At 37.4% G+C, this 57671-nt stretch carries 50 protein-coding genes, 1 pseudogene and 2 riboswitches (2 of these 53 cut by a window edge); of the genes and pseudogenes, 17 read left to right on the top strand and 34 right to left on the bottom strand.

Annotated elements, in window-relative coordinates; all coding sequences use genetic code 11:
* Together flxY and AC59HC_RS09460 are read right to left on the bottom strand one after the other, a co-directional pair.
* On the bottom strand, window positions 1–445 hold the 5' portion of the coding sequence (flxY, locus tag AC59HC_RS09455) for a flexirubin biosynthesis putative acyl-CoA ligase FlxY (RefSeq protein WP_202839909.1). Its footprint begins 848 nt before the window's first position; 445 of the gene's 1293 nt are visible here — the first part of the coding sequence; it begins with the start codon at window positions 443–445; the stop codon falls past the left edge of the window.
* 76 nt (window positions 446–521) lie between these two features.
* Window positions 522–2210, bottom strand: coding sequence for a M23 family metallopeptidase (locus AC59HC_RS09460; RefSeq protein ID WP_202839910.1), 1689 nt, complete (start codon window positions 2208–2210; stop codon window positions 522–524).
* 395 nt (window positions 2211–2605) lie between these two features.
* Here AC59HC_RS09460 and ileS point away from each other — a divergent pair, with 395 nt between their 5' ends.
* The 7 genes from ileS to trpS all read left to right on the top strand — a co-directional run bounded on the left by ileS (window position 2606) and on the right by trpS (window position 9516).
* The gene (ileS, locus tag AC59HC_RS09465; RefSeq protein WP_202839911.1) at window positions 2606–6001 is read left to right on the top strand and encodes an isoleucine--tRNA ligase; all 3396 of its coding nucleotides are present in this window, start codon (window positions 2606–2608) and stop codon (window positions 5999–6001) included.
* Window positions 6002–6059: 58 nt separating this feature from the next.
* Window positions 6060–6440: a TraR/DksA family transcriptional regulator gene (locus AC59HC_RS09470; protein ID WP_002983772.1), complete on the top strand. Its 381-nt coding sequence runs from the start codon at window positions 6060–6062 to the stop codon at window positions 6438–6440.
* A 78-nt stretch (window positions 6441–6518) separates the two neighbouring features.
* Entirely contained in the window at window positions 6519–6764 is a 246-nt protein-coding gene (locus AC59HC_RS09475) for a DUF6576 domain-containing protein (protein WP_395971889.1), read from the top strand.
* A gap of 17 nt (window positions 6765–6781) precedes the next feature.
* The gene (locus AC59HC_RS09480; protein ID WP_110009866.1) at window positions 6782–6976 is read left to right on the top strand and encodes a DUF2683 family protein; all 195 of its coding nucleotides are present in this window, start codon (window positions 6782–6784) and stop codon (window positions 6974–6976) included.
* Window positions 6976–7617: a lipoprotein signal peptidase gene (locus tag AC59HC_RS09485; RefSeq protein WP_110009867.1), complete on the top strand. Its 642-nt coding sequence runs from the start codon at window positions 6976–6978 to the stop codon at window positions 7615–7617. The genes AC59HC_RS09480 and AC59HC_RS09485 overlap by 1 nt, the downstream gene beginning before the upstream one ends.
* A 15-nt stretch (window positions 7618–7632) precedes the next feature.
* Window positions 7633–8277, top strand: a complete 645-nt coding sequence (locus tag AC59HC_RS09490; protein ID WP_496558491.1) for a SanA/YdcF family protein — start codon at window positions 7633–7635, stop codon at window positions 8275–8277.
* Window positions 8278–8547: 270 nt separating this feature from the next.
* Window positions 8548–9516, top strand: a complete 969-nt coding sequence (gene trpS / locus AC59HC_RS09495; RefSeq protein ID WP_343639444.1) for a tryptophan--tRNA ligase — start codon at window positions 8548–8550, stop codon at window positions 9514–9516.
* Window positions 9517–9580: 64 nt separating this feature from the next.
* Here the strand turns inward: trpS and AC59HC_RS09500 are convergent, their stop codons facing one another.
* The 8 genes from AC59HC_RS09500 to AC59HC_RS09535 all read right to left on the bottom strand — a co-directional run bounded on the left by AC59HC_RS09500 (window position 9581) and on the right by AC59HC_RS09535 (window position 17384).
* The gene (locus tag AC59HC_RS09500; RefSeq protein ID WP_343639442.1) at window positions 9581–10867 is read right to left on the bottom strand and encodes a sensor histidine kinase; all 1287 of its coding nucleotides are present in this window, start codon (window positions 10865–10867) and stop codon (window positions 9581–9583) included.
* Entirely contained in the window at window positions 10867–11538 is a 672-nt protein-coding gene (locus tag AC59HC_RS09505; protein WP_202839917.1) for a response regulator transcription factor, read from the bottom strand. Before AC59HC_RS09505 ends, AC59HC_RS09500 begins: the two co-directional genes overlap by 1 nt.
* Window positions 11539–11985: 447 nt before the next feature.
* Window positions 11986–12435, bottom strand: a complete 450-nt coding sequence (locus AC59HC_RS09510; RefSeq protein WP_496558492.1) for a PepSY-like domain-containing protein — start codon at window positions 12433–12435, stop codon at window positions 11986–11988.
* Between the two features lie 223 nt (window positions 12436–12658).
* Complete coding sequence (locus tag AC59HC_RS09515) at window positions 12659–13354, bottom strand: YjjG family noncanonical pyrimidine nucleotidase (RefSeq protein WP_496558493.1); 696 nt, start codon at window positions 13352–13354, stop codon at window positions 12659–12661.
* Window positions 13355–13556: 202 nt separating this feature from the next.
* A complete protein-coding gene (locus AC59HC_RS09520; RefSeq protein WP_110009874.1) occupies window positions 13557–14147 on the bottom strand; it encodes an RNA polymerase sigma factor in 591 nt (196 codons plus the stop codon).
* A gap of 193 nt (window positions 14148–14340) precedes the next feature.
* A complete protein-coding gene (locus AC59HC_RS09525) occupies window positions 14341–14832 on the bottom strand; it encodes a hypothetical protein (RefSeq protein WP_411414503.1) in 492 nt (163 codons plus the stop codon).
* Between the two features lie 85 nt (window positions 14833–14917).
* Window positions 14918–16198, bottom strand: coding sequence for a methionine adenosyltransferase (gene metK / locus AC59HC_RS09530; protein WP_202839927.1), 1281 nt, complete (start codon window positions 16196–16198; stop codon window positions 14918–14920).
* Window positions 16199–16433: 235 nt separating this feature from the next.
* Window positions 16434–17384, bottom strand: coding sequence for a LysR substrate-binding domain-containing protein (locus AC59HC_RS09535; RefSeq protein ID WP_047428937.1), 951 nt, complete (start codon window positions 17382–17384; stop codon window positions 16434–16436).
* Window positions 17385–17515: 131 nt separating this feature from the next.
* On the opposite strand from AC59HC_RS09535, the gene AC59HC_RS09540 reads away from it, so the two are divergent.
* The 5 genes from AC59HC_RS09540 (at window position 17516) to AC59HC_RS09560 (ending at window position 21784) form a co-directional block, all read left to right on the top strand.
* Entirely contained in the window at window positions 17516–19003 is a 1488-nt protein-coding gene (locus AC59HC_RS09540; protein ID WP_343639431.1) for a catalase, read from the top strand.
* A 105-nt stretch (window positions 19004–19108) separates the two neighbouring features.
* On the top strand, window positions 19109–19876 hold the full coding sequence (locus tag AC59HC_RS09545) for an enoyl-CoA hydratase/isomerase family protein (RefSeq protein ID WP_496558494.1): 768 nt from the start codon (window positions 19109–19111) through the stop codon (window positions 19874–19876).
* Window positions 19877–19931: 55 nt separating this feature from the next.
* Window positions 19932–20354, top strand: coding sequence for a deoxycytidylate deaminase (locus tag AC59HC_RS09550; RefSeq protein WP_007844123.1), 423 nt, complete (start codon window positions 19932–19934; stop codon window positions 20352–20354).
* Window positions 20355–20360: 6 nt separating this feature from the next.
* Complete coding sequence (gene xerD / locus AC59HC_RS09555; protein WP_110009878.1) at window positions 20361–21275, top strand: site-specific tyrosine recombinase XerD; 915 nt, start codon at window positions 20361–20363, stop codon at window positions 21273–21275.
* Window positions 21272–21784 (top strand): NUDIX hydrolase, encoded by a 513-nt coding sequence (locus AC59HC_RS09560; RefSeq protein WP_202839932.1) that lies wholly within the window; start codon window positions 21272–21274, stop codon window positions 21782–21784. Before xerD ends, AC59HC_RS09560 begins: the two co-directional genes overlap by 4 nt.
* Before the next feature lie 102 nt (window positions 21785–21886).
* On the opposite strand, the gene AC59HC_RS09565 is transcribed toward AC59HC_RS09560, so the two are convergent.
* The 9 genes and pseudogenes from AC59HC_RS09565 to AC59HC_RS09605 form a co-directional block, all read right to left on the bottom strand.
* Window positions 21887–22345 carry a heme-binding domain-containing protein gene (locus tag AC59HC_RS09565; protein WP_202839934.1) on the bottom strand — a complete coding sequence of 153 codons (459 nt, stop codon included), beginning with the start codon at window positions 22343–22345 and terminating at the stop codon, window positions 21887–21889.
* A gap of 4 nt (window positions 22346–22349) precedes the next feature.
* Window positions 22350–24149 carry an Ig-like domain-containing domain gene (locus AC59HC_RS09570; RefSeq protein ID WP_411414501.1) on the bottom strand — a complete coding sequence of 600 codons (1800 nt, stop codon included), beginning with the start codon at window positions 24147–24149 and terminating at the stop codon, window positions 22350–22352.
* A 25-nt stretch (window positions 24150–24174) separates the two neighbouring features.
* Window positions 24175–25437 carry a serine hydrolase domain-containing protein gene (locus tag AC59HC_RS09575; protein WP_429812229.1) on the bottom strand — a complete coding sequence of 421 codons (1263 nt, stop codon included), beginning with the start codon at window positions 25435–25437 and terminating at the stop codon, window positions 24175–24177.
* 178 nt (window positions 25438–25615) lie between these two features.
* Window positions 25616–26545 carry a 2-hydroxyacid dehydrogenase gene (locus AC59HC_RS09580; RefSeq protein ID WP_496558495.1) on the bottom strand — a complete coding sequence of 310 codons (930 nt, stop codon included), beginning with the start codon at window positions 26543–26545 and terminating at the stop codon, window positions 25616–25618.
* A gap of 45 nt (window positions 26546–26590) precedes the next feature.
* Window positions 26591–26797 (bottom strand): annotated as a pseudogene (locus tag AC59HC_RS09585) (GxxExxY protein); the annotation flags it as partial.
* Between the two features lie 138 nt (window positions 26798–26935).
* A complete protein-coding gene (locus AC59HC_RS09590; protein WP_089695037.1) occupies window positions 26936–27478 on the bottom strand; it encodes an acyl-CoA thioesterase in 543 nt (180 codons plus the stop codon).
* Complete coding sequence (locus tag AC59HC_RS09595; protein WP_137904773.1) at window positions 27466–28218, bottom strand: hypothetical protein; 753 nt, start codon at window positions 28216–28218, stop codon at window positions 27466–27468. The genes AC59HC_RS09590 and AC59HC_RS09595 overlap by 13 nt, the downstream gene beginning before the upstream one ends.
* A gap of 176 nt (window positions 28219–28394) precedes the next feature.
* Window positions 28395–30512 (bottom strand): TonB-dependent receptor, encoded by a 2118-nt coding sequence (locus AC59HC_RS09600; protein WP_496558496.1) that lies wholly within the window; start codon window positions 30510–30512, stop codon window positions 28395–28397.
* 355 nt (window positions 30513–30867) lie between these two features.
* Window positions 30868–31638, bottom strand: coding sequence for a WG repeat-containing protein (locus AC59HC_RS09605; protein ID WP_496558497.1), 771 nt, complete (start codon window positions 31636–31638; stop codon window positions 30868–30870).
* A gap of 287 nt (window positions 31639–31925) precedes the next feature.
* Between AC59HC_RS09605 and AC59HC_RS09610 the strand changes: the two genes are divergently transcribed.
* Both AC59HC_RS09610 and AC59HC_RS09615 read left to right on the top strand, forming a co-directional pair.
* The gene (locus tag AC59HC_RS09610) at window positions 31926–34709 is read left to right on the top strand and encodes a bifunctional aconitate hydratase 2/2-methylisocitrate dehydratase (RefSeq protein WP_202839946.1); all 2784 of its coding nucleotides are present in this window, start codon (window positions 31926–31928) and stop codon (window positions 34707–34709) included.
* Window positions 34710–35024: 315 nt separating this feature from the next.
* The gene (locus AC59HC_RS09615; protein ID WP_110009967.1) at window positions 35025–37292 is read left to right on the top strand and encodes an aconitate hydratase; all 2268 of its coding nucleotides are present in this window, start codon (window positions 35025–35027) and stop codon (window positions 37290–37292) included.
* 148 nt (window positions 37293–37440) lie between these two features.
* On the opposite strand, the gene AC59HC_RS09620 is transcribed toward AC59HC_RS09615, so the two are convergent.
* The gene (locus AC59HC_RS09620) at window positions 37441–38115 is read right to left on the bottom strand and encodes a LytR/AlgR family response regulator transcription factor (RefSeq protein ID WP_496558498.1); all 675 of its coding nucleotides are present in this window, start codon (window positions 38113–38115) and stop codon (window positions 37441–37443) included.
* Window positions 38108–39127: a sensor histidine kinase gene (locus AC59HC_RS09625; protein WP_330744256.1), complete on the bottom strand. Its 1020-nt coding sequence runs from the start codon at window positions 39125–39127 to the stop codon at window positions 38108–38110. The genes AC59HC_RS09620 and AC59HC_RS09625 overlap by 8 nt, the downstream gene beginning before the upstream one ends.
* A 189-nt stretch (window positions 39128–39316) precedes the next feature.
* Here AC59HC_RS09625 and AC59HC_RS09630 point away from each other — a divergent pair, with 189 nt between their 5' ends.
* The gene (locus tag AC59HC_RS09630) at window positions 39317–41440 is read left to right on the top strand and encodes a TonB-dependent receptor domain-containing protein (protein ID WP_496558499.1); all 2124 of its coding nucleotides are present in this window, start codon (window positions 39317–39319) and stop codon (window positions 41438–41440) included.
* A 31-nt stretch (window positions 41441–41471) separates the two neighbouring features.
* Window positions 41472–42311 (top strand): DUF5694 domain-containing protein, encoded by an 840-nt coding sequence (locus AC59HC_RS09635; RefSeq protein WP_496558500.1) that lies wholly within the window; start codon window positions 41472–41474, stop codon window positions 42309–42311.
* Between the two features lie 58 nt (window positions 42312–42369).
* Here AC59HC_RS09635 and AC59HC_RS09640 read toward each other — a convergent pair whose 3' ends face one another.
* Window positions 42370–45111, bottom strand: a complete 2742-nt coding sequence (locus tag AC59HC_RS09640; RefSeq protein ID WP_496558501.1) for a TonB-dependent receptor plug domain-containing protein — start codon at window positions 45109–45111, stop codon at window positions 42370–42372.
* Window positions 45112–45407: 296 nt separating this feature from the next.
* A riboswitch (SAM-I-IV-variant riboswitch) is annotated at window positions 45408–45505 on the bottom strand.
* Window positions 45506–45622: 117 nt separating this feature from the next.
* Here AC59HC_RS09640 and AC59HC_RS09645 point away from each other — a divergent pair.
* Entirely contained in the window at window positions 45623–47848 is a 2226-nt protein-coding gene (locus tag AC59HC_RS09645; protein WP_202839955.1) for an outer membrane beta-barrel protein, read from the top strand.
* Between the two features lie 198 nt (window positions 47849–48046).
* Here AC59HC_RS09645 and AC59HC_RS09650 read toward each other — a convergent pair whose 3' ends face one another.
* From AC59HC_RS09650 to panB, 12 genes are all read right to left on the bottom strand, one after another.
* The gene (locus AC59HC_RS09650) at window positions 48047–48757 is read right to left on the bottom strand and encodes a HesA/MoeB/ThiF family protein (protein ID WP_202839957.1); all 711 of its coding nucleotides are present in this window, start codon (window positions 48755–48757) and stop codon (window positions 48047–48049) included.
* Window positions 48758–48898: 141 nt separating this feature from the next.
* Complete coding sequence (thiH, locus tag AC59HC_RS09655; RefSeq protein ID WP_395971916.1) at window positions 48899–50017, bottom strand: 2-iminoacetate synthase ThiH; 1119 nt, start codon at window positions 50015–50017, stop codon at window positions 48899–48901.
* A gap of 8 nt (window positions 50018–50025) precedes the next feature.
* Window positions 50026–50802: a thiazole synthase gene (locus AC59HC_RS09660; RefSeq protein WP_202839961.1), complete on the bottom strand. Its 777-nt coding sequence runs from the start codon at window positions 50800–50802 to the stop codon at window positions 50026–50028.
* Window positions 50799–51413, bottom strand: coding sequence for a thiamine phosphate synthase (locus tag AC59HC_RS09665; RefSeq protein ID WP_202839963.1), 615 nt, complete (start codon window positions 51411–51413; stop codon window positions 50799–50801). The genes AC59HC_RS09660 and AC59HC_RS09665 overlap by 4 nt, the downstream gene beginning before the upstream one ends.
* Window positions 51414–51417: 4 nt before the next feature.
* Window positions 51418–52155: a hydroxymethylpyrimidine/phosphomethylpyrimidine kinase gene (locus AC59HC_RS09670; protein WP_202839964.1), complete on the bottom strand. Its 738-nt coding sequence runs from the start codon at window positions 52153–52155 to the stop codon at window positions 51418–51420.
* Window positions 52131–52718, bottom strand: a complete 588-nt coding sequence (locus tag AC59HC_RS09675; RefSeq protein WP_202839966.1) for a thiamine phosphate synthase — start codon at window positions 52716–52718, stop codon at window positions 52131–52133. The genes AC59HC_RS09670 and AC59HC_RS09675 overlap by 25 nt, the downstream gene beginning before the upstream one ends.
* Window positions 52715–54526 (bottom strand): phosphomethylpyrimidine synthase ThiC, encoded by a 1812-nt coding sequence (gene thiC, locus AC59HC_RS09680; RefSeq protein WP_202839968.1) that lies wholly within the window; start codon window positions 54524–54526, stop codon window positions 52715–52717. The genes AC59HC_RS09675 and thiC overlap by 4 nt, the downstream gene beginning before the upstream one ends.
* A gap of 24 nt (window positions 54527–54550) precedes the next feature.
* A complete protein-coding gene (thiS, locus tag AC59HC_RS09685) occupies window positions 54551–54757 on the bottom strand; it encodes a sulfur carrier protein ThiS (protein WP_047377339.1) in 207 nt (68 codons plus the stop codon).
* A gap of 57 nt (window positions 54758–54814) precedes the next feature.
* Window positions 54815–54911, bottom strand: a riboswitch (TPP riboswitch).
* 105 nt (window positions 54912–55016) lie between these two features.
* Entirely contained in the window at window positions 55017–55859 is an 843-nt protein-coding gene (locus AC59HC_RS09690) for a hypothetical protein (protein WP_202839970.1), read from the bottom strand.
* An 18-nt stretch (window positions 55860–55877) separates the two neighbouring features.
* A complete protein-coding gene (locus AC59HC_RS09695; RefSeq protein ID WP_202839972.1) occupies window positions 55878–56555 on the bottom strand; it encodes an RluA family pseudouridine synthase in 678 nt (225 codons plus the stop codon).
* A gap of 11 nt (window positions 56556–56566) precedes the next feature.
* Window positions 56567–56881 (bottom strand): hypothetical protein, encoded by a 315-nt coding sequence (locus tag AC59HC_RS09700; RefSeq protein ID WP_047377337.1) that lies wholly within the window; start codon window positions 56879–56881, stop codon window positions 56567–56569.
* A 3-nt stretch (window positions 56882–56884) separates the two neighbouring features.
* Window positions 56885–57671: the 3' portion of a 3-methyl-2-oxobutanoate hydroxymethyltransferase gene (panB, locus tag AC59HC_RS09705; RefSeq protein WP_110009902.1), read on the bottom strand. It continues 29 nt past the right edge of the window; only the last 787 of its 816 coding nucleotides appear in the window; the start codon falls outside the window, past its right edge — the gene reads right to left on this strand; its stop codon occupies window positions 56885–56887.

The raw sequence follows: 57671 nt of genomic DNA on the forward strand, positions 1-57671 counted from the left end.
GTAAGCCCAAAAAGTAGGCAAGTCCAGCCATAAATCTTTTATCTATGGTGGTGATCATCTGCACAACATCTCCTTTCTGAATTCCTGCACATGCGAAAGATATCGCTTCATTGTATGCAAGCCTTTCCAGATCACTGTCGGACAATCCGAAAGTCACCGGATCTCCCAATGTTCCGGAAGTGGTGCTGTAATCCACAATTTTATCCGGTGTTATGCAGAAAAAATCATGATTATACTGCTGGAGATCATTCTTTGTGGTGGTAGGAATCTTCTGAAGATCTTCCAAAGTACGAATATCCTCTATAGTAATATTATTTTCTTTGAACAGTTTCTGATAAAACGGCGAATGAGCTTCAAGATAAGCCAAAAGCTCATGAAGTTTTTCTTCCTGAAATATTTTGATTTCCTGAATCCCTGCTTTCTCGATTGACGGATGAAATTCCAATGATTTTAATTTTTTAAAAGGCAAATTTATCTAATTAAAATTAAAAGATTTAAAGATTCAAGTATTAAAAGATGAATTATCTCCTAAACGTAAAAGTTTGTGTATTGGTATTCCCGGCAGTATTGATAGTTGTTACTTTTAAACTATGAGAACCACTTCCTTTCGGGCATTTTTCATCAAAAATGTAGACAAAATTATCTTTTACTCTTGCAAACCTCAGCCATTTACCATCCAGTTCGGCACGAAATGATACAATATCACCCACTTTCGTTGTTCCCTTTAAAAGTAATGAACTGCTATTAACCAACGCTCCTTCTGCCCAGCCTGATGAAACGGATGGAAGATTATTGTCAATCACTAATTTCGCCGTACCCAATCTGTTGAATTTCCCTTCTGCCCAGTCACCATTCCATTTTACCTTGACAACGGTTTTATCACTGCCATAATCAAGGAGGATAACAGCTTTGTCTTTTTCTGTATTGGTTAATTTTCTTTTCGGTTTTATCTTTAAAGTATATTCATCCTGAACGGGAATGTATGGACTATGCAAAACAATGGTATTTGAAACAGCATCCGGATCTGTATCCGGTTTTTCATAGGCATTGAAATTTATGGCATCATACATGGCATTTTTACTGAAAGCAATCTCTGTATTTTCTGTGGTAATGGTTTTCGCTTCATTAGCCATTATTGTTTTTCCCGTAGAAGATATTTTATCTGAAGTTTTACTTAACTGAACTTTTGTTGTTAAGCGGCTTGTATTTCCTTTGACGTCTTTCAGAACAATCTCAATGGTATGAACATTTTCATCCTGAAGTTTGATAATCCCACTTAAGTTTGGAAGACTATAATTCTGAAGATGCATTCCTGGTAAATCGGACAGGTGCTGAATTCCCATTTTATCCCTGATGAATTTGGTATAGTCTATACAGCCGTTGATATACCGGGTATCATCATAATGAATTTTATCAATTTTAAAACTATAAATCAGCTTACCGTCCATCAAGAATTCTGTCTGATAAATACCAAGATTAAATCCTTTATTGGCTTTATCTACAGCTTTAATGGCAAAACTTATCTCCGGAGAACTCACCTGAACAAGATTAGCCGTATAAGCATTTCCAGCTTTTTTTACGGCAATACTATTTGCACCGGGTTCATAAGTACTGAAACGTCTGTCATACCAATACAATCCGCTAATAATCGGGGCAATATTGTCAGGAATGGCAAACCCAAAAAGTAACGGATTTAAGCATTCCTCTGTTTTGGTATCTCTTATTTCAAAGTGCAGATGCGGACCCGCCGAACCTCCGGTATTTCCACTCAAAGCAATCTGTTGTCCTTTCTCCACAGGAAACTGTCCGGGCTGAAAAGTAATATCCTGTTCCCACTTTTCGTCTTTATATTGTTTTTCCTTTACGTATTCATCCAGTTTACTGAAGTATTTATTCAGGTGGGCATATACCGTGGTATAGCCGTTGGGATGAGTGATGTACACTGCATTTCCAAATCCGTACCGTTCTACTTTTATTCTGCTCACATAACCTTCTGCGGCTGCAAGAACCGGAAGATTTTCCTGGCTGTTGGTTCTCAGATCCAGTCCCATGTGAAAGTGGTTGGTCCGCACAGCACCAAAATTGGCAGCGAGCTGCATGGGAATGTTTAATGGATTTCTGAAATAATTTTGAGGATAATTATTTTGAGCTTGTACAATGCCTGTGTTGATAAAACAAACAAAAAGTATCAGGTAATAAAAGATTTTCATACAGCATTTGGGTTTATACGTCTAATTAAATATACGAATTTTTAAGTTATGCTTATTTTTTTGACCGCAGATTTCACAGATTTTCACAGATGATTATGTTGTAGGTGTTGGCTAGAGCCGGTGGATTTGTTTTTATTATTTAAGGGGGTTTCCTTCGACTATGCTCAGGATAATTGTCCGCTCCTATTGAATAAATTGCATTAAATTTCACATCAAATACAACCCGAAAAATTCACTTATTGACCATTCACCATTCACTTTTTCTCACTTTCTCCATTTATATTTCTGAAATTGAACTTTTTAATAGAAATTACCTAAATAAAACATATATTATAAACCGACAAATTTTAGTAAATTTGCAGACTTAATTAATCAACGATATTGAGATATTTACAATGAGCCAATTTAAAGAATACAAAAACCTCAACCTTATTGACGTAGCAGAGAATGTAGCGGAATTTTGGAAACAAAATAAAACCTTCAATAAGAGTGTTGAGATTCGTCAGGGAAATCCTGAGTTTGTTTTTTACGAAGGTCCGCCTTCAGCAAACGGTATGCCTGGAATTCACCACGTAATGGCAAGAGCATTGAAAGATATTTTCTGCCGTTACCAGACTCAGAACGGAAAGCAGGTTTTCCGTAAAGCAGGCTGGGATACGCATGGTCTTCCTGTGGAACTGGGTGTAGAAAAAGAGTTAGGAATCACGAAAGAAGATATTGGCAAAAAAATCTCTATTGAAGACTATAACAAAGCATGTCGTGAAGCAGTAATGCGTTATACCGATGTATGGAATAACCTTACGGAGAAAATCGGATATTGGGTAGACCTTGATGATCCGTACATCACGTACAAGTCAAAATATATGGAAACCGTTTGGTGGTTGTTGAAGCAGTTGTATAGCAAAGATTTGTTGTACAAAGGCTACACCATCCAGCCTTACTCTCCAAAAGCAGGAACAGGACTTTCTTCTCACGAGCTGAATCAGCCCGGAACCTATCGTGATGTTTCGGACACAACGGTTGTGGCTCAGTTTAAAGTGAAAAAAGACTCTTCAGCATTATTCAATGATGTTGACGGAGATGTTCATATCCTTGCATGGACGACCACGCCATGGACACTTCCATCCAATACAGCTCTTACCGTAGGGAGAGATATTGAATATGTTTTAGTTAAAACTTTCAATCAATATACATTTGAACCTGTAACAGTAGTTTTATCCAGCGTTCTTTTACCTAAAGTTTTCGGTAAAAAATACGCAGAAGGTACAGATGAAGATTTTGCCAACTATACTCCGGAAACGAAAGTAATCCCTTTTAGAATACTAAAAGAATTTACAGGAGAAAAGCTTGTTGATACAAGATATGAGCAATTAGTCCCTTGGTTTACACCTAATGACAACCCTGAGAATGCATTCAGAGTAATCCTGGGAGATTTCGTAACAACTGAGGATGGTACAGGTATCGTTCACACAGCACCTACTTTTGGTGCCGATGATGCGAGAGTTGCTAAAATGGCTCAGCCTGAGGTTCCACCGATGTTGGTAAAAGATGAAAATGATAATCTTGTACCATTGGTAGATTTACAAGGGAAATTCATCAAAGGAGAAAATGTTCCTGAGGTATTCTCCGGAACTTATATCAAAAACGAATATTACGACGAAGGAACTGCTCCTGAGAAATCATGGGATGTAGAACTTGCCATCTTATTGAAAACGGAGAACAAGGCTTTCAAAGTAGAGAAATATGTTCACTCCTATCCACACTGCTGGAGAACAGATAAACCGGTATTGTATTACCCGTTGGATTCATGGTTTGTGAAAATGACTGCTGTAAAAGACAGACTGGTTAATTTAAACAAAGACATCAACTGGAAGCCAAAAGCTACGGGTGAAGGACGTTTTGCCAACTGGCTGGAAAATGTAAACGACTGGAACTTATCCCGTTCAAGATATTGGGGTATTCCATTGCCGATCTGGAGAACAGATGATCTGAAAGAAGAAAAAATCATAGGTTCTGTAGAAGAACTTTATAACGAAATCGAGAAATCAATTGCAGCAGGGCTGATGACTGAAAACCCGTTCAAAGGTTTCATCATCGGAAATATGTCAGAGTCTAACTATGAACTTGTGGATCTTCACAAAAACGTGGTTGACAAAGTGGTATTGGTTTCTGATTCAGGAAAAGCAATGAAGCGTGAAAGCGACCTGATCGACGTTTGGTTCGATTCAGGCTCTATGCCTTATGCCCAGTTGCATTATCCTTTTGAGAATAAAGAATTAATCGACAATAATAAAGCATTCCCGGCTGATTTTATCGCAGAAGGTGTTGACCAGACGCGTGGATGGTTCTATACGCTTCACGCAATCGGAACGGCTGTATTTGATTCAGTTGCTTATAAAAATGTAATGAGTAACGGTCTTGTTCTGGACAAGAACGGACAGAAGATGTCAAAACGTTTAGGAAATGCAGTAGATCCGTTTGAAACACTTGCTGTATACGGACCGGATGCTACGCGTTGGTATATGATCTCCAATGCCAACCCATGGGAAAACCTGAAGTTTGACATTGAAGGAATCGACGAAGTAAGAAGAAAGTTCTTCGGAACCCTTTACAATACCTATTCATTCTTCGCTTTGTATGCGAATGTGGATGGCTTCAACTATTCAGAAAAAGAAGTGGAAAACCGTCCGGAAATCGACAGATGGATCCTTTCTGAGCTTAATCTTCTGATCAAGGAGGTGAAAGCATTCTACGAAGATTATGAGCCGACAAGAGTAGCAAGAGCGATCAGTACTTTTGTGAACGATAACCTGAGTAACTGGTATGTAAGATTATGCAGAAGACGTTTCTGGAAAGGAGACTATTCTGATGACAAAATCTCCGCTTACCAGACTCTATACACCTGTCTTGAAGTAGTAGCAAAATTATCCGCTCCTATTGCTCCGTTCTTTATGGATCAGTTGTATCAGGATTTAAATAAAGTAACAGGTAAGGAAAACTGTGAATCTGTACACCTTACAGACTTCCCGGTGGTTGATGAAAGTTTAATCGATCAGGATCTGGTTGAAAAGACTCATTTGGCACAGAACATTACAAGTATGGTTTTCTCATTGAGAAAGAAAGAAAATGTAAAAGTTCGTCAGCCTTTACAAAAAGTATTGGTTCCTGTACTGGATGCTAAAACAGAAGAGCAGATTCTTGCGGTTGCAGATCTGATCAAGCAGGAGGTGAACGTGAAAGAATTACAGTTAATTAATGCTGAAGAAGCATCCCATTTAATTGTAAAACAGATAAAACCGAACTTCAAAGCACTTGGTCCTAAATTAGGAAAAGATATGAAGATGGTAGGTGCAGAGATTGCTAATCTTAGTGCAGAACAGATTGCCGGTCTTGAAAAAGAAGGAAGAATAGACGTTCAGGGATATGAGATCACTCTTGATGATGTGGAAATCTCTACAAAAGATATCCCGGGATGGACAGTTACTTCTGATGGAAAAACAACTGTGGCATTAGATTTGACGTTAACCGATGAGTTAAAATCTGAAGGGATCGCAAGAGAGTTCATCAACAGAATTCAGAACCTGCGAAAAGATAAAGACTTTGAACTGACAGACAGAATTTCAATCACATTGGAAGAAAGTTCTCCTTTCCTGAATGAGATTAAGAAAAATGAAGAATATATTTCTTCCGAAGTCTTGTCAAATAAAATAGAAATTGTATCTTCACTTTTAAATTTTAACGAAATCGAAATAGATGAGGTTAATTTTAAGATAAATGTTGAAAAAAATTAACATGTAGTTATTATATTTCAAATTCCATTTCATAATTTTATTAAAAAAGAGAAAGAATATGTCAGACGAAAGAGTTAGATACAGCGATGCTGATTTACAGGAATTTAAAGCGATCATTAAAGAAAAAATAGAAAAAGCAGAAAAGGATCTTCAGCTTATCAGAGAAAGTTTTATCAATGACCAGAATAATGGTACTGATGATACGTCTCCTACTTTCAAAGCTTTTGAGGAAGGAGCAGAAACGTTGAGCAAAGAACAGAATTCTATTTTGGCAGGAAGACAGGAAAAATTCGTGCGTGATCTTAAAAATGCTTTGATCAGAATCGAAAATAAAACGTATGGTGTTTGCAGAGTAACAGGAAAGCTGATTCCTAAGGAAAGACTTTTAGCCGTTCCTCACGCTACGCTGAGCATCGAAGCGAAAAACATGCAAAAATAACCGTAAGGTTTGTAAAATAACATTGGGTTTATAACGTATTTACGGATACTTTATAAACCTAATTTTTAATGTATACCCATGAACGAATTATTAATTTTGGGAGTGATCATCGCCGTAGTTGTCATATTTTTCAACAGAGAATGGATTAAAAACAGATTCTTCCCTGATCAGCAGAAGAATTACACTATTGATGACCGGTTCAATTCTGATAAACGCGAACGGGAGAAAGAAATCGACAGACTTTTGAGTAAGATGGGCAAAAACGGAGTGAATGATTTGTCTGAGAAAGACAGAAAAAGGCTGGATGAATTGTCCAAAATGTAAAAAAATAAATATAAGAAATGGAATCTATCATAGTACATCCTAAAAATTCTATGGAGCTGAGTGCACTGAAAAGTGTTCTGAAGGAGATGGGGATTAAATTTGAAAAAGCTCATGTTAAGAGCTCATTCAATGGACAGAAAGTAGTCAGGAAAGCAAGCGATAATAAAAATGTAAAGCCGGCATCAAAGCCCTCAAAACCTAAAGGACAGTAATGAAAAAGATCTTAGCAATAACATTTTTAGTGTTGTTCATTGACCAGGCTTCAAAAATTTATATCAAAACTCATTTTGAACTGAATGAGAGTATTCCTGTCATCAATGGTTTCTTTAACAAAACTTTTGTTGAAAATCCTGGAATGGCGTACGGATTTCATTTCGGAGGAATTATCGGAAAATATTTTCTGGTTATCTTAAGAGTATTCCTGATCGGAGGGATGATCTATATGTTCAGAAAATGGCTGAAAGAAGGAGCATCCAATTATCTTTTAGTTCCAATGGCGATTATTTTTGCAGGAGCTATCGGAAATCTTATTGATGGAATGTTCTACGGAATGATCTTCGACAGCGGAACTGTTTATGATGCCAGCACTGACCGATGGATTGGCTATGGCGGCATTTCTAAAATCGTTCCTTTCGGGCACGGATATTCCACCTTTATGAAAGGATGTGTGGTAGATATGCTTCATTTTCCTGTAGTAGACTGGTACGTTCCTGACAGCTGGCCTTTGATCGGAGGAAAACATATTGAGTTCTTCAAATATATTTTCAATGTTGCCGATTCTGCTATTACGGTAGGGGCTGCGTTCTTATTAATATTCAGAAAAAAAGCTTTTCCAAACGGTTTGGAATTTTAAAAGATCTATTTTCAGATGAATAAAATAATCAAAAATATTATTAAATTTTTCCTGCTTCTTATGGTTGCAGGAATTATTTTTGTTGCCTGGGCAAATTACAGTATCAAAAAAGACAGTACACCATTTGTTTCCAACAATATTGCTGATGTACCGGAATCAAAAACCGGCTTATTACTGGGAACCGGAAAACTTCTGAACAACGGAACCCCAAATGCTTATTTCTACAACAGAATTAAGGCTGCTGCCGATTTATACAAAAGCGGAAAAATACAATACATCATCGTTAGTGGTGACAATAGCACCAAAGATTATAATGAGCCCGAAGATATGCAGCTGGCATTGATGCAGCAAGGAGTTCATCATGATAAAATTATTTTAGACCATGCCAGATTCAGAACACTGGATTCTGTAATAAGAGCAAAAGACATTTTCGGTCAGACGAAACTGGTCATTATCTCCCAGAAATTCCATAATGAAAGAGCTGTTTTTCTGGCCAGAAAAAATGGAATGGATGCCTTTGGATATAACGCAGAGGATGTGAATAAGTATGCGGGCTTAAAAACCAATTTGAGAGAGTATCTGGCAAAAGCTAAAGCCTATTGGGATCTTCTTTTTGGAGTAGAACCGAAATTTGGAGGGGAAAAAATTGTTATTCCTTAATATTTTTCCACGGATTGCGAAGAGCTTTCAGATGATTGGGGAAAGATAGATAGATTATCCGGATTGGTAGATCTTGGCAAAGCCAATGGATATTGTATTTTAAGATGGCTGGGCTTTCTTCGGCTCCGCTCAGAGTTATCCCCCCTATTGAATTTTAAATGACAAGATCTTTTATCTTTTATCTTTTATCTTTTATCTTTTATCTTTCATTATTCCCGGCAAACCTCGTAAATTTGCTGTTCATTAATTTTTAATATAAATTGTAAACAAATGTCAAGAATTCTTACCGGCATTCAAGCCACCGGAACACCCCATCTTGGAAATTTATTAGGGGCCATTATTCCTGCTATCGAACTATCCAAGCAGGAAGGAAATGAATCATTTTTATTTATTGCGAATCTTCACACACTTACCCAGATAAAAGATGCGCAGACTTTAAGACAAAATACCTACGAGATTGCTGCGGCTTGGCTTGCTTGTGGATTAGATACTGAAAAAACATATTTCTACAGACAAAGTGATATCGCTGAAACCTGTGAACTTTCTTGGCATTTATCATGTTTTTTTCCTTATCAAAGATTAACATTAGCTCATTCATTTAAGGATAAAGCAGACAGGCTTCAGGATGTAAATGCAGGTTTGTTTACTTACCCTATTCTGATGGCTGCAGATATTTTATTGTATGATGCTGAAATTGTACCTGTAGGAAAAGATCAGCTTCAGCACCTGGAATTTGCAAGAGATGTAGCTTCAAGATTCAACAACCAGATGGGTGAAATTCTTGTTCTTCCACAATCTGAACTTCAGGAGGACACTAAATATGTTCCCGGGACAGACGGACAGAAAATGTCAAAATCAAGAGGAAATATCATCAACATTTTCTTACCTGAAAAGGAGCTGAAAAAACAGGTGATGAGCATTGAATCAGATTCTAAGTCTTTAGAAGAACCTAAGGATCCTGATACGGACAAAACATTCCAGATTTATCAGCTGATTGCTACGCCTGAACAGACTGAAGAATTAAGAGCAAAATATCTTGCCGGAAACTTCGGATACGGACATGCTAAGAAAGAACTTCTGGATCTTATTCTGGTACGTTTTGAGAAGGAAAGAGAAACGTTCACTTATTATATGAACAATCTCGATGAGCTCGAAGCAAAACTTCAACAGGGAGCAGAGAAAACCAGACCTATAGCGCTGGAAACGCTGAAAAGAGTAAGAACAAGCTTAGGATTTTAATCTGAGTTTTAAACATAAGAAAGCCTTTCGTTTGAAAGGCTTTTTCTATTGATATAAAGTATTATTAATGGACATTATTCTTTGTCAGAATAAAGTAATGCATCTGATCTCCATATTCATAATTAATATCCCAGCCTGGATATTGTTTAATAATGGTTTTGATGATAGACAGCCCTAATCCTGTAGAAGTATGATCTGAACCCTGTTTATAGAAACGGTTAAAGATTCTGGATTTATCTAAAGGTTCAGCACTTCCGCTGTTTTGAAATGTTATCCGGTTATTTTCTACGATAATGTTTAAAATTCCTTCCTGATGGTTATATTTAACTGCATTTTTAAGAAGGTTGGATAAAAGAATATCTGCCAGATCCTGATTAAAATCAGCAACAAATTTTCCTTTCTCAATAATGCTGACCTCTACTTTTTTGAAGGCAATAAAGTCTTCATAATTCTGAACAAGCTGGGTGATCCTTCTGTTAAAATCAACGTCTGAAGTTTTATTAAACTGGCTGTTTTCAATCCTGGAAAGCATGAGTAAGGATTTATTAAGTCCAACCATTCTTCTCAGGTCGTTTTTCACTTCAGTAAGAAAATTGAGATTCTTTTTATCTAAATCATCATTCTGAATCATAAGATCAATTTTATTGATCACGATAGCCAAAGGGGTCTGAAGTTCATGGGAAGCGTTTTCAATAAACTGTTTCTGCTGATAGAAAACCAGTTCATTACGTTCAATCATTTCATTGATTTCTACATTTAATTCTTCAAACTCGGTGATCTTATAGCTCTGTTTTTCCTGGGAAAAAGGAATTCCAAACTGATATTTTTTAAGTTTATCCAATATCTGATAGAACGGTCTCATCGCCTTATTAAGAAGATATCCGTTTACAGCAACAATACTAATTACCAAAAGGATATAAAGTACGATTAAGGCTGTTGTGAGATCGTATATCAATTCGTCCTCTTCTACCGTTGAAGTCCTGATAACAAGCCGCTGATGCCCTTTGAACTGATCAATAAAGTCGGCTTCCAAAACCCTGTAAGGCTGGTCTTTATCATCATACTCCATATAGTACATCTTATTGTACAGCCTGCTTTTATTCTGATAATCTCCGGCTTTGATGGGATTGATTTTAAATTCATTGAATCCAAATTCATTATTCTTCAACAACTGAGGATTAAGATAAACAGCTTTAATAATCTGTATTTTCCTATCTCTTAAACCATCATCTACATTATCGTGTACTTCATCCAGAATGTAGGCATAAAAAAGACCCGCCCATACTGCTATAATCAGCAGCAGGATCATGATCAGGTATTTTATCGTGTAATATTTTAATGAAATTTTCATCACATCAATTTGTATCCTATTCCGTACACCGCCTGGAAATCGGCCTCTGCATGGAGAATTTTCAGTTTTTTACGAAGATTTTTAATCTGGGAATAAATAAAATCCAGACTATCTGCCTGATCGATATAATCTCCCCAGATGGCTTCTGCAAGCGTTGTTTTTTGTAAGGTTTTTTCAGGATGTATCACAAAATAATACAAAAGGTCATATTCTTTGCGGTTAAGAACAAGCTCTTCATTGCCTACTTTCACCGTTCTGTTCTCCGGATCAATGCTGATATTTTTGTAGCGGATGATATTTTCACCATCCTGATTTTTCCTTCTGATCACAGACCTGATTCTGGCCATGAGCTCCGCAAGGTGGAAAGGTTTTGCAAGATAGTCATCCGCTCCTATTTCCAGCCCGGCCACCTTATCATCTACTGAGTCTTTGGCAGAAAGGATGATCACAGGATCTTTCTTGTGCATTTTTTTGATCTCTTTCAGCAGATCGATTCCGTTTCCATCAGGCAGCATGATATCCAGTAAAATACAGTCGTATTCGTAAGAAATAATTTTCTCCAGTCCGCCACTGTAATTTTCTGCATACTCTACAATGAAGTGTTCTGCCTCCAGAAATTTCTGTACGGTATCTTTCAGTTCGGGTTCATCTTCTACTATTAAAATCTTCATATTCCGGATCTATATGCTCTGCTGCATGGTTTACTTATATCAAATATAGGAAATTATAAGGAGGAAGCCTTAGATAGAGATACACATCTGAAAGTCTACGATAATATCATCAGTATAAGGGTGATATGGTAAATTACCGATAAGAAATCTATAAAATGGAAATGCTCTCTGCCTCCTTCCTTCAGGTTCTTTTTCATGAATCATCTAATTTGATTTCACATGCCGGCCGTCTGCATCAAAAACAAGACACAGACCATTCATTAAATGAATTTTATAGGCACTGTATTTTTTTTCAATAGATTCAATGATGCTGCAAGGATGATTCCTTGTCATAAATGAAACCATATTCTTTCTAATCTGAGCAGAAGAAATCTTTCTTCCATTGCTGTTTATTACATTCCAGTTGACCATAGTAACTAATAGTGAGTGTTGGTATTCGGTTAAATGTTAATCATCGATTTTTTTAAAATTTCCGTTTCGGTCAAATTCAAGCTCCAGTCCATTGGAAAGTTCTGCCTTATAAGACCATCTTTTCTTTTCGATCTTGATGATGTAAGTATTGGGAAAATTTTTTGTGCTGTAATTTTTGATCGACGCAGGGATGAAACCATATGGAATTTTCTGGTGTTTACCATCCACTTCTTTCCAGTCTCCGCTGCTGTCGAACTCCATTTTCATTCCATTAGTCAGATATACTTTGTATTCATCTACTCCGTAAATTTCTCTGTCTTCTATTGCAGAGTTTACAGGGATGCCTTTAAAATGTACTGCAAGAAAGGTTTTGGCTGTCTTTGGTAACTGATTTGCTGTGATTGCTCTGTCTTGTGCGGAAACTAAGCCTCCGATTAATAAAAAAATAATCATTAATACTCCGGTGATTTTCTTTACATTTTTCATACGATTTAATTCTTTCTGTTAGTATTATATAGCAAAGTTGCCAATCAATTTGGGAAAGAATTGGGAAAAATGATTTCGGTAAAAAATAAATGCGGTAAAGTTTGGATTTAACCACAGATGATCACAGATGTCTGCGTTGATTTTTTAGAAAATATTAAAAAACGAAAAAGCCATTAAGATGATCTCAATGGCTTTTATAGTATAGACTTTATTATCTTTTATTTTATAAGTATTCCTTAATCTGCTGAAGATGAGTAATGGCTTTTAAACCTTCCTTCTGTTTATCTTCCTTATAGACATCAAAGAAAATAGCATCCATTCCGAAGTCTGTTGCTCCCATGGCATCTGCAATCCAGTCGTCACCAATCAGGATACTTTCTTCTTTTCTGGCTTCAGAAAGTCCCAGCGAGTATTCAAAAATCCTTGGATTAGGCTTTCTCACTCCCACGGCATCTGCACTGGTAATTGTTGTAAAATAAGGAGCGATTCCGGAAAGCGTACATTTTCTTTCCGTCACTTCCTGAAACCCATTGGAAATAATGTGTAATGTATAGTTTTTAGCTTTCAGATATTCCAGAACATCCTCTGCTCCTTCTACCAGTTCGTTATGGCTCACAATATTATCCAGGAAATGTTCTTCAAAATAAAGGGCAAGCTCTTTATTATCTATTCCGAAATGTTTGAATGAATCATAAAAACGGTGTTCTCTCAGATACTCTTTGCCAATAATCCCGTCCCTGATCTTTTCCCACAACTCTTCGTTGATGTCGTGATACACAGAATGAAACTCTTCAAAGTTAATATGATGCTTTAAAGTAATTTCCTGTTTTTCAAAAAGATCTTTGATGGTGAGATAGGCATTTCTGCGATGATCCCAGAGTGTATTATCCAGGTCAAAAAAAACGTGCTGCATTTTCATACAGCACAAAGTTAATAATTTTAATTTTTTGTAATAGGATAATTTTTGCTCTTGCTTTTCACAATCTCAAGGCTTTTAGAAAAATTCAGCAAAAAATCAATTGTTTGTTTCTTAGGTTTCAAAGTTTTCACTTTTAAAGAATCATTTTTTTTCATAGGCGAAGTATGTTTTCTTTAAAACGTGAAATTTTCTGAAATATTATTTATCTCGTTAATATTATATTATTTTCGTCCATGATTTTTCTCAGGTTGATCAGTGCATATCGTACTCTTCCTAAAGTTGTATTAATACTCATCTCTGTATGATCTGCAATTTCTTTGAAGCTTAAACCATCGAAAAACCTCAGTTTGATTACTTCCTGTTGATTTTGCGGCAAAAACTGCAGCATCCTCAGAAGATCCTCCTGAATCTGATTGGTTACCAGCTGATCTTCAATATTTTCTGACGGTTCTCTGATTAAATCAAAAATAGAATATTCATCAGTTTCAAAAGTAGTTTCCGAAACTTTGATATTCTTTGCTTTTGATCTGAAATGATCGATGATTAAATTGTGAGAAATTCTTTTCGCCCAAAGAATAAATTTACCTTCTTCATTATAGCGTCCTTCTTTTAGCATCACAATGATTTTCATGAATGTATCCTGAAAGATATCATTGGCCAAATCTTCATCATTAATTTTGTAAAAAATGAATGTAAAAAGCTCTCTCTGATGTCGGTGTATGAGGGTTGACAAGGCCGCCTCATCACCTTTCTGGTAAAGGGAAATTAGTAAACTATCCGATTTTGATTTCATAACTCTTCTCAATATAAATATTTGCAGACAGGTATTCCTCCAGATATTTCTTCTGGCCTTTGCTGTGTAAACAAAACAGTTCTAGAGTAGAGTCTCTTCTATAGGCGGTACAAATTATTATGATGTAAATATAATAATTTTTTAATAACTGTTAACCTATTATTAAATTTTATAGAGAAAAATCTAAAAAAAATCATTTAAACATATCATGAATGAATACGGTAGGAATATTTAATGTAAAATTAATATTAAGCCCTTTCATCTCTTTTCCGTTCAGACGGGTATCTCCAACAGGAAAAGCATATCCTCCGGTGAGATCCAGCATCCCGAATAAGGTAACTCCTATTTTAGGAGCAATGTATTTATTGGTCCCTTCAACGCCTGCTAAAAAATAATAAGAGTGATAGAAGTCTACATTCTTTTCAAAATTAAGAAGTACATCTGCCTGCAGTTTCGGCATAATAGCAAATTTGGAATCCACAGATCCCATCATGGCAGAACCTCCCAATCTGTAAATTACATCATCATTTTTAAGAAAAAGTAATTTCCCTCCTACTTCACCAAAACTTTGATTCTGGTAAGTATACCCGACACTGATCATTTTATGCATGGTATATTGAGCTTTTACTAATGTACTTAGCAAAAACAGAGACAGGGCGGCAACTACAGTTCTAAAATTCATCATCTTTCTATATTATTAAGGTGTAAAATTAAAAAAAACTGCCTTATCCAAAGATAAAGCAGTTCATTTATTATTCTTTAAAGAGAAATTAAATTCCAAAAGCGGCTTTAATTTCCTCTACTTTGTCAAGTTTCTCCCAGGTAAAGAACTCAAGATCTTTTAACGTAATCTCATTCTTATGACCTTTATTAAAAGTTTTATCAGCTACATAATGCTCTTTACCCATGTGCCCGTAAGAAGCTGTTTCCTGATAAATAGGGTTCCTTAATTTTAAGTTCTGCTCAATAGCATAAGGTCTTAAATCGAAAATAGCAGAAACTTTTTTCGCGATTTCCCCATCATGAAGGTCCACTTTTGCAGTTCCGTAAGTATTGATATATAAACCACAAGGCTCAGCTACTCCAATGGCATAAGAAACCTGTACCAGAACTTCATCCGCTACTCCTGCCGCCACCAGGTTTTTAGCAATATGCCTTGTTGCATACGCAGCACTTCTGTCTACTTTAGAAGGATCTTTTCCAGAGAAAGCACCACCACCGTGAGCTCCTTTACCACCGTAAGTATCTACGATGATTTTTCTACCTGTAAGGCCGGTATCTCCGTGAGGTCCTCCGATTACAAATTTCCCTGTAGGATTGATGTGATATTTGATCTGATCGTTGAATAAAGCTTTGATTTCTTCAGTTTGCTGTGCAACAACTCTTGGAACCAGAATATTTTTAATATCCTCACGAATCTTGTTCAACATTTCTTCTTCCGTACCAAAATCATCGTGCTGAGTAGAAACTACAATAGAATCAATTCTGATAGGCTTATGATCATCAGAATACTCAATCGTTACCTGGCTTTTTGCATCCGGACGAAGATAAGTGATCTCCTTATTTTCTCTTCTGATAGCAGAAAGTTCTTTAAGGATCGTGTGGGCAAGATCCAGTGCAAGCGGCATATAATTAGCCGTTTCATTAGTGGCATACCCGAACATCATTCCCTGGTCTCCGGCGCCCTGTGCATTTGCTTTAGCTTCAAAAGACTCATCATTTACTGCTCTGTCAACACCCTGGTTGATATCTGGCGACTGTTCATGGATTGCAGAAATAACTCCACACGAGTCTCCATTGAACATATATTCTCCTTTTGTATATCCGATACCGTTGATTACTTCTCTGGCAATTGTCTGTACATCAAGGTAAGCATCTGATTTTACTTCTCCTGCCAATACCACCTGTCCGGTAGTTACAAGAGTTTCACATGCTACTTTTGAATCTTTATCATATGCTAAGAAATGGTCGATTAATGCATCGGAAATTTGGTCGGCAATTTTATCCGGATGTCCTTCTGAAACTGATTCAGATGTAAATAAATAAGACATATAATTCTTTTGTTTTTAAAGATTTAAAATAGTGTTTGCGAAAAATATGAATGAAATTGCCCAGAAAAAAGAATACTGTTTTAGCATTTTTTTATAGAGGTTGCAATCAGGTCAAATTTTTCCTCGTAATAAACGTCAGCAAATTTAAGTACTATTTTCCTAATACTCAAAAATTTTGTTTACTAATTACAATTTTATTTAAATTGATGATTTCTATCACTTTAAAGCATTTCGATTACTGAGGCTTAATGCTTACAAATTCTTTCGGACTTTCGTGGTAATTCAGCTTAAGCTCTAAAGAAGTTTTGATAGAATGTGACAATTCATCAATAATCTTTTGCTTAAATGTAGGCTTATAATAAATAATACTGATTTCTCTGTAAGGGAAAGGCTTTTTGAATCTGAAGACATTTTTCTTCTGCTCTTCTGAAAGCTGGCTCAATGCCAGTTCCGGAAGAATACTTATTCCTCCTACTTTATCAACCATGTGTACCAGAGTCTGGATATTGGAAGCCAGGAAATCCAAATTTTTAGGCTTCAGGGTATTTTCTTTCAGGTGGCAGATATTTTCAAACTGATTTCTCAGGCAGTTTCCTTCTTCAAGCAGCCATACTTTCTCCACATTCAGATCTTCCGGAATGATGTAAGAATTCTTTTTATTAGCCTCTGTATTGGAGCTGTAAATCATGAGCTCCTCGTTGAACAGGAAATCCTGATAAAACTCATCAGCCGTATCGTAAGGAGTAGAGATAATTCCCGCATCCAGTTCTCCTGCTTTCAGAGCTTTAATAATATTATCAGTTGTCATTTCTTTTACATTCATCTGAATTTTCGGATTATCTTCAAGGAATTTGAAAATTTCCGTTGGCAGGATGAAAGAAGAAACGGTAGGAATGATTCCCAGATTGATGGTACCTCCTAAAATATTGTTCAAAAGGTTGGCTTTGTTTTTCAGCTCATTGACAGACTCGATAATTACCTTTGCCTGATCAATAATCTGAAGACCTACATCCGTGGTACGGATCGGGTGGGTAGTTCTGTCGAAAACCTTTACATCCAGTTCATCCTCAAATTTCTGTATCATGGCACTTAACGTAGGTTGGGTAATAAAACACGCCTGAGCGGCCTTACCAAAATGTTTATACTTATCTACAGCGATAAGATACTCCAGTTGCTGAATGTTCATTTGATTAATATTATCTATTACAAAGATATAACGTTTTTGCTATTAGCAATTAAAAATTCAAGTAAATTTGATATTCATTACCTTTACACTGGATTTAGGAAAAAGAAACAATTATTCAAATCATCAATTATATGGATTCTAAAAAATTAACCTTAAGTAACGGCGCACCTTATTTTGAACATCAGGATTCACAGACGGTAGGACCAAGAGGCCCGGTATTGCTGCAGGACTTTATTCTTCAGGAGAATCTTGCGCATTTCGTTAGGGAAAGAATTCCTGAAAGGATTGTGCATGCCAAAGGAAGCGGAGCGTACGGAACTTTCACCGTAACGCATGATATCAGCCAGTACACGAAAGCAAAACTGTTTTCAAAAGTAGGAAACTCGTGCAGAATGTTCGCAAGATTTTCCACGGTGGGAGGTGAAAAAGGAAGTGCAGACACCGCAAGGGATCCAAGAGGTTTCGCCTTAAAATTTTATACTGAAGACGGGAACTGGGATCTTGTAGGAAACAATACACCGGTATTCTTTATTAAGGATGCAAAAAAATTCCCGGATTTTATTCATACTCAGAAAAGAGTTCCGAAAACCAATTTAAAAAGCGCCACAATGATGTGGGATTTCTGGAGCTTAAATCCGGAATCGCTTCATCAGGTTCTGATCTTAATGTCAGACAGAGGAACTCCATATGGTTACAGACATATGCATGGTTTCGGATCTCATACGTTTTCCATGATCAATGATAAAAATGAAAGGGTGTGGGTGAAATTTCATTTTAAAACAAAACAGGGTGTCAAAAATTTCACAGATGAAGAAGCTGTAAAAATGGCCGGAGAAAACCCTGATTTTGCTCAGGAAGATCTTTGCAATGCTATTGAAAACGGGGATTTCCCTAAATGGACGATGTACATTCAGGTAATGACAGAAGAACAGGCAAAAGATTTCAGATGGAATCCGTTTGATGTAACCAAAGTATGGTTCCACGATGATTTCCCTCTGATTGAAGTAGGCGAAATGGAGCTTAACGAAATACCTGTTAATTATTTCGCCCATGTGGAACAGTCTACTTTTTCACCTAGCAGCTTAATTAACGGAATTAGCTTCTCACCAGACAAAATGCTGCAGGGAAGATTATTCTCCTATCCTGATGCTCACCGTTACAGAGTGGGAGTTAACGCTCATCAGCTGGAAGTGAACAGATGTCCTTTTGCTGTCAACAATTACCAAAGAGACGGTTTTATGGCAGATTCAAGCCACTATCAGGATAAACCGAATTATCACCCGAACAGTTTTGATGACATCAAGCCGGATTCATCATATAAAAACTACGAATACGAGCTGGACAGTGCCCATGTTGCCAGCTACAACAGAAATGACAATGACAGTGATCACTATACCCAACCGGGGCTTTTGTATTCAAAAGCAATGAATGCTGAGGACAGAGATCATTTGATCAAAAATATTGTAGGCAGCATGAGTGGTATCACAGGGCCGAAAAGAGATGAGATTATCAACCGGCAGTTATGTCACTTTTTCCGCGCCAACATTGAGCTTGGCATGAAAGTGGCTTCTCAACTAAATGTCAATATTGATGCAAATATGATGAATCATTCCAAATAATCATATTGAATGATAAATTAAAAAAAAGGAAAAAAAAATAATATTTTTTCCTTTTTTTTGTAAAAAATTCATAATTTGCAAAGGATGATATTTTAAAGTGGAAAAATGAGTTACGAGAACATATTATTAAAAAAAGAAGATAAATTATCTATCATTACCATAAACAGACCTGAGAGTTTAAATGCTTTAAATGCAAAAACAATTCAGGAAATCAGCACCGCACTGGATGAGCTTAACACTGACACTTCATGCAGAGTCATTATCCTTACCGGAAGTGGAGAAAAATCTTTTGTAGCAGGCGCTGATATCAAGGAATTCAGTGAATTCGGACAGGAAAAAGCTGAAAAACTTGCAAGAAACGGACAAAATACATTGTTCAACAAAATTGAAAACATGTCTAAACCTGTCATTGCAGCCGTAAACGGTTTTGCATTAGGAGGAGGTTTGGAGCTTGCTATGGCATGCCACATCAGATATGCATCGGAAAACGCCAGATTAGGACTTCCTGAAGTAACACTTGGATTGATTCCGGGATATGGAGGAACTCAGAGGCTTCCCAAGCTTGTAGGAAAAGGTATTGCCAACGAAATGATCTTCTCTGCCAAAATGATCCCTGCTCAAAAAGCAAAAGAGATCGGACTGGTGAACGAAGTTTACCCTATTGAAGAATTATTAACCAAAACGAGAGAATTAGCAAACACGATTGCCTACAATTCACCAATGGCAATATCGAAGGCTATAAACGCCGTGAATTTATCTGATACGGAGAAAGGTTTTGAAACTGAAATTAAATATTTCGGAGAACTTTTTGAAATGGAAGATAAGAAAGAAGGAGTTACTGCGTTTCTAGAGAAGAGAAAACCTAACTTCTAAATCTTTCTAAAAGATTTTAATCCAAATTATTTCGAAAAAAAAACAATGCTGCGGTATGAATAAGTTTGATAAAGCTTATCTAAAAATGGCTCAGGAATGGGCAAAACTCTCCTACTGTAAGAGAAAACAGGTGGGAGCTCTTATCGTAAAAGATAGGATGATTATTTCAGATGGTTACAACGGGACTCCTTCGGGATTCGAAAACTGCTGTGAAGATGAAGACGGGAAAACACACTGGTACGTATTGCATGCGGAAGCCAACGCTATATTAAAGCTGGCGGCCTCTACCCAATCTGCAAAAGGAGCAACGTTATATTTAACGCTGTCTCCCTGCAAAGAATGCAGCAAGCTGATTCTGCAGGCGGGGATTACGAGACTGGTGTATATTAATGAGTATTCGGATGACGATGGAATATCGTTCCTGAGAAACCATAACATTGAAATAGAACAAATATCGGACTGTGAACTAAAAAAATAAGCACAAATGACTTGGGATGAAAAGATCAAAGATTTTGAAATATTTCTTCGTTTCGAAAGAAATTTTTCAGAAAACACGCTCGACGCCTATGTTCGGGACATTAAAAAATTAAAAGATTACGCAGAAGAGGATCTGGAAAACGTCGGTCCAGACTCCATCGGTTACGAAAACCTGCAGGAATACATTTTCAATCTTTCCAAACAGAAATTCAGTGAGAGATCACAGGCAAGATGGATATCTTCCATCAAAGCTTTCTTCAAATTTCTGCTGGAGGATGAATATCGTGAAGACAATCCTGCGGCGTTACTTGAAGGCCCTAAACTGGGATTATATCTACCTGATACTTTAAGCCTGCCTGATATCAACAAAATTATTGCTGCTATTGAGGTCAATACAGATCTTGGAAAAAGAAACCAATGCATCATAGAGGTACTATATGGATGCGGACTTCGTGTTTCCGAACTGATCGATCTGAAGATATCCAATATCAACTTCAAAGAGCAATATATCAAGGTACACGGAAAAGGAAACAAAACCCGTTTTGTTCCTTTAGCTGATTATACGGCTGATCTGCTTGAAAGTTATATCAAAGAGGTTCGTTCTAAAGGTAAAATCAATAAGAAATATGAAGATACTCTGTTTTTAAACAGCCGCGGGACTTCCATGTCCAGGGTAATTGTATTTCTTATTATTAAAGAACTTACAGATAAAGCAGGGGTTAACAAAAAAATATCTCCACACACATTCAGACACTCATTTGCAACCCATTTATTACAGAATGGAGCAGATTTACGTTATATTCAGGAAATGCTGGGACATTCCAGTATTACAACAACGGAGATCTACACGCACCTGAAAACAGAAGAATTAAGGGATGTTATTTTGAGTTATCACCCGAGAAATATTAATATTGCTCAATGAAACTATTGAAATATTGCCCAAGCTGCGGCAAAGAATCCTTACACTGGGATGGTGAAAAGAAATGGAGCTGCCCGGAATGTGGTTTTACTTTGTATAATAATGTGGCAGGTGCTGTAGCAGTTGTCATCAGATGTGGAGACCAAATTTATCTTACCAGAAGAAACAGAGATCCTAAAAAAGGAAAACTTGACCTGGCCGGAGGATTTGTTGATCCAAAAGAAAGTGCAGAGGAAACCTGTAAAAGAGAACTTTTTGAAGAACTTCAGCTTGATATCAATATTTCTAACCTGAAATACATTACCAGCCTTCCCAACATTTATCAATATAAGGAAATTGACTATAATACAATCGATCTCTTTTATGAATACAATGTTCCGGAAAAATTTGAGGTAAGTCTTGAACTCTCTGAAATCTCAGAAGCAGTCTGGATTCCTTTACAGGATCTGGATCTTGAAGATATCGCTTTCGATTCTCAGAAGAGATTTTTCGAGAGCTATATAAAGAAATAATTTTTGTAAAATATTCTCCCGTAGATTTTACAGATCAGGCAGATTATTGTTTAAACAATATGCTTGTTTGTAAAATCTGCGGGAGTTTTTTCATGGTGGAAACTAATAGGTTTTAGTCTTCAGCATTTCTTCAAAATACTGAATCAGCAATGCTCTTTCAGCTTCTGAAAGATTGGCTTCTTTATGATAAACAATATAACCGGGCATCGGCATTGTTTTATTCTGAATGGTCTGAATAGACTTAGTCAGCATATTCTCCTTCAAATCCTTATTATAAGTTCCCCAGGTAGAAAAATTAAGGTGTTCCCTGCCTTCATTCACATGGCTTTTTACAGACCATGAAATGGGTGCGATAAAAGCATATTTCGGATAAACCGTTTCATTGGAATGGCAGTCATAACAGGCGTTTTTAAGCAACGCTCTTACTTTTTCCGGTGATTTCCTTGAATCAACAAAGTTAACCGCAGAATCAACGGGTTTATTCACCCTGTCAACAGGGAAAAACTGAATCAGGGCAAACGCCACCAATGTCCAGAATACTATTTTCTTAGCCGTCTTCATCTGCTTACTTAGCTGGAGTTAAAACAGCATTGCCGGATTTAAATTCTTTTTTCTGCACTTGCTTCGTTGCTGCAGGTTCTGCAGACACCGGAGTTTCTGACGGAGATGGAGTGGCAGGTGCCGGAGCTGGCGTTGTTACACTTGGTGATTTCGGACTATCAAGTGTTCTGGTATCTTTCAGATCCCAATCCTCTCTTGTTTCCCATAAGGCTCTGACAATAACTTTTTTATAGAAAATATAAGCATCTTCAGCAAAAATATCATTCGCGAAATCTGCTTCGTCCCAATATTTGTTTCCGTTATTATCCACCAGAATCCTTACAATATATTCTCCAGGTCTGAGTATATCAAACTTTACCTTATCTCCTTTAGTATATTTCTGATAAGCTACCTTGTCAGAATCCATTAACTGAATCCAATAATTTGCTTCCGGCGCATTGGAAACAGAGAACTCAACACTTCCAAACTGATCTACTTTGGCGACATCAAAGTCAAAACGCTTTGATTGGGTGTTTTTGGCATAAAATGAAGATACGGTTTCCTTAGGAACTGTAAGTTCATAGCTTTTGCCCATCACAAAGTCGGATTGAACATGAATCTGGTAAGGATTTGTTTCGGAGATTTTAGCAGTGAATGGTAAAGTTGTTAAACTGTCTCCTTTGGCTCTTAAAGTCCATTTTGAAGGATCAATTTTATCAACAATATAGTTTGATGCAATTTTTAAATCTGCCTTTGGAGCGATAGAGGTTCCGTCGTTATCACTAAAGACATCCATAGCATTCTTCTTATTATATCTGTAAAATAAAGAAACACTGTAGGCACTGTCTTTTTTCGGACCTTTATTATGGGTGAAGATCAGCTTTTCATTTGCTTCCTGCCCCACATTATCCTTTACAGCATCAAACCAGATTCTCACCGAGTCTGATTTCGGATTGTGTGTTATCTTGACATCCTTTAATTTCTCGTTCAGCGACTGTACTTTTACTTCATCAGGATTTCCTTCAAAGGTCATCAGAACTCCTCCGGCTATCTCTTTCATTTCTACATACTTCACCGGTTTTTTGGAAGGGTATACCTTTAAGTTTAATCCTGAAATGGATTTCTCAACATTCACCGGATCTTTCTGGAATCCAACTTTTTCTTTTCCAGGATCATACATTGAATTTCCGTTCTCATCTTCAAAAGCAATAATTTTGTATTTTCCGGGAGTCAGATAATTTAATTCGTAATATCCATCTTCATCTACCTTAGTGATATAGTAAGGCTTTTTCTTGTAATCCATGGTATCTTTTACCTGATACAATCCTACCACTAGCTTATTTTCTGTTGTAGTTCCGGTTTTCTTTTTAGTATCGAGGGCATCCTTTACTTCACCACTGATATACAAATCATCCAATTTGTCTCCTGTGGAAAAAGCAAAATTGAAATACCTTAGTATATTAGATTCGTTATTATCAACAATTGAATTTCCAAAATTGAAATTATAGGTGGTATTGGCCTGAAGGGTATCTGTCCACTGAATCAGAACAAATTTGTTGGCAATATTCGATGGAAGTATTCTCGTTATTCCTTTAATAGGAGGTGAAATAATCAGGTTTTTATTGATATCCTTCAATGTCACATATTCATCAAAATCCAGACGGAGTTCACGAATATCTCTTTTGACATTGATTCTTGTTGTATCAATGTTTGAGCTTAAAAACTTGGGTGCCAGGGTATCTTTAGGCCCTCCGACAGGAGATCCTACTCTTGCACATGAATGTACAAGAAAACAGATAATAAGTAATAAAAGAAACCTTTTCATGAAAATGTTTAGGCAAAAGTAAACATTATTCTCCAAAAACTTCCTGTCCGGAATTCAAAGTATCTTTATTGTCGTGCATAACGGTATGCAGCTTTTCCTTCTGCAAAGGGAAATCTTCGAATAAACCGGACAATGCAAGAGCCGTATATACTTTGTTTGAATATTTATTTCCAATAGCTACAATGGTAACCTTAGATTTTAAAAGATGGGCAAATACCGAGTTGGTGCCATGCCACCATCCGTTGTGATAGGTCAGCTTCTCGCCATTATCGAATATTTTCATTCGGAAACCTAATCCATAATTATTCATTCCTGCTTTTTCATTGCTGTAAGGAGTGAATACCATCTGCATCAGTTCCGGTTTCAGGAAATTTTTCGAAAACATTGCTTTTGAGAAGTTGTATAAATCTCTTGGTGTCGTGTACACATTTTTATCTCCGTAAATCAGATCAAGTCTGTCTAAAGGATACAACTTATTTCCTCCATAATAGAAAGACTGCGAAGCTGTAGGGATATCTTTTTCCTGGAAGATGTACGTGTTATTCATTTTCAATGGTGTGAAAACCATTTCTTTCATCGCCTGAGGGAAAGGAGTTTTAGTCACTTTCTCAATTAATAAAGCCAATAAAGCAAAATTCGTATTGCAATACATGAATCCTGTATCCGTATCTCTTGCCAGATCTGGTTTATACTTGATAATCATATTCAAAACATCTTCATTGGTAATGAAAGGTTTTGACAGTTCTGCCGGGACAGGCTGTATTTTGGTAATAAAATATTCGTATTTCGGAAGACCGCTTCTTTGATCCAGCAAAGTCTGAACAGTAACATTCGGGTATGGAAACCCCGGAAAAAACTGAGTAAGATGATCCGTTAATTTTATTTTTCCGGCCTCTATCAGTTTCATCATAGCCATTGCCGTTAGAGTCTTTGAAACTGAAGCGACATGCAATGGTGTATTTTTGTCGATCGGCATCTGATTTCCTTCTCTTCCGAAACCTCTGTAATTTTCATACAGGATTTCATCACCTTTGGCAACAAGAATTCCACCGCTAAGGTCTCCTCCTTCCCATATCTTTTTGTAATACTGGTCTATATAACTTACGGTAGTTTGTCTGTTCAAAAGCTGTCCGTCACCCTTTGTAAAAATATCACTCAGATCTACATTTCCATAGTTGGGCAGATTGGTTGTATTTTCAGCCGAAACTTCTTTGGCTTCAGACTTTTTTTTACAGGAAAATATTGATAATAGAACAGTTAAAATAAGTACAAAATTACGCGTCGTCATGAGATTCAAAAATGAGCGGCAATTTAATAAAACTCGAAATAAATAATAAGTATGATGGGGATATTATGAATTATTTAACATAAATGGATGGAAAAGTAAAATATGGAAGGGCAAAATCATCATAAAAGGCGGATTTACTTTTTGTAAATCCGCCTTTATATTTTATTTTTTAAACAACTTAACAGTGTGAAGCTACAATCTTATCTACAATAAACTGAGCCAGTTTTTCTTTACTTTGATGGGTCCATCCGGCAATGTGGGGTGTGACAATGGCTTTCTCCGATTCAAGAAGATATTTCAGGTCTTCATTTTCCGATTCAATGTTCTCGAAAGAAGATTTTTCATATTCCAAAACATCCAGACATGCACCTTTTACTTTCCCTGACTTCAATGCTTCTACTAAACTTTTAGTTTCCACATTTTTTCCTCTTGCAGTATTGACAAAATAAAAATCGTTTTTCATCTCTGCAATGAAAGCTTCGTTAATAAGATAGTGGGTTTCTGAAGTTAAAGGAATATGCAGGCTTACGACCTCTGCAGACTGTTTCAGTTCTTCCAGTGAAACCTGTGTTGCATATTCATCTGAAAGATCAGGAAGAATATCATGGAAAATCACCTTACATCCGAACCCTGAAAGTCTTTTTGCAGTAGCTTTTCCCATGTTACCATAGCCAATCAATCCCACTGTTTTTCCCAACAGCTCATCTCCTCTGTTTTCTTCACGCTTCCAGATCCCGTTTTTCACTTCCTGGGAAGCAATAAAAAGTCTGTTCAAGATCACCAGAAGCATTCCCACAACGTGTTCTGCCACGGAATCTCTGTTTCCTTCAGGAGAATTGATCAATTGAATTCCCAGTTTTTCTGCAATAGGAATATCAATATTTTCCATTCCGGCCCCTACTCTTGCAATGAACTTCAGATTCTTCCCTTTCTCCAGAAAATTCCGGTCTAATGGAATACGGCTTCTGATGATAATTCCGTCGTAGTTCTCAATTTTATCGCAAACCTCATCATAAGACGATGTAAAATCCTCTTCCAGGATAAAGTTCTTAGCCAAAAGCTGTTCAGTGATGAGAGGATGGTTTTTATCTAAAAGAAGTATTTTCATAGTTTAAACACAAATGTCACTAATTTATTTCACAAATAGCACAAATTATAAGGTACCGTTAATTACTCTCTTAACACCATTTTTAAACTGAAGTGTATTGAAGTTGATCAACATCACAAGTTTACAATTACTTAGGCGAAGGTAGGCAAGTATTTGCGCTAAATGAATATCCTGTAATGATTCTATAGATTTTATTTCCAGCACAAATTTTTTTTCAATCAAAAAGTCAAGTCTATGACCAAGATCCATTTTAACCTCATCATAACCCTGCTTCGTAGACTATTTTTGATATATCATTTTCTGAAATATCCATTTTGCTTATTTTTTTTCATCTGACTGAGCACAAACCATTTGTGAAAATTTGTGCCCGTCATGTGCGTTTTTTGTGTTTTATTTCTTTTCTTTCTTAGACTCCTGTGGTTCCTGGAATAGTTTTTTAAGTTCTACAGACTCCAAAGGTTTCATTCTTCCGGAAAGGATCAATGAAAGTTCTTTTCTACGGAATGCCGCTGCAAATCTTTCTTTCTCCTCATCTGTTTCAGGAATCATTTCCGGAATAGGAATCGGACGGTTGAATTCATCTACTGCAACGAAAGTATAAATCCCAGCATTCGTATGAACTTTCTTCTGGTTGATTGGATCATCCAACCATACATCTACATACACTTCCATGGAAGTAGAAAATGCTCTGGAAACTTTAGATTCCAGTACAACTACACCTCCTTCCGGAATAGGGTGATTGAAAGATACGTGGTTTACTGAAGCTGTTACTACTCTTCTTTCACAGTGTCTTGCTGCTGAAATAGACGCACAACGGTCCATTTTTGCTAAAAGCTCACCACCGAAAAGGTTTCTTAAAGAGTTGGTTTCGTTCGGAAGAACGATATTGGTCATAATAGTCAGAGATTCTGACGCTTTTTTTATTTTTGCCATCTAGTCTTAGTGTTGTTTGGGACAGCCGGAGCAGATTGCTTTACTTTTCCGGCGGGTTTTACTAATGAATCTTTTTTCAAAGAATCTGTAACGGGTGTTTCCGGAGTATGTACTTTCATCTTCACCGTATCTTTTACGATCCTATGGGTAGAAGTTTGTACTGAAACATTATTGAAAGATTTCTTTCCGAAAAGAAGTTCCTGCTGGGTAAACGCCAGGTATACAATTCCAAGAACCGGGATAATCAGAAGGAAAAGCCAAAGAATTGTTTTTTTGAATTTAAAATCCTTTTCACGATTCACAGAAGCATTTACTTTTTCCCCGTTATTGATATCTGAAAATCTGATTTCTTCCAATCCGTAAAAATCCGGACGTCCGGATTCTATTCTTTTTCCCTTGAAATGGGTATGTCCTTCTTCAATGAAAACGGTTCCAAGGTTTTGAATGTCAAGAACCTGTTCGGCCTGAAGTTTTTTCTTCCAAAAATCAGTCTGAATTTTAAGATCACTTCTTGAAGCTTCCAGAGACATCTGTTTTTGTTCTGCAATAAAAGCAGTAAGGTCTTCAGCCCGGACTTCATAATCTATGGCAAATTCAATCTGGCTGGCCGGAGGCAAGATGCTTCCGTTTTCAGAATTGATAATTGCCTTAGAATTTTTCAGTGAAAACACCCCAAAGCCTGGAACTGTGGCAGTTCCAAATTGTTTTAAGTATTCTAAAATATATGCTGAAATATTCATTTGGCAGCAAATTTATAACTTTTTCGGGACTTTTTGTAATATTTAATGGATATAAAAAAGACTGCCGGAACAGTCTTTTGATTATTCTGTATTAAAACAGATATACTGTTATTTAAACTGCTTTTTTTAAGTTTAAAAATGGTAAATCTACTAAAAAGCAAACACCGATTTGTCAATTACTGAATTTTCCAGCTTACTCCAAACATAAAGTTCGTTCCTGCCTGTGAAAAATAATAAGGCTGCCCATCATAAACAGATCCATTGTTCACATATTTCTTATTGAACAGGTTATTCACCAATAGCTTTAATGCAATTTCATTATTGGCAATTTTAAACTGGTACTGCGCATTGAAATCTGTAAGGAAATAATCTTTAAGCTGCAGATTGGCATCTTCGGTATTATCCAGATATTGTTTTCCTACATACTGATTCATTAAAGCAAACTGGAATTTTTTTGTAGGATTGAATTTCAAGCCTAAATTGGCTATAACATTTGGAGAAAATGAAATCTGAGTATTTCCAAGGCTTTTAGGAACATCACCATTCTGAATATTAAAATCCTGATTTCTGTTCTGGCTTAATGTTACGTTACCGGAAACCTCCCATTGTTTGGATAGTTTTGCCAAAGCACCAACCTCAATACCTCTTCTGTAGCTCTTCCCTGAATTTGTTCTGATAAATGCCCCTACGTTATTCAGTTCTCCGTTCAGAACCAATTGGTTCACATAATACATATAATACACATTCGCAGTAAAAGAAACGATTCCGAACTGTTTTTCAAAACCGGCTTCAATATCGTGAAGCTTTTCTGCTTTTACATCATTATTAGCCATCAGATCGTCTCTGTTGGGTTCACGATGGGCGTGGGCGTAAGAAAGGAATATTTTACCTCCGTCAATTCTGTAATTTACTCCGGCTTTTGGATTAAAAAACAGCCAGTTTTTACTTAAATCTGCTCCTTCACCATCACCAGCCGTCAGAATCTTTGTCTTGTAATTGATTTTTCTGAGCTGCAAATCACCAAAGAATTCAAAATTATTCAATCTTAATAAAGCTTTTGCAAAACCAGACACCTCATTCTTTACAGAGCGGTTTCTATAATATTCGCTTTCCTCAATCTGAGGGAAAAACACGCCGGTAACATTTCCATAGTGTCTTCCGTAATACTGATTGACCACAGCACCAAAGTTCAGATCTAAATTTTCAAACTTTCCGTACAATGTAGAAACCATTCCGTAGAAATCGTTGTTCAGCCATTTTTTTCTGATAAAGTCTGAAGCTTTTATCGTTTGCCCTCCTTCTGTTATATTGGGAAGGTTATATCTTGAAAACGGATCTCCCTGCTTGTAGTTTTCGTAATATCCTTTTCCTTTTGTATAGTGGAAAGTGGTTTCCAGATTCCAGCGGTCGTTGAATTTCTGTTCCCAAAGCAACTGATAATGGTTCTGTCTGTAGTTATCCGTTTCATTATCATAGAAACTTACAATATTCTCCCAGTTGGCATCATAAATGGCTCCTGAAATATTGAATTTAGGATCGGTCTCCCAGGTTTTACGATCAATCCCGTTCCATGCCTGATACGTTTTCTCTTTTCCGCCAAAAGCCATTAAACGTAATTTTGTATTCCCTTCTTCAAATAAAGCAGTGAAATTATAAGAATGTAAGTTGGATGAAGCCCTGTCGATATAGCCGTCAGAATGAATATGAGTATATCTTCCCATCACGGAAAGTCGGTTTTTCCAGAATTTCCCTGAGCCAATTTCTGCTGAATATTTATAAGTATTAAATGATCCGTAGCTGTCATCCGTTTTAAAATAAAATTTCTCTTCAGGATCCTTAGAAAGTACGTTAATACTTGCTCCGAAGGCAGAAACCCCGTTATTGGAAGTTCCTACTCCTCTCTGAATGACAATCTGTGAGGCAGAACTTGTCAAATCCGGAACGTTGACAAAAAAGGTTCCCTGGCTTTCAGAGTCGTTGTATGGAACACCGTTCATCATAACATTGATGGCACTTCCTGAAACTCCACGGATTCTGAAACCGGTATATCCTACCCCGTTTCCGGCATCTGACGTCGAAATAATGGAAGTTTGGTTTTTCAAAAGAATAGGAAGATCCTGTCCCAGATTCTTACTGTCCAGATCTTTCTGTACATTGACGATTTCCTTTGCTACCGGAAGCCTTTTGGTAAAGTTGACTGCTTCAATTTCCCTCACCTTTAGGGAATCTTTATTCTGAGCCTGTATAAAAGCCGCAGCTCCTACGGTAAGTCCTAAAAAAAATAATCCTTTCATTCTATAAATCTTTAACATTTAATGAATAAAAGGGGTTGAGCAATAATGTAACAATTTTATTAATTTAACAGTCTAGCAATTGGTATATTGTTATACTGTTTCATTGGTACATTTTCAATTCCCTAAACAGCATTACCTGTTCCAGGTTCATTGGGTATAATCTCAGCCTGTTAAAGCACCCCTTTATTTCAGTTGCAAAATTACAAAAAATATATGAATTGGAATTTGGGTTTCGAGATGCGGGATAGTGGGTTGCGAGGTGCGAGATGTGGGTTGTTAGGTTGCGGGTTACGTAATTGAAAAATACTACGAAAAATAGGAGTTATCAAATGAATCATTCATCATTTATCATTCTCTAGTAAGTTTTGTTGTTGGCATCGATATAATAGTAATTTGAGCCGTCTTTTGTCACTTCAAACATTTTACCCAGTTTCCAGCTGAAATTTCTTTTAATATTGGAATATTCAAACGGAATAATCACTTTATTGTTAACATCAATAATACCGAATTTATCATTATTGGAGGCAACAATCATCGGATTCGCAACATCATCACCCTCAAGAATAAAAAGATACTGATATTGTGGATAGATCTGATACTGTCTGTAGTCGGCCGCATTCACAAATTTTGATTTTTCAATGATTCCATAAAAACCATTAAGGATATACGCCTGGAATAACTGTTGTTTATATTCTTCAAATTTACATTTTCCAAAATCGGTATCTTTGAACTGATAGACTCTCTTACCAGACTGATCTATGCGGTAAGAAATCATATTTTTCTCCACCGTAGCATAGTCTTTTGTTCCAAATTTTCTCACTTTTTCATTAGGAGAATTCAGAAGGTTGCAGTCTTCATAAAAAAATACGGCAATATGATATTCCGGCTGAATAATAAATTTCCCGTTCTGATTGACATACCCGAACTGATCTCCTTTTTTCTTAGGAATCAAAACAGGAAGATCTTTATTGATCACTACCAGATCAGCATTAGGTTTGCTGGCTGAAGCTGCTTTTTTAACCGTGCTTTTTGTTCTTTTTTTCACAGGAATTTTCTTCACAGATTTGGTCTGCGAGAAAACGAAAATCGAAATAAAAACACATAAAACATTCAGGATATTTTTCATATTCTCCATTTGATTACAAAAATACGACCAAAAATAGATATTATAAAATTCATATTTATAAAGAATCTAAATAATTTCATTCTTATAAAATTGTAAAATTTCGTAATTTTGGGGACATTTTGAAATGTTTGATAATTTTAAAAAACTTTTGAAAAAGTGTGGATTATGCTGACTTTATTCGGTTAATGTTGCATCAAAATGCGAGAACTCAAAATGTCATTAATTGTATTTATACACACCGGTAAAGAAAAAGCTGACCTAGCTTTAATTTTGAAAGACCTTCTATTATGAGTATTTATAAGGATTACATCAAAGAGATTGAAGAAAGAAAAACCCAGGGGCTTCATCCAAAGCCAATTGATGGTGCTGAATTACTAAGCGAAATCATTGCACAAATTAAAGATTCAGATAATGCTGACCGACCGGACTCTCTTAAATTTTTCATTTATAACACACTACCCGGAACTACGAGTGCAGCGGGAGTAAAAGCAAAATTTTTAAAAGAAATTATTCTGGGTGAATCCGTAGTAGAAGAAATTTCCCCGGCATTTGCCTTTGAATTATTGTCTCATATGAAAGGCGGACCTTCTATTGAGGTGCTGCTGGACCTTGCTTTAGGTAATGATGCAGCTATTGCTAAAGAAGCTGCCAACGTTCTTAAAACTCAGGTTTTCCTTTATGAAGCAGATACGAACCGTCTGAAAGAAGCATTCAACAGCGGTAACGAAATTGCAAAAGAAATCCTTGAAAGCTACGCAAAAGCTGAATTCTTCACTAAACTTCCTGAAGTTGCTGAAGAAATTAAAGTAGTTACTTATATTGCTGGTGAAGGAGATATTTCTACAGATTTACTTTCTCCTGGTAATCAGGCTCACTCAAGATCAGACCGTGAACTTCACGGTAAATGTATGATCACTCCTGAAGCTCAGGAAGAAATCAAAGCTTTACAGGCAAAGCATCCTGATGCAAGCGTTATGCTGATCGCTGAAAAAGGAACAATGGGTGTAGGATCATCCAGAATGTCAGGAGTAAACAATGTTGCTCTTTGGACAGGAAAACAGGCAAGCCCATACGTACCATTCGTCAACATTGCTCCCATTGTAGGAGGAACAAACGGTATTTCTCCGATCTTCCTTACCACAGTAGACGTTACCGGAGGTATCGGTATTGACCTTAAAAACTGGGTAAAGAAAGTTGACGAAAACGGGAACCCGGTTCGTAATGAAAACGGTGACATTGTTCTTGAAGAAGCATATTCAGTAGCAACAGGAACTGTTTTAACAATCAATACAAAAGAAAAGAAATTATACAACGGCGACCAGGAACTGATCGACCTTACCAAATCTTTCACTCCGCAAAAGATGGAATTCATCAGAGCAGGAGGATCTTACGCGGTCGTATTTGGTAAAAAACTACAGACATTTGCTGCTCAGGTTTTAGGTATTGAAGCGCCGACGGTTTTTGCTCCTTCAAAAGAAATCTCTCATGAAGGACAGGGACTTACTGCTGTAGAAAAGATTTTCAACAGAAATGCTGTGGGAACTACCCCAGGAAAAGTTCTGCACGCCGGTTCTGACGTTCGTGTACAGGTTAATATTGTTGGATCTCAGGATACAACAGGTTTGATGACCGCTCAGGAATTAGAATCAATGGCAGCAACTGTGATTTCTCCAATCGTAGATGGTGCTTATCAGTCCGGATGCCACACGGCTTCCGTTTGGGATAAAAAAGCTCAGGCTAACATTCCTAAGCTGATGAAATTCATGAACGAGTTCGGACTGATTACAGCCCGTGACCCGAAAGGTGAATACCACGCCATGACTGACGTTATCCACAAAGTTCTTAACGATATCACTGTAGACGAGTGGGCTATCATTATTGGTGGTGACTCTCACACCAGAATGTCTAAAGGAGTTGCTTTTGGAGCTGACTCAGGAACTGTAGCGCTTGCATTGGCTACCGGTGAAGCATCCATGCCGATCCCTGAATCTGTAAAAGTAACTTTCAAAGGTGAAATGAAGCCTCACATGGATTTCCGTGATGTGGTTCATGCAACGCAGGCTCAGATGTTAAAGCAGTTTGGAGGAGAAAATGTATTCCAGGGTAGAATCATTGAGGTTCATATCGGAACACTTCCTGCTGACCAGGCATTTACATTTACAGACTGGACTGCTGAAATGAAGGCAAAAGCTTCTATCAACATTTCTGAAGATAATACTTTGATCGAATCACTGGAAATTGCAAAAGGCAGAATCCAGATCATGATCGACAAGGGTATGGATAATCACAACAAAGTTCTTCAGGGATTAATTGACAAAGCAAATAAGAGAATTGCAGAAATCAGATCAGGTGAAAAACCTGCTTTGACTCCTGATGCAAACGCTAAATATTATGCTGAAGTTGTTGTAGACCTTGATGTAATTGTTGAACCAATGATTGCTGACCCGGACGTAAACAATGACGATGTATCTAAAAGATATACTCACGATACCATCAGAGACCTTTCTTACTATGGAGGTGAGAAAAAAGTAGACCTTGGTTTCGTAGGATCCTGTATGGTTCACAAAGGAGACCTTAAGATCGTTTCCCAGATGTTGAGAAACCTTGAAAAGCAACAAGGAAAAGTAGAATTCAATGCTCCGCTTGTAGTGGCAGCTCCTACATATAATATCATTGATGAATTAAAAGCTGAAGGAGACTGGGAATTACTGGAAAAATATTCCGGTTTTGAATTTGATGACAACGCTCCAAAAGGAGAAGCACGTACAGAGTACAAAAACGTAATGTACCTTGAGCGCCCGGGATGTAACCTTTGTATGGGTAACCAGGAAAAAGCAGCTAAAGGAGATACTGTTTTAGCAACTTCTACCCGTCTTTTCCAGGGAAGAGTAGTTGAAGATTCTGAACGTAAAAAAGGAGAATCCCTGCTTGCTTCAACTCCCGTTGTTGTTCTTTCCGCAATCATCGGAAGAATTCCTAGCATCGATGAGTATAAAACTGCTGTTGAGGGAATTGACCTTACTACTTTTGTTCCTTCTATTAAAGAATTAACAAGTACAAGCGCTCACTAAGAGATTGATAATAAGTCGCAAGACTATTGAATAACTATATTATTGGAAGATTTTAGTCCTTAAGGATTTAAAATCTTCCATTTTTTTGTTTAGAACGTTTCTATTTTATGATAGTTACGTTTTTTTTTCGATAAAAGCTGGAAAATAAATTCTAATTTTTCTTAAATTGAAAGTTATAAAATCTATTGATTTCAGAATCAAAAACACCCTGTTTATGGATTATAGGAACGTTTTTTGATGCATAGATAAGTGATTTTCTTTTTCAACACAGGGAAAAGAAGCATTAACAGAACAAGAACAAAACTAAAATACGATATGACTTTTGATATTGATATGATCAAAAAGGTGTACGAACGTTACCCTGAAAGAATTGCAGCAGCAAGACAAATTGTGGGAAAACCTCTTACCCTTTCAGAAAAAATCCTTTACACCCACCTTTGGGAAGGAAATGCTACACAAGCGTATGAACGAGGGAACTCTTATGTGGACTTTGCACCGGACAGAGTAGCGATGCAGGATGCTACCGCACAGATGGCACTTTTACAGTTTATGCAGGCAGGAAAAGCTAAAGTGGCTGTTCCTTCTACTGCTCACGCGGATCACCTTATCCAGGCTAAAGTAGGTGCTGATAAAGACTTACAGGAAGGGATCAACAAAAACTCCGAGGTATTCAACTTCTTAAGCTCTGTATGTGATAAATACGGAATCGGATTCTGGAAACCGGGAGCAGGTATTATTCACCAGGTTGTCCTGGAAAACTATGCATTTCCCGGAGGAATGATGATTGGTACCGACTCGCATACGGTAAACGCCGGCGGACTGGGAATGGTTGCTATTGGTGTAGGAGGTGCTGATGCGGTAGACGTAATGGCAGGAATGGCCTGGGAACTTAAAATGCCTAAACTTATCGGAGTAAAATTAACCGGTAAAATGAACGGATGGACTTCTGCAAAAGATGTGATCTTAAAAGTTGCCGGAATTCTTACCGTAAAAGGAGGTACAGGATGTATCGTGGAATATTTCGGTGAAGGTGCAGAATCTCTTTCCGCAACCGGTAAAGGTACGATCTGTAACATGGGTGCTGAAATCGGGGCTACCACTTCTACTTTCGGATATGATGATTCTATGAGAAGATATCTTTCCGCTACAGGAAGACAGGACGTAGTAGATGCCGCTGATAAAATTGCTGAACACTTAACGGGGGATGCTGAAGTATATGCTAACCCTGAACAATATTTCGATCAATTAATAGAAATCAACCTTTCTGAATTGACACCTCACTTAAACGGACCTTTCACTCCGGACTTAGCGACTCCTGTTGCTGAATTCAGAGCTAAAGCTGAAGCTAACGGATGGCCATTAGAAGTGGAATGGGCGCTTATCGGTTCTTGTACCAACTCTTCTTATGAAGATTTATCAAGAGCGGCTTCCATTGTAGAAGATGCAGTATCAAAAGGCGTTAAACCTAAAGCTATCCTGGGAATCAATCCAGGTTCTGAACAGGTAAAATTTACAGCAGAAAGAGACGGATTCCTGGATTCTTTCAGAAAATTTGAAAACGCAAGAATTTTTACCAATGCCTGTGGACCATGTATCGGACAATGGGACAGAGAAGGTGCGGAAAAAGGAGAGAAAAACTCTATTATCCACTCTTTCAACAGAAACTTTGCGAAAAGAGCTGACGGTAACCCAAATACCCATGCATTTGTAGCTTCTCCTGAAATGGTAGCTGCTGTAGCGATCTCAGGAAGATTGGATTTCAACCCGATTACGGATACATTAACTAACGAAGCAGGTGAACAGGTAAAACTTAACGAGCCTAAAGGTTTCGAACTTCCTTCAAAAGGATTTGCTGTAGACGACAACGGATACCAGGCTCCATCAGAGGACGGTTCTAAAGTTGTTGTGAATGTAAGCCCAACTTCAGACAGACTTCAGCTATTGGAAGAATTTCCGGCATGGGACGGTAAAAACATTACAGGAGCAAGAGTACTGATCAAAGCTTTCGGAAAATGTACTACCGACCACATTTCTATGGCTGGACCATGGCTGAAATACAGAGGTCACCTGGATAATATTTCAAACAACATGTTGATTGGAGCGGTGAATGCTTACAACATGGAAACCAATAAAGTTAAAAGTGAATTAACTGGTGAATACGGTGAGGTTCCGGCTGTACAAAGAGCTTATAAAGCGGCTGGTATTCCAACAATCGTTGTAGGAGACCAGAATTATGGTGAAGGTTCTTCAAGAGAGCATGCTGCCATGGAGCCAAGACATTTAGGAGTGAAAGCTGTATTGGTAAAATCATTCGCGAGAATTCATGAAACCAACCTTAAAAAACAAGGAATGCTTGGAATCACTTTCGCTAATGAAGCAGACTATGATAAGATCTTGGAAGATGATGTTGTTAATTTCTTAGATCTTGATCAGTTCGCTCCGGGAAAACAACTTACTTTAGAGTTCATTCATACTGACGGAACTAAAGATATCATCATGGCGAACCATACTTACAACGATCAGCAAATTGATTGGTTTAAAGCTGGTTCTGCGCTGAACCTGATCAAACAACAGGAAAAATAAGATTAATTGTTAGATTAATTAATATAAGACGGCTTCAGTTGAAGCCGTCTTTTTTATTTTAAATGTCTTAAAATTTCTTTTGCTGAACTTTGTGGTACATTATTCCAAACCTTACAGGTTTTAGAAACCTGTAGCTCTCATATGATTATTATGAAATTCTATCAAGAAGACCTGCTCTATAGCTTTCTCCGATAGGAATCTCATCATCAGGAAGAATCACTTTTTTAGCCCCGATACTTTTCACTTTATCCAGATTGACAATGAAAGATTTATGAATTCTTACAAATTTTTCAGGAAGCTGGCTTTCCATTGATTTAAGAGTATCCAGAACGATAAACTCATCATTTTCCGTCCGGATATTGATATAGTCCTTGATACTTTCAACGTAAAGAATCTCGTGAAAGCCTATGCGATGTTTTTGTCCCGAAGACTTCACAAAGAAATGGGTATTTTCTTCCTGAAAAGAAAAACGCTCCTGAGCCTTTAAAACACTTTTTTGAAATCTTTCAAAAGAAACAGGTTTCAGAAGGTAATCCACGACATTATGTTCATAGCCTTCCAGTGCATATTCAGAATAGGCCGTTGTTAAAATATATTTCTGATGGGTTCCTACAATTTTCATAAAATTGATTCCCGTAAGCTCCGGCATCTGAATATCGAGAAAGATAAGATCTGAATCATTTTTCTGAAGGTATTCAAGGGCGTGAATCGGATTTTCTGTGGAAAAAACCAGTTCAAGAAAAGGAATTTTTTCCACATAATGTTCAAGAAGTGAGATGGCCAGCGGCTCATCATCCACGATAATGCATTTTAACTTATTCATCTCTTAAATCAATTTTTAAATCTACAATAAATTCCGTTTCCGAATCTTTGATCTCAAGCTGGTGTTTAGGATACAGAATTTCCAGTCTTTTTTTCACATTCTGAATTCCTATTCCTGAAACAGTATCTTTTATTTTCTGTGTTTTAAAATTTAAAAGATAAAAATGCAGAACTTTATGATGATCTGAGATTTTCATTTCAAAACCTTTATCACGGAAATCCCCATGTTTAAAGGCATTTTCCACGAAAGGAACCAACAGCATCGGAGAAATTTTAAGGTGAGGATGCTGAATATTTTTCTCTATGATCAGCAGTTCGGGATTTCTGATCCTGAGTTTCTCCAGTGCAATAAGACTATCAATATATCCGATTTCTTTATCAAGCGAAATGGAATCTTTTTCAAGGTCTTTCGTGCTGTACCTCAGCAGCTGCCCCAGTTCTTCAATAGCCGGAAGCGCCTTATCCGATTTCTGATAGACAAGCGAGTAGATATTATTTAATGAATTAAAAATAAAATGAGGATTGATCTGGGTTTTCAGAGCCTGAAGTTCAGCCTGTTTCTTTTCGATCAGAAGCTGCTTTTTATCATTTTCAGCCACTCCATATTTCTCCAGAATCCATAGAATCCCGGCAATGAAAGTAGTCAGAGAGCTATTATATATATTATCAAAAAGATAGTAGAGAAGTCCTGTATTTTCATCATAATTGCGAAAGCCAAGAGTAGAAGGCAGAATAATTTCTTCCAAAGCATATCTCATTCCTGCAAAACATAACAGGGTCAGCATAAAAACAAAAACTGCCGAATACAGTTTCTCAAGTTTAAAAACTTTTGGAAAAATAAAGAAATACGATATATAAAATGTCACAATTTTTACAATAAAAAATGTAACCCTCAGAATGTGTATTTCCCGACGGTTAGTTTCCGGAACAAAAAAATTAGGAGTAATGACAGTTCCTATGAAATTGAAGCTCCAGTAAATAATTTGAAGCCAGATAATTTGCTTTTTATTCATAATCAAATATAAATCTCTAAAGGCATAATTCGTTAATTGTTTTCGACAAAAACCTGTTTTTTTCCGACGAAACTTTTTTGACATGAATAATTGTCTTCTTCATCTAAATGCTGTTTTCTCATTGAACCTCTTCCGGTACTTTTGTCAGAGAAATGTAATATAAATATCATTCAATCTGTCATTTATAATATGGAAAAACACATTGTATTTATAGCCACCCTGATTTGTTCTTTTTCGGCAGCACAAACCAAAGACACTGCCAACGTCAACAAAATAGAAGCAGTTACGGTGAACGGTAAAAAAGTTCTGGTGGAACGTAAAGTGGATCGTCTTGTTTACAACGTTCAGAACTCGATGCTTTCACAGGGTAGTTCGGGAACTGAAGTTTTGGCAGGAACACCTTTACTGCAGGTTGATGAAAATAAAGGACTGCTGTCCATTGCCGGAAAAAATGGCGTTGCTGTGATGGTTAATGACCGGATGCTGAATCTTTCCGGATCTGAGTTGATTAACTATCTTCGAAACCTTCGTTCGGAAAACATATTGAAAGTTGAAGTAATCACCACTCCTCCTGCCAAATACGAAGCTCAGGGAAACAGCGGGATAATCAATATTGTTCTTAAAAAGAATCAGAATCCTGGATGGAGCGGCTACCTGACCACGAATTATACCCAAAAGACCTATGCAGCATTCAGCACCGTGGCAGGAGTGAACTATCAGAATGAAAAAGTGAAAGCATCTATCAAGCTTCAGGGATATGACGGAGATAAAAGATCGGTGGAAAATTATAAAATTACCGGGCAAAGCTCTTCTGTAAGCAGGGATGAAAGACGGGATATGAATGACGGATTGGGACTGAATGTTAATATTGATTATTCTCTTTCCAAAAATTCCAATATCGGACTGGTATATGATATTTCGAAAGGACATTCCAATATGGATATCAATTCAAAACAACATTACTTTACCGGGACCACTCCTACTTTGCAAACAGACACAGATTCAAAGCACCGTTCTTCATTTACTTCACAGATGCTTAATTTATATTTTGATCAGAAATTTGGGGAACATAAGCTCAGCATAGGTGCTAATTATTATGGAAATCTGCCCGATACAGAGGTAAATTTTACCACAAGAAATGTCGCTAACAACTCAACACAGATCGTAAAAAATCTTTCTTCAGTAGATTATAAGATCTATTCGGGGCAGGCAGATTTATCTTTAAATTTCAAAAAAATACAGTTGGAAACCGGAGCAAAATACAGTCAGTTTTCCAATAATTCTGACATCGGATATTTTAATTCTATCAATGGAAATTACACCATAGACCCTGCAAAAAGCAATCTTTTTGATTATAATGAAAAAAATTATGCCGCTTATATCAGCGTCAGTAAAGATCTTGGCGAAAAATGGTCTGTGAAAGCAGGAATCCGTTATGAATATTCACAATCCAGCGGTTTCTCTCCTTCTACACAGGCAAAATCTGAGAATAATTACGGTAAATTCTTCCCTACGGCCTATCTTTCTTATAAAGCCAATCAGGATAATCAGTTCAGTATCAATTATTCCCGAAGAATCAACCGCCCCTATTTCCGGGCTTTGGATCCGTTCCGATGGTATTCCAATCCGAACACGTATTATTCAGGGAACCCAAGCCTGCAGCCCTCTTTTAATCATAATATAGAACTTAACTATATGTTTAAAAGTAAGTTTTCGGCTAATCTTTACTACCAGAGAACAACAAATAACTTTGACCAGATCACATTCCTGACCGGAATTAACCTCATCAGTACGTTTGAGAATTACTATAATCAGGATAATTATGGTATCAATCTGAATTACACAGATACTTTCTTTAAAATCTGGGAAAGCAATATTTCGACTTCGTTCAGTTATAATGAGACTCAGATTACAAGGTTCAATCTGGTTCCTAAAAACGGACAGTCATTTTATTATTCCCTCAATAATACGTTCCAGCTGAATAAAGCTAAAACGTTCATGCTATTTGTCAACTACTGGCATAATCTTCCTTCCCGTGACGGATACACCGCTGTAAGGAACAGAGCAAGTCTTGACGCCGGAATAAAGATGAGCTTTGTGGAAAAAGCACTCCAGGTTAATCTTTCGGTGAGTGATATTTTTAAACAGTCCGGATATAAGGGTGATATGTATTTTACAGATAATACACAGTCATTCAACAACTATTGGGATGCCCGAAGAATGACACTCAGCGTTACCTATAATTTGGGGAACCAGAAAATCAAATCCAATAACAGAGCGGTGAATTTCGAAGAGAAAAACCGTGCACAATAATAATGTAACAGTAATTTAAAAAAATAAACTCATGAAAACCTTTATTTATATTTTTCTTGTATGCCTTTCTACATCAGTATTCGCTCAAAAAAAGCCTTCAGATTATTTTAAAAATCCAAAGACGAAGGTTTTGGTGGTAGGCTCCTTTCATTTTGATTATCCAAATCTGGATGCCCATAAAACCAATAAAGAAGATCAGGTAGATGTACTTTCTCCCAAAACAGCAAAAGAAGTCACAGAACTGGTAGAATATATCAAAAGATTTAAGCCGACAAAGATTGCAATTGAGGCCTGGCCGGGCTGGAATGCCAATCAAAAGCTGAAGGAATACAGCGAAGGCAAACACCGTGACAAAAGAGATGAGCGTTATCAGCTTGCTATGAGAATAGCCAGTGAACTCAAAATAACTGAATTATTCAGCATTGACGCAGAATCTATTCTGGATGACCTTGAAAAACATTTTGGGAAAACTGATTCTGCATTTTTTAAAAACCTCAGCAAGGATTATGATTTCAGAAGTGATGACCCGATCTCCCAACAGTTTATTGCCTTCTACAAGAGTTCTGAGCCTAAAAATTTTAAATCTCTTCTGGACACTTTTACTTATATGAATTCCAAAGAAAGCCATCAGTACGGATACGGGGCTTATCTTAGCGGTGACTTTACACTAAGAGAATATGACGGCGCCGATATGCTCGCTCTTTACTGGTACAGCAGAAACCTGAGAATGTTCCGCAATATTCAAAACATTCCTCACAACGGAGAAGACAGAATTCTTGTCATTGCAGGAAATGGACATGCAGCAGTACTTAGACAACTTTTTACCTCTTCCGCAGAATATGAATTCATTGAATTTTCTTCACTGAAATAAATAAAAAGACAGAGATTCAGTCTCTGTCTTTTTTTTAATCAAAACTTCAGTCTTTATATTAGAAGCTGAATTCAATTCTTGCAAACAAGAACCTTCCGCCTATACCATACTGGGAAACCTGTCTGGAATAGACAAACTGGTTATCTGCTGTTAATGAACTTATTGCGGGGCTTTTAGAAGGCAATATATTAAAGATATTATTACTTCCTACGGTTGCTGAAATATTTTTATTAAAATTATAGCCTACTGATAGGTCTGTTATCACGCGGCGGTTAAGGACGAAATGCTCTGTACTTCCTGTTACACCATCAAAGTTAGCATCCACAACATCTGCATCGGTCACTTTACCAAAGAAAGAATTACGCAGTACGAAAGTAAATCCGGAAGCTCTTACCGTATTGCCTAATGTAGCTTTTACACGGGGTACAGCTTCTTCAAAATAGATTCTGTTCGGTTCTGAGAAATAATTATTGATCTGACTTACCAATTTAGGAGACGCGTGGATATCCCCGATTCTTTTAGTCTGATTAAAATTGATTCCCAGATTATTCTCCAGGGAAATTCCGGATGAGATTTTTGAGTTCTGGGAAATGGTGATATCAAGGCCTTTTGTCTGAGAATCTACTGCATTGGCAAAAAAGTTGGCAGCGCTGGCTCTTGCAAGATCAAAAGCATCCTGTAGAACGGCCTGATCCGAGCCAGGAGTAAAATTACCATCAGGGCGATAGAAGAGATCGGTCAGTACGACTCTGTCTTTAATCTTTATTAAATAAGCATCCGCTGTGAAAGTAAGGCTTAATGCCGGAATCTTCCAGGTAATTCCTGTACTGTAGGATTGTGAGGTTTCCTGTTTTAATTTTGGAATACCCAATGCCTGTGCAGCCTCAGAATTATTTCTGAAAGTACCTACCTGCGTTGTCTTCCCCTGCTGAATCAGCGTAGAAGTAGAACTGTAATAGATTTGTGCTAATGAAGGCGCTCTGAACCCAGTAGAAACAGCTCCTCTCCAGTTGAGATTGGAAGCCAGTTTTACATTGGTTGCCACCTTATAATTGAATGTAGATCCGAAATCTGAATAATTCTCATACCGTACAGCTCCTTCCAACAGCCATCGGTCTGTAATTTCCAGTTCTGCATCAGCATAAGTTGCAATACTGTTTCTGTTTCCGGAAACTGCATTTTCAGGACTGAATCCCGGAAAGACCTGAGCTCCTGCGGGTCTTACACTTTCAAAAAAATCGGTTACTTTTTCATTTTCAGGGGTTTTGGCTGTTACTACCCGGCCATAGATATCGTAGGAAGCATAAGAGTTTTCCTTTCCTGCATTTACTTTATAATTTTCATGCCGGTATTCACCACCAAACGCAATGTTCAACCCTTTCAGAACATCATATTTCTTAGAGAAATCAAGGTTGACGGTATTTTGTGAGAATTCAGATCCTCCGGCATCAAAGGTTCTTGGAGAACTATCTGTAAGTGATGCATTAAAAGTATTGACAACACCAAAACCGAAAACATTTTTCCCGAATGTATTACTGAAATCCACATTCCAGCCATCCCATTTTCCTTTAATTCCGGCAGCAAGGGAATAATCATTTACAGTGGCTTCAATCTGAGGCAGATATCCGTTGGGAGTAACTGCATTAATATTCCTTTCATTGTTCGGAAGCCTGTAAAATCCTCCTGCATTTCCAAGACGGTAGCTGTAGCCTCCAAATGAATAAACCTTCCATTCGTCATTCACAGGAATTTCAGAGTTGAAGAAGAGCTGTCCGGACTGCAGTTTAGACTGCCCTGCTCTCAAACTGAAATCTTTTCTCTCCAATCCTCTGTAATTAAGCTCCTCAGAGGTAAAATCTTTACCCAATATTTTTTGAAGCTCAGAAATGCTGTTTGCCCCGGAAATCTGAGATTGAAAATCAGGTGCAAAATATCCAACCTTAGTTGCATACTGTTTAATGGTATTGATGATTTGCTGAGTATTGGAAGTATTGGTAATGTTTTTATACAAGCCGTCAATATTCACTCCATCCTGTAATGCCCGGTAATTAATGGCATTATAGGCGTTGAAAATATCTCCTTCCCTCACTCCTGCTCTGGAATAAGGATCACGGTATTGGGCGGAACCGGTAACATTAAAAAATCCGGTTTTACCTATTTTAGTGCCATAATTAAGGTCTACAGAAACAGTCTGTCCGTCTACCCCTCCGGAGAAATTATTGGCAACAGGTGAAGCATATCCCCCTAAGAATACCTGTCCGGAAAATCCCAGCCTTTTTTTCAGTCCGAGGTTTAGCACCCCCGCAATGGCATCAGATCCATACTGGGCAGCAGCTCCATCCCTTAAAACTTCTATTTTTTCCAATGCAAAAGCAGGAATAGCATTAAGGTCGGTTCCCACAGAACCTCTTCCCGGCGTAAGGGTAACATTAATCAGTGAAGACTGATACCTTCTTTTTCCGTTGAGTAATACCAAAACCTGATCCGGTCCTAATCCTCTCAACAGTGCCGGATCCACAAAATCAGTTCCGTCATTTACAGTATGTGATGTGGATGAAAATGAGGGTACGATATAGTTTAAAGCCTGGCTGATATTATTCGTCGGGCTCTGTTTTAAAATTTTAGATATATTAATGATGTCCACCGGAACAGGAGTATCGGTCAAAGATCTTCCGGAACCCCTTGATCCAAGGATAACCACATCTTCTATTTTCTTCGATTGTAAAGTGTCCGTCTGTGCGTAATAAAATGAAGAAATAAGCACGAAAGGAATAAAAATTCTTTTTTTGAAATTATGCATGTTTGTTGTGTACTTTTTTGTTGATGAAATTTGTTTTTTAAGCAATACAAATCCTGTAGCCCTAAATTGTAAGGTTACCATAGAATTCGAAATGTTTGTATTATTTTTTAGAAATAGAAAAGGCTAGAAGCAACAACACATGCGCATGTAGAAATGGCATGAGAACATATCAGAGTAATGAAGGCTCACTTCATGATCTGAAGAATAAAAAATTACTGATGGAATGTGATTTCCCTTGTCTTTAAACATTTGATTTTAACTTTAAAACAAAAATTCAAGATGGGAGTAATGATAGAATGATAAACATTTTTTCCGGAAGATCCGGCTTATCGATTGCAGCACCTTGCTTGTTTTTGCAGGTTGCTATCCCATCTAGAGATTCTTGATAATTACCTGGCAAAGATATAATTATTTCCGAAATAAAAAAAATTTAGCCTAAATTTTCGATTTTCAACATTTTAGCGTAACAAATTATCTTTTTCAGCGTCTAACCGGATAACAGTAAAACATTATGAAAAAAACAATTTTCGCTTTATCCTTACTAAGCTCTGTTTTTGTTTTTTCACAAGAAAAAAATAATAAACCACAGGAAAAGCAAATTGAAGGCGTAGTCATCACCAAAACTAAAAAAGCCGTTGAACAAAAAGCAGACCGTACTATTTTTGATTTTTCTGAGCAGCCTCAGCTGAATAACGGAAACGTTCTGGAAGGAATAAAGAAACTTCCGGGGCTTGTATCTACCGATATTGCAGGGATGATGTATCAGGGAAAAATGCTGGAAGTATATCTTAACGGAAGACCTCTGAACATCACTTCCAATGAATTGAACTCCTTCCTTGAAGGGATGCCGGCCAATTCCGTAGAAAGAATTGAAGTGATCACGCAGCCAGGTGCTGAGTTTCCGGCAACTTCCGGAGGTGCCATCATGAATATCATCACCAACAAAAATGCAAATAAATATTTAACCGCTACGTATTCAGGGAATTATTCTTTTACAAATTACGACAAGTATAGAAGCAGAACGACCAACTCCGTTAATTTAAATGCCAGAAATAAATATTTCGGATGGCAGCTGAATGTTGGGCAGAATTACCGTGAAAGTATGCTGAATGGCCAGCAGGATGAGCTTCTAACAAGCCATACCGATAGATACGCACGCGGATATTTTGCAAAATCCGGATTGACTTTTGATTTAGGGCAGGACAGGTTATTATTGAACTACGATATTTATCACAACAATAATGACAACTATACTTTAAGTGACGGGCATGGAGATTTACCATTCAAGAGAAACCCGAAAGATTTACAAGAAGCTTTTTATACTTCTTCTGACGTTGCCCATACCAATAATTTAAGACAGGAAGCGGTTGTAACCTATCAGAAGCGTTTTGCTGACAAATCTCAAAAACTGGATTTCCAGTTTGGGTATACGAGATCAGATAGCAAATTTTCTCAGGATAATTACTTCCAGGATGGGACATTTGTAGCTTATCCCAATGAACCTCTTGATAGCCCTACCAATGGATTAAAAGATATTCTGAATAATAAATCTGTGATGAATATTGCCAACTTTAAAGTAGATTATGCACAGCCGATCAAACTTCTTGATGGTGGGAAAGTAAGTTTTGGAGGATTATATGAAAGGCAGGATTATGATACAGAAAGTTTTGGACTGACCAATCTTGAATATCAGAGACAGACTGCTTCAACGTATTTAGAGTTCCAGGCTAAACTGAAAAAGTTTGATTTCACGTTGGGATCCCGTGCTGAAAATTATGATATTTCAGGGATAACAAGGTATTTTGATAAAGATACAAAACTGGTGGAAGCTGAGTTGATTCCTTTTAATAAGTTTAAGCTGTTCCCGAACGCAAGTGTACAGTATAACATGATGAATCAGGTTTATATTGCCGCGAATTACAACAGAAAAATCAGTCTGCCAAGTATTTCTGCCCTGAACCCGAATAACGTAACATTCTCCGGACCTAGTACAGAAGTAAATGGTAACCCGAATCTACAGCCTACTATTTTTGATAATTATGAATTGAAAATATCAGCTTTTGACTATGCGTTTATCGGGTATAGCGTAAGCTCGGCAAGCAATCAGGTAGCACAGATCATCCGAAAAGACGGAAGGAAACTCTTCAATGAGCAGGTGAATATTTCCAATATGAAAATTCACAATTTCAACGTGGGGCTACCGGTTCCTTTTATGATTTTCAGTAAGCCTTTGAGTGAAATCATGAAGTTTAATTTCAATCCGGATAAAATTAACTTCATGTACTTATATGCAGGATATCAGAAGCATGAAATTGATAATCTGAACAATAAAGGGTTCTGGATTTTTAATATCATGACTCAGATTATTTTGCCTAAAGACATCAAACTGACAGCCAATTACAGCTATCTGACTCCAAAGGCAGGATATTTCTACTTTACTGCAGAGAAACCGTTCAACAACTCTTTTGATATTACATTGACGAAGAAGTTTATGAACAACCGTCTGACACTTTCGGTTTTTGCAAACGATATTTTCAACGGACAGGTGATGCAGGTACGTTCTAATCCGCCATCAGGAAATCCGGTGATGATCTACAGCAAATACGACACAAGAAATTTCGGACTTTCCATCAATTATAAAATTCCGACGAGAAATAAATTGGCGAAAGAAGATCCGAATATTTTAAATCAGACCAAAAAAGAAGATACCGGGGGTGTAATGCAGCAGGCACAATAATCCTTCTTTATAATAGATAAATAAAAACAGGTGGTAAAAAAAATGATTATCACCTGTTTTTTTATATAAATTTTGGATAACGCCAATGGATCGTTTTATACAAGTAAGACGGGCTAAAGCCCGCCCCTATTGATATGTATTGCTAATAAAATGGTGTTATTTGTGAAAACATTTGTGACATTAGTGTTTACATTTACATCAGAAATCTACCGTCTGAAATCTCCAGCTCAGTGTGTCTACCAATGTCAGCTGATTCAAACTTACCGGAAGATCTGTTATGATTTTTAAGGTCTGAAGTGCCATCATACTTCCTATCATTCCGGGGAGAGCACCCAATACACCAAGGCTGTCACAATCCGGAAGATCTTCATCAAAGGGCGGTTCCGGGAAAATATCTCTTAAGTTTTTACTTCCGTTATGATTAAACACAGCAACTTGTCCTGAGAATCCTAAGATACTTCCGTAAACCAAAGTTTTTTGTAATTGCACACAGGTGTCATTCACCAGATATCTTGTTGAAAAGTTATCTGAGCCATCAACAATAACATCATATTGAGACAGAATTACCTCTGCATTATTTTCATTGATTTTTTCTTCAATACCGATGAATGTAATCTGGTGATTGAGTTCTCCAACAAAGGTTTCAGCACTTTTCACTTTGGATAACCCTACTCTGTTTTCGGTATGGATAATCTGCCGGTTCAGATTGTGAAGTTCAACCTCATCAAAATCTGCAACACCTAAAGTCCCTACTCCTGCAGCAGCCAGATATTGAATAACAGGACTTCCCAAACCTCCTGCCCCAATGACAAGAACTTTGGATGAACTTATTTTCTTTTGTCCTTCCAATCCTATTTCTTCAATAAATATCTGCCGGCTGTACCGTGAAAAATGATCTTCTTTTTTCATACTTTATGATAATTTAGCCATTAAGTTTCTTTAGTTATTTTAGGAAAGTTAAGCTTCGCTTTAAAAAGATACTATCTTAAAAATCTCCGATTTTTATTAATTCAACTTCACTCCTTCAAAATCCTTAATGGCTTTAAAATTTTAAAATCCATTATATACGGAATCCCAATCTTTCATCACAGGATCATAACCTGCTTTTTTAATCATGATTTTAATTTCATCCATACTTCGCTCGTCACTGGTTTCAAACTGTTCCAGAGATTCTTTATCCACCGCATATCCTCCAGGGTTTGTTTTTGAACCTGCACTCATAGCGGTTGCTCCCAGAGAAACAATATTATTCCTAAACACTTCATTTTCCCTGGTAGAAATGGAGATTTCAAGGTCTTCATTCCAGATTCTATACGCACAGATCAATTGAAGAAGATCTTTGTCCTCCATTATGAAATTAGGTTCAATAATTCCTTCTGCCGGTCTGAGTCTTGGAAAGGAAACAGAAAATTTACTTTTCCAGTATTGTTTCTGAAGATAATCGATGTGTAAGGCATTGAAGAAGCTATCTACTCTCCAATCTTCAAGCCCAAGCAGGACTCCCAGCCCGATCTTATGAATTCCTGCTCTACCTATCCTGTCGGGAGTTTCCAGACGAAAATGGAAATTTGATTTTTTACCTTTCGGATGGTATTCTCTGTAGACATCCTGATGATAGGTTTCCTGATAGACCAATACGGAATGCACCCCTTCTTCATGAAGCAGTTTGTATTCATCTTCCATTAAAGGCTGAACTTCGATGGAAATGTTGGAAAAATGTGGCTTTAACTTACGTACAGCATTCTGAAAGTAAGGAACTCCCACTATTTTATTGGCTTCACCACTTACCAGCAATACATGGTTTACTCCAATTGATTTCAGGACTGATGCTTCAATCATCAACTCCATATCAGAAAGGGTTTTCCTTTTCAGATTGTTATCAAGACTGAATCCGCAGTAGGTACAGATATTCTGGCATTCATTGCTGAGATACAGTGGTGCATACAACTGAATGGTTTTTCCGAAACGTTTCTGGGTAAGTGCCCTCGTCATCACTGCCATCATTTCGAGTTCCTGAGAAGCGGCTGGCGACAGAAGATTAAGGAAATCATCAATCGTTTTGTTTTTCTTCTGAAGACTGTATCTTACATCGGCCAGACTTACATTTTCAAGCTTATTCTTTACCTCATCCCACTGGTAGTTTTCAAAAACATCTTTAAAGCTTTTCATAATCCTGATTATTCAAATAAAAACGAAGTCAGCGGACTTGAAGCTTCAGCATGACTTGAAATGGCTCCCAACCCTGACTCAAAAGCTCTTCTTCCGGCAATCACTCCTTCTTTAAAAGCGACAGCCATATTCAACGGATTTCTGGCTACAGCAATGGCAGTATTCACCAAAACGGCGTCAGCCCCCATTTCCATGGCTTTTGCGGCATCTGAAGGTGCCCCGATTCCGGCATCTACCACTACAGGAACGTTGCTCTGGCTGATGATTATTTCAAGAAAATCCTGTGTTTTTAGTCCTTTATTCGTTCCAATAGGCGCTCCCAATGGCATTACCACTGCGGTTCCTGCATCTTCAAGTCTTTTGCACAGAACCGGATCGGCATGAATGTAAGGCATTACAACAAATCCTAATTTCGCCAGTTCTTCAGTGGCATATAAGGTTTCAATGGGGTCCGGCAGTAAATATTTCGGATCGGGATGAATTTCTAGTTTTACCCAGTTGGTTTCCAGTGCTTCTCTGGCTAATTGAGCTGCCAATACGGCTTCTTTGGCAGTTCTGGCTCCGGAAGTATTAGGAAGAAGATGAACATGGGTTTCTTTTAATGAGTCAAGCAGGTCATCTTCATTGGATTGGGCATCAATCCTTTTCAGCGCCATCGTTACCATATTGCTTTCTGATGCGATAACAGACTGCACCATATCTCTCATACTTCCGAATTTTCCTGTCCCTAAAAACAGTCTGGATTCAAAAATTCTTCCTGCTATTTCTAATTTCTGATTGTTCATATCATTACTTTTTTTAATTCGTTAATAATAGCGGGCTGCCTGGTAATAATTCCTGAAACAGCAACGCCATAAATCCCGATTTCCTGTAGCGGTAAAATATCTTCAGGATTAACGCTCCCGATGGCAAATATTTTAGGGATCTCTATTGATTTATCTTTTAACCCGTCAATGATATGCCGGTATCCTTCAAATCCAAGGACAGGACTTAACTTTTCTTTCGTGGTGGTAAATCTCAATGGTCCCAAACCAATATAATCACACGATTCTTTGATTCTCCTGATCACATCTGAAAGGGTATTAGCTGTCCCGCCAATAATTTTGTTTTTTCCAAGAATCAGTCTTGCTTCATCGACAGAACAGTCATCCAATCCTAAATGTACTCCGTCAGCATCTATTTCTTTAGCGATCTGTACATGGTCATTGATGATACAAACCGACTGATATGCTGAGCAAAGCTGTTTTGAAATTTCACAAAGACTGATTAATTCATTTTCAGGCGCATTTTTCCATCGAACCTGTACCCATTTGATTCCATTATCCAAAGCGTTACGGATATGCTTTTCCTGTTCCTGTATTGTATTTCCCTGTGATATGTATTGTAATTTTTCCATGTTTTTATGAATGCGTTCCCAGTAAAGAGGAATTGCTTTTTAAAAATTTTTCGATGTATAATTTTCCATTCCAGCAGGCCGTTTCCATATTTTTCCCCTTCGCAAGTTCTGCTGTAATGGCTGAGGATAAAACACAGCCGGAACCATGCTTTGGAAAATAGGTTGTATTCCTTTCGGCTGGAGCTAAAAGAATCTCTTTTCCGTTTTCAACTAAAATATCTGTGCCCAAATGATCTTCTCTATGTCCTCCTTTGATCAGCAATGCGCATTGATGAGTATCAGGTAACAGATGATTTCCCTTTAAAACACTGTATTCGTTATAATTAGGTGTAATCAAACTGAGTTTATGAACAATTTTTTTTAATTGATGAAGAGTTTCAAGATCAAAAAAATTAAAGTCCGAAGTGCTTTTCAGAATGGGATCCCAAACGATTTTCACTTCAGAATTATTCTTTTGAACTGTTTCTACAATTTTGCTTAAAAAATCTGCATCTTTCACAATTCCAATTTTCACTGCTGAAACGGAATAGTTTTCCATCAGCACCTGAATGGCTTCAATTATTTCATCTATGGGACGCCATTCCAGGCTTAAGCACTTGGAAGCGGTCTGTAATGTTAATGCCGTACACACTCCCAATCCCATTACTTTTGAATGTTCAAAAGTTTTACTATCTGATAATAAGCCTGCTCCACCACTGGGATCAAAGCCTGCAATGCTTATGACATAAGGACGTTCCTGCATTTTCTGAATACTTTTAAAGGTTCTTCACTTTCCCAGATCGCACCCAATAGGGCTGCTCCATCGATATCTGATTCGAAAACTTCATGAATATTATCCTGATTAATTCCTCCAAGGGCTATCAATTTGACATCCGGATTGTTCCGATGTTTTACTTCTTCTTTAATGGTGGAATCCAATCCATATCCTTTTTTGGAGATACTTGGAAAGAATGGACTTATGAAAGCATATTCCCATACTTTATCCAAAGTATTGTAGGTTGTGATATCGTGCACTGAAGTTGAAATTATATTTTCTTCCGCGAAAGTTTTAAATGCTTCTTCTTTCCGGTCGATTTCCCTGAAATGAAACCTTGAGATCTGATATTCCTTTCCAAGATCGTAATGCGTATGCAGTACAAGCTGTGAATGAAAAGCGTCATCAATTTGGGTGATAAATTCAATCATTTCATTTCTGTTTGCTCCTGGTTTACGGATGTGAAGCAGGTCAAGACCTTCCTGAAACATCTGATTAATAAGATCAGTTTCGTTCGGAACAATCAATTCAGGAGTGATAACGAGGATCATATATAAATTTCTTTTCCTTTTTCGATGAATTCCTGTGATTTATCCAGCATCCCTTTTTCTGCAGATTCACGGATTTCCTGAGTGATTTTCATCGAACAGAATTTTGGTCCGCACATGGAACAGAAATGAGCAATTTTTGCTCCTTCTGCCGGAAGGGTTTCATCATGATATGCTCTTGCTGTTTCCGGATCTAATGAAAGATTGAACTGATCTTCCCATCTGAATTCGAACCTTGCTTTACTTAATGCATTGTCTCTGTATTGTGCGCCCGGATGTCCTTTTGCTAAATCTGCCGCGTGGGCTGCCAGTTTATAAGTGATCACCCCAACTTTGACATCATCCTTATTCGGAAGTCCCAAATGTTCTTTTGGAGTTACATAGCAGAGCATCGCACATCCAAACCATCCGATCATTGCTGCTCCGATCCCTGAAGTAATATGATCATAACCCGGTGCAATATCCGTTGTTAAAGGACCTAAAGTATAAAATGGCGCTTCATGGCATTCTTTCAGCTGTTTATCCATATTTTCTTTGATCATATGCATTGGTACATGCCCAGGTCCTTCAATCATTACCTGTACATTATGTTTCCAGGCAATTTTAGTGAGTTCACCTAAAGTTTCCAGTTCTGCAAACTGCGCTGCATCATTGGCATCTGCAATAGATCCCGGACGAAGACCGTCTCCCAGAGAGAAAGCTACGTCGTATTTCTTCATGATTTCACAAATCTCCTCAAAATGGGTATACAGGAAACTTTCTTTATGATGAAATAAGCACCATTTTGCCATAATCGATCCTCCTCTGGATACAATTCCGGTTACTCTGTTGGCTGTCAGATGAATATATCTTAGTAAAACTCCTGCGTGGATGGTAAAATAAGAAACTCCCTGTTCAGCCTGTTCAATCAAAGTATCTCTGAAGATTTCCCATGTAAGATCTTCAGGAACACCTTTTACTTTTTCCAATGCCTGATAGATTGGAACGGTACCAATCGGAACCGGACTGTTTCTGATGATCCATTCTCTTGTTTCGTGAATATTTTTACCGGTTGAAAGGTCCATAATGGTATCTGCTCCCCATCGGCAGGCCCATACTGCTTTTTCCACTTCTTCTTCAATACTGGATGAAACGGCACTGTTTCCGATATTCGCATTGATCTTTACCAGGAAATTTCTCCCGATAATCATCGGCTCGCTTTCCGGATGGTTGATGTTATTGGGAATAATAGCTCTTCCGGCAGCAATTTCGTCTCTTACAAATTCCGGGGTGATTTTACTTTTAGGAGTATTCGCTCCAAAACTGTGGCCCGGATGCTGAAATGCCATTTCTTTTGATACGGATTCAAGCTGTTCTATTCTCTGGTTTTCCCTGATCGCCACATACTCCATTTCCGGAGTAATGATTCCCTGCTTGGCATAGTAAAGCTGTGTAATTTCTTTTCCTTCCTGTGCTACTTTAGGCTTATGATCATAGGAAAACCTCAATTCATCAAGACGAGGATCTGCCAAACGCGCTTTTCCGTATTCTGAGGTAATCCCTTCCAGAATATTCACATCATTTCTATCCAGAATCCATTGTTCTCTGATTCTTGGAAGTCCTTTCTGAATGTCAATGACTGCATTTTCATCGGTATAAGGCCCCGAAGTGTCATAAATGGTTACCGGAGCATTGTGTTCAAAGCCGCCATTGGTCAGTTTGGTTGGGCTAAGCTGTATTTCACGCATGGCTACATTGATAGGGTGTAATTTTCCTTCAACATAGATTTTCTTTGAGTTCGGAAATGGCGAACATGTAATGGAGTGAGCCATAAGTATTGGTATTAAATATGAGAATTAACCGCCCTGAGTGGCAGTGATGATTAACACTGAATCGTTGTTATTGAGGATGGTTTCCGCCCAGACTGACAGCGGAATAATTCGGTTGTTGAGCGCTACAGCAATACCTTTTTTCTTTCCGGGTAACTCAATAGCCAGTAATGCTTCCAGGTTGGCAGGAAGTACATCAAATGTTTTTCGGGTGTGGTTGATTATAAGTTCCATTCCTAATATTTTACATATACTTTAGGAATGGCCATTATTGTACAATAGAATGTACAGCAAAAGTCATCTACTTTTCCCTACGCTGGTATGATCCAGATCAGGTTCAAAGGGTAAAGTCTCAGTCTGTTGGCAACAGACACCCCTAAAGTTTGGAACGAAGTTAGACATTTTTTCAGAATAAGCAAAATCTTAAATGACTTTAAAGAAAAAAGACCATCTCAATTTTCAGACGGTCTTCAATTTTATTTTAAATAGTTCTTTAGTAAAAAAGCTTCAGCCTTCCATCAGAATTATATTGATTAGTCCAATTTGATTGGCTTAGAAAAAATTCGGAGCTATAAGGTTTAAATTCTTTTGAAATTTTTCTCTGAGGATTATTTTTTGATAATGAAAAGTAGAAATACTCTTCAAAAATACCCAAATTCTTAAATGGATTTTGTGCAGAATCAAAATTATCCAATGTAATTTCATTCGTAATATAAGCATCAATATTATTATGCTTTTCGGTTTTAATTGCCTTTTCTAGATTTCCTGAGGTGTTATAAATAAACTTTTCTACGTAAGTCAAAATATAATCTTGCGGATCAGTTGGATCATACGGAATATTTGGATATTCAGTTAAAATCTCAGTTAACTTTCCTGAAGCATCATAAGTATAGGTCAAATACTTATCCATATATGAATTATAGACCTCTGGAATAACTGCTTTAATAACTCTACCTTGATTATCAAATTCAAACCGTCTTTCCTTCAACTGAACAGTGAAACCAGGATCAGAGCTATAATTTCTCATAATTGCAGTATTTCCTGTATATGTTACCATTGTATAGACAGATTTTGAATAAGAATAAGGAAATCCCGTACCTCCGGAATGTTCCAGCTTGCCTCCTATCTTTTTTATAATCCTTCCCTGAGCATCATATTCGAACATATAATTTTGTTCCAACCCATTAAAGACAGGTGACAAAACAGGATAATTCCATGATATTTTACTTGTATTTTCAGTAATTGTCTGTTGTGAATTATCAAGCGGCAAGTCATCATTGTCTGAACAAGATGTCATAACCAGCAATGTGGCTAATAAAAGTGATTTGAGTTTCATGTTATAGTTATGATATGTTTATTCTTCACAAGCTCTCCAGATCGCATCATTCTGCGGAACAGGAGCTATGATTTCTATGTTTTCTTTAGTAACCGGATGAATAAATTCCAGTTTTCTGGCGTGAAGATTAATACCTCCATCCGGATTAGAGCGAGATGCTCCATATTTTAAGTCTCCTTTAATCGGGACGCCTGTTTTAGACAGCTGAGCCCTGATCTGGTGATGCCTTCCGGTCTCAAGATCAATTTCCAGCAACAAATAATTGTCTAATGTTTTGATCACATGATACGTCAGGATTGCTTCTTTGGCTCCTTCCGTAGCCTTTGGGAAAACAATAGCTTTATTATTTTTTTCGTTTTTCTTTAAATAATGTACCAGTCTCTGGCTTTGCGGAATCATTTCTTTTCCCACGACTGCCCAATATGTTTTTTTCACTTCACGGTTTTTCACCATCTGCGTCAAACGGGAAAGCGCTTTGGATGTTTTTGCATAGATCACCAGCCCGGAAGTTGGGCGGTCTATACGATGAACCAAGCCGAGAAAAACATTTCCCGGCTTAGCATCTCTTATTTTTATAAAGTTCTTGATGGATTCTAATAGTGATTCATCGCCGGTCTTATCGCCCTGTACAAGCTGACCCACCTTTTTATTAATCACCAGAAGATGATTGTCTTCATATATAATCTGCTCCTTCATACCTCTTCAGTCTATCTTCTTCTGTTGGATAATGACAGGATAATCCCTGCCAGAAGGCCTACCGTTTTAACAGCTGAAAGTTTTGAGCCTTCCGGAATAAACGCTCCGAATACACAGATAGCCGCTGCAGCATACATGGCATAAACAAAATTCTTATTGGTAAGCAATGGAGCCTGAATAAAAAAGCTTGCTCCAATCAGAACATAAAATACTTTTCTTGAAAGCAAATGATTGATTTCCGGGGAAAATAAATTAAACCATCCCACAGCCAGACAAATCAAAGCTGCAATAGATAATATTCCCTGAATAGATTGTTGGTTCTGCATGGACTAATAGCTTTCGTTTTCGTTTGGAAACTCTACATTTTTCACATCTTTCACGTATTGAGAAACGGCTCCTGTAATTTCTGTGTAAAGGTCAAGATATCTTCTTAAGAATTTCGGGCTGAAACCTTTGTTCATTCCCACCATATCATGATACACCAAAACCTGTCCGTCGCAATCTGCACCGGCACCGATTCCGATGGTTGGAATAGAGATGCTTTCAGTTACTTTCTTAGCTAAATCAGCAGGAATTTTTTCCAACACAATAGAAAAACAGCCAAGTTCTTCCAGAAGCTGTGCATCAGCAATTAGTTTTTCAGCCTCTGCTTCTTCTTTAGCTCTTACTTTATACGTTCCAAATTTATAAATGGACTGTGGCGTTAATCCCAAATGTCCCATTACCGGAATTCCGGCATTGATAATTTTTTTGATTGATTTGGAGATTTCTTTCCCACCTTCAATTTTCACAGCATGCGCTCCACCTTCTTTCATCATTCTTACCGCAGATTCCAATGCTTTTTCAGGATTACTCTGATAAGTTCCGAAAGGTAAATCCGCTACCACCAAAGCTCTGTCGGTTCCTCTTACCACACTTTGCGCATGATAGATCATTTGATCCAGCGTAATAGGCAATGTGGTTTCAAAACCAGCCATTACATTCGCTGCAGAGTCTCCAATTAAAATAGCATCTACTCCACCAGCATCTACCATCTTGGCAGTGGTAAAATCATAGGCTGTAAGCATTGTTATTTTCTCCTTGTCGAATTTCATTTTACGCAAGGTTTCAGTCGTA

The organism is Chryseobacterium sp. DZ-32 (assembly GCF_059587025.1).

Excerpts from the sequence above, each read along its gene's own strand:
- AC59HC_RS09580 (WP_496558495.1), bottom strand. The coding sequence starts at position 26,545 with ATGAAAATACTTCTTTTAGATAAAAACCATCCTCTCATCACTGAACAG.
- AC59HC_RS09695 (WP_202839972.1), bottom strand. The coding sequence starts at position 56,555 with ATGAAGGAGCAGATTATATATGAAGACAATCATCTTCTGGTGATTAAT.
- AC59HC_RS09625 (WP_330744256.1), bottom strand. The coding sequence starts at position 39,127 with ATGAATAAAAAGCAAATTATCTGGCTTCAAATTATTTACTGGAGCTTC.
- AC59HC_RS09615 (WP_110009967.1), top strand. The coding sequence starts at position 35,025 with ATGACTTTTGATATTGATATGATCAAAAAGGTGTACGAACGTTACCCT.
- AC59HC_RS09645 (WP_202839955.1), top strand. The coding sequence starts at position 45,623 with ATGAAAAAAACAATTTTCGCTTTATCCTTACTAAGCTCTGTTTTTGTT.
- AC59HC_RS09640 (WP_496558501.1), bottom strand. The coding sequence starts at position 45,111 with ATGCATAATTTCAAAAAAAGAATTTTTATTCCTTTCGTGCTTATTTCT.
- AC59HC_RS09560 (WP_202839932.1), top strand. The coding sequence starts at position 21,272 with ATGAAACTATTGAAATATTGCCCAAGCTGCGGCAAAGAATCCTTACAC.
- trpS (WP_343639444.1), top strand. The coding sequence starts at position 8,548 with ATGTCAAGAATTCTTACCGGCATTCAAGCCACCGGAACACCCCATCTT.
- thiS (WP_047377339.1), bottom strand. The coding sequence starts at position 54,757 with ATGGAACTTATAATCAACCACACCCGAAAAACATTTGATGTACTTCCT.
- AC59HC_RS09570 (WP_411414501.1), bottom strand. The coding sequence starts at position 24,149 with ATGAAAAGGTTTCTTTTATTACTTATTATCTGTTTTCTTGTACATTCA.
- AC59HC_RS09635 (WP_496558500.1), top strand. The coding sequence starts at position 41,472 with ATGAAAACCTTTATTTATATTTTTCTTGTATGCCTTTCTACATCAGTA.
- AC59HC_RS09605 (WP_496558497.1), bottom strand. The coding sequence starts at position 31,638 with ATGAAAAATATCCTGAATGTTTTATGTGTTTTTATTTCGATTTTCGTT.
- AC59HC_RS09660 (WP_202839961.1), bottom strand. The coding sequence starts at position 50,802 with ATGAACAATCAGAAATTAGAAATAGCAGGAAGAATTTTTGAATCCAGA.
- AC59HC_RS09525 (WP_411414503.1), bottom strand. The coding sequence starts at position 14,832 with ATGATGAATTTTAGAACTGTAGTTGCCGCCCTGTCTCTGTTTTTGCTA.
- xerD (WP_110009878.1), top strand. The coding sequence starts at position 20,361 with ATGACTTGGGATGAAAAGATCAAAGATTTTGAAATATTTCTTCGTTTC.
- AC59HC_RS09485 (WP_110009867.1), top strand. The coding sequence starts at position 6,976 with ATGAAAAAGATCTTAGCAATAACATTTTTAGTGTTGTTCATTGACCAG.
- AC59HC_RS09670 (WP_202839964.1), bottom strand. The coding sequence starts at position 52,155 with ATGCAGGAACGTCCTTATGTCATAAGCATTGCAGGCTTTGATCCCAGT.
- AC59HC_RS09480 (WP_110009866.1), top strand. The coding sequence starts at position 6,782 with ATGGAATCTATCATAGTACATCCTAAAAATTCTATGGAGCTGAGTGCA.
- AC59HC_RS09610 (WP_202839946.1), top strand. The coding sequence starts at position 31,926 with ATGAGTATTTATAAGGATTACATCAAAGAGATTGAAGAAAGAAAAACC.
- AC59HC_RS09630 (WP_496558499.1), top strand. The coding sequence starts at position 39,317 with ATGGAAAAACACATTGTATTTATAGCCACCCTGATTTGTTCTTTTTCG.
- AC59HC_RS09470 (WP_002983772.1), top strand. The coding sequence starts at position 6,060 with ATGTCAGACGAAAGAGTTAGATACAGCGATGCTGATTTACAGGAATTT.
- AC59HC_RS09700 (WP_047377337.1), bottom strand. The coding sequence starts at position 56,881 with ATGCAGAACCAACAATCTATTCAGGGAATATTATCTATTGCAGCTTTG.
- AC59HC_RS09620 (WP_496558498.1), bottom strand. The coding sequence starts at position 38,115 with ATGAATAAGTTAAAATGCATTATCGTGGATGATGAGCCGCTGGCCATC.
- AC59HC_RS09545 (WP_496558494.1), top strand. The coding sequence starts at position 19,109 with ATGAGTTACGAGAACATATTATTAAAAAAAGAAGATAAATTATCTATC.
- AC59HC_RS09475 (WP_395971889.1), top strand. The coding sequence starts at position 6,519 with ATGAACGAATTATTAATTTTGGGAGTGATCATCGCCGTAGTTGTCATA.
- AC59HC_RS09590 (WP_089695037.1), bottom strand. The coding sequence starts at position 27,478 with ATGGCAAAAATAAAAAAAGCGTCAGAATCTCTGACTATTATGACCAAT.
- AC59HC_RS09505 (WP_202839917.1), bottom strand. The coding sequence starts at position 11,538 with ATGAAGATTTTAATAGTAGAAGATGAACCCGAACTGAAAGATACCGTA.
- AC59HC_RS09675 (WP_202839966.1), bottom strand. The coding sequence starts at position 52,718 with ATGATCCTCGTTATCACTCCTGAATTGATTGTTCCGAACGAAACTGAT.
- AC59HC_RS09490 (WP_496558491.1), top strand. The coding sequence starts at position 7,633 with ATGAATAAAATAATCAAAAATATTATTAAATTTTTCCTGCTTCTTATG.
- AC59HC_RS09500 (WP_343639442.1), bottom strand. The coding sequence starts at position 10,867 with ATGAAAATTTCATTAAAATATTACACGATAAAATACCTGATCATGATC.
- AC59HC_RS09515 (WP_496558493.1), bottom strand. The coding sequence starts at position 13,354 with ATGAAAATGCAGCACGTTTTTTTTGACCTGGATAATACACTCTGGGAT.
- AC59HC_RS09460 (WP_202839910.1), bottom strand. The coding sequence starts at position 2,210 with ATGAAAATCTTTTATTACCTGATACTTTTTGTTTGTTTTATCAACACA.
- AC59HC_RS09575 (WP_429812229.1), bottom strand. The coding sequence starts at position 25,437 with ATGACGACGCGTAATTTTGTACTTATTTTAACTGTTCTATTATCAATA.
- thiC (WP_202839968.1), bottom strand. The coding sequence starts at position 54,526 with ATGGCTCACTCCATTACATGTTCGCCATTTCCGAACTCAAAGAAAATC.
- AC59HC_RS09650 (WP_202839957.1), bottom strand. The coding sequence starts at position 48,757 with ATGAAAAAAGAAGATCATTTTTCACGGTACAGCCGGCAGATATTTATT.
- AC59HC_RS09510 (WP_496558492.1), bottom strand. The coding sequence starts at position 12,435 with ATGAAAAATGTAAAGAAAATCACCGGAGTATTAATGATTATTTTTTTA.
- AC59HC_RS09535 (WP_047428937.1), bottom strand. The coding sequence starts at position 17,384 with ATGAACATTCAGCAACTGGAGTATCTTATCGCTGTAGATAAGTATAAA.
- AC59HC_RS09595 (WP_137904773.1), bottom strand. The coding sequence starts at position 28,218 with ATGAATATTTCAGCATATATTTTAGAATACTTAAAACAATTTGGAACT.
- AC59HC_RS09565 (WP_202839934.1), bottom strand. The coding sequence starts at position 22,345 with ATGAAGACGGCTAAGAAAATAGTATTCTGGACATTGGTGGCGTTTGCC.
- thiH (WP_395971916.1), bottom strand. The coding sequence starts at position 50,017 with ATGAAAAGCTTTAAAGATGTTTTTGAAAACTACCAGTGGGATGAGGTA.
- AC59HC_RS09550 (WP_007844123.1), top strand. The coding sequence starts at position 19,932 with ATGAATAAGTTTGATAAAGCTTATCTAAAAATGGCTCAGGAATGGGCA.
- AC59HC_RS09665 (WP_202839963.1), bottom strand. The coding sequence starts at position 51,413 with ATGGAAAAATTACAATACATATCACAGGGAAATACAATACAGGAACAG.
- metK (WP_202839927.1), bottom strand. The coding sequence starts at position 16,198 with ATGTCTTATTTATTTACATCTGAATCAGTTTCAGAAGGACATCCGGAT.
- AC59HC_RS09520 (WP_110009874.1), bottom strand. The coding sequence starts at position 14,147 with ATGAAATCAAAATCGGATAGTTTACTAATTTCCCTTTACCAGAAAGGT.
- AC59HC_RS09540 (WP_343639431.1), top strand. The coding sequence starts at position 17,516 with ATGGATTCTAAAAAATTAACCTTAAGTAACGGCGCACCTTATTTTGAA.
- AC59HC_RS09600 (WP_496558496.1), bottom strand. The coding sequence starts at position 30,512 with ATGAAAGGATTATTTTTTTTAGGACTTACCGTAGGAGCTGCGGCTTTT.
- ileS (WP_202839911.1), top strand. The coding sequence starts at position 2,606 with ATGAGCCAATTTAAAGAATACAAAAACCTCAACCTTATTGACGTAGCA.
- AC59HC_RS09690 (WP_202839970.1), bottom strand. The coding sequence starts at position 55,859 with ATGAAACTCAAATCACTTTTATTAGCCACATTGCTGGTTATGACATCT.